Genomic DNA, 51,650 nt, shown 5'->3' with positions numbered 1-51,650 from the left:
CTCCCGGAACCTACGCCGGCCGGGGAGCAGTAGCCGTCGACGGGTCGGTGTGCGGAGCCGCCCGAGATCGGCCCCGCACACCGGCCGGGGGCACGCGGCGGGGGTATGTCGACGACCGGGGTCTTTCCGGAAGGAAGGCCTCCTGCTGCACCCCTAGCTAGGAGCGGTTGCCTTCCCGCTGGATTGCGTTGCTGACCGGCGAGTCCTGGCCGGACCTGGTCGAGTGTTGGTTTGCCGAGCTGACCGGCGCGAAGCTCCATCACCGCGTCCAGGCCTCGAACGCGACATCCGTGCCCTGGCCGCGGACTGGCACGACGACGCCGCCCATGCGTCTGGACCGGGACTGCCGGTCAGGTCCTTGAATTTTCGCCAGGATACCGCCGACGGATCAAGGACACCGGGTTGCCTCGGTGGGCCTGCCGGCCCCGGCTCCCCGCGGCCGTTACCCGCTCCGTGTCTGGCTGTCTGCTCAGCGGGCGGTGAGCAGCGCGCCCGCGTTCGGGACGACCGGCTCCAGGTCGAGGGCCCGCAGGATGCGCCACACGGTGGCGGCGGAGGCGCTGATGACGGGGATGTCGAAGGCGTCCTGGACGGCCTGCAGGGCGGGGAGGGACGGCATCTGGACACAGGCGCTCAGGACCAGGGCGTCCGCGCCCTTGGTGTTGACCTTGGCGGCGAGGTCCTTGAGCTGTGCCGGGTCGAGTCGGCCGACGGTGAGGTTGTCGGGGACCTCGAGGCTCAGGGAGTCGACGACCTCGGTGCCCTCGGCCTGGAGGTAGTCGCAGACCATGCCGGTCAGCGGCTTCATGTAGGGGGTTATCACGGAGATCTTCTTCGCTCCGAGGTGGTCGAGCGCCTCGGAGAGCGCCCCGGCGGAGGAGAGGACCGACGGAACCCTGCGGTCGCCGACGGCTTCGGCGGCCGCGGCGGCAAGGCGCTTCTCGCTCTCCCGGTGGTAGCCGCTGCCCTGCGCCATGATCGCGACGAGACAGGCGTACGCCATCACATCGACGTCCGCGTCGGACAGCTCGACAGCGCAGCGGTCGGAGGCGGCGTCCATCGCGGCGAGCTGGTCCGGCGTGACCTGCTGCATGCGCATGCGCGCGGAGTGGAAGGTGAAACGTTCCGGGCGGACGAGCTCGCGGGCCCGGAGCATGGCCGGGATCTCGGTCTCCATGGTGGTGTTGGAGCTGGGGACGATCATGCCGACGCGGTAAGGGGCGTGCTGGGATGTCATGGGAAGCCTTTCGGGGGGAGTGCCTCCGGACGGCCGCGCGGGCGCGCAGCCGGACGGTCCGCTTCGCGAAGCGGCGTCCAGGAGGCGGTGATGTGAAGGGGGCACCGGAGGGGCCGGTGCCGACCCGGGTCCGCACCGGCACCGTTTCGGGGCCGTCGCACCCCGGGCGAGCCCGGCTCCGGACCGACGGTGACGACGGCCGGGGCGAGCCCGGCCCTGAACCGACGGTGCCGACGGCCGGTGCCGGAAGTCGGCACCGACGGCCGCCGAAGGTCGGCGACGACGGCTGTTGCCGAATGACGCGGCCGGTGGACGGTGCCGCCGGACCGCGCCGGCCGTCGCACCGCCGATACGGCGGGCGCGGCAGCAGGCCGGGGCTCAGTCGCCCGGGATGTGTTCCAGGTTCTCGGTACGGGTGTACGGCACGGCGACGGCGCCGGGGCGGACCCACTCGAGCCGGATGGGCCGGTGGACCGAACCGTTCTCCTCGTGGGCCAGGCGCAGGCCGAGGCCCCGGGCCGCGGTGAGCAGGGAGTCGAAGCAGTAGTCGGGGTCTATGTCGAGGGCCATGCCCAGCGCCGCGTCGATCAGGTGGAGTTCGAGGAGCTGCCGGGCCCGCTCGCCCTCCCGGTTGCGTACCGCTTCGAGGAAGTGCCGGTCGACCTGGGTGAAGTCGGCCGGAACGGCCGGGCGGGACATGTGCAGGCGCTGGTGCCGGAAGATCCTGGAGTGCTGCTGGACGGTGAGTTCGGCGAGCAGCGGCGGATAGCGGTCCAGCAGTAAGGCGTGGAAGCGGAAGTGTGACTCCTGGAAGTCCCTGGTGCGGCCGGCCGACGCCTCCATCGCCGCCAGGGCCGTCGCCATCTGCTCGATGTCCTTGTCCCGGACGTCGTCCATCAGGGCGGCGACCAGCGGCGGTTCCACGAGGAGCCGGGCGGCGTAGGACTGCTCGGCGTTCTCCTGGCTCGCGGGTGAGACCTCCATGCCGCGGTTGGCATGGGAGATCACCAGTCCGTCCGCCTCGAGCCGGTGCAGGGCCTCGCGCAGCGGCGTGCGGCTGACGCTCAGTTCGTCGGCGAGGGCCTGCTGGGAGAGCCTTATCCCGGGGGCGAAGGTGCCGTCGAGGATGCGGTCGCGCAGCTCGGTGTAGATCTCCTCGACGGTGCGCCCGGATCGGGCCATCAGTCGTCGCCTTCCTCGTAGGCACCGAGGTGCTTGGCGAACAACTCGCTGAACTTCTCGGGTTCCTGGGCGGCGACGATCTCCAGCTGCATGGCATCGAGCAGGATACGGTGGCCACGCCGGGGGACGACGATCTCCAGGCGCTCTCCCTGCCGGGTGAACACCTTGCGCAGTTGCACCCCGGTGAACTCGTTGCCGATTCCGATCCATTCGCCGTGCCGGACGATGCCGTCCTTGTCGGGGCCGGGTGTCCCCGCAGGGTCAGGGTGCGTGCTCATGAGACGGGCTCCTGCTGGTGGGAGGCGGCGATCCGGACCGGTGCGCGCAGGTAGGCGTCGGAGCGGACCTGTTCCAGGACGGGCAGGGTGGTGCGGGCCTTCTCGACGAGGGCCAGGTCGAGTTCGACGACCCGGCAGGCGTACGGCGCCTCGCCCAGGTCGGCGAGCACCTCGCCCCAGGGGGCGACGGCGAGCGCGTGCCCGTACGTCTCGAAGGCGTCGGTGCCCGGCTCCGTTCCGTGCACCGTGGCGGAGGCGACCACATGGGCGCCGTTCTCGATGGCGCGGGCACGCAGCAGAACCTCCCAGTGGGCGCTGCCGGTGGTGCGGGTGAACGCGGCGGGTACCAGGAGGACCTCGGCGCCGGCCCGGGCGAGCGTGCGGTACAGCTCGGGGAAGCGCACGTCGTAGCAGATGGTGATGCCCATCGTGACGCCCTTCACCTCCAGCAGCAGCAGTTCGTCCCCGGCACGCTCCACGCCGGAAGCCTCGAAGGAGACCCCGTCGACCCGGGCGTCGAACAAGTGGACCTTGTCGTAGGTACCCATGATCGCACCGTTGCCGTCGATCACCAGGGCGGAATTGGTGACACGGTCGGGCCTGCGGTGCTTCATGCCTCCGAGGACGACCACGGCACCGGTCTCCCGGGCGGCCTCCCGCAGTGCGAGGACCTCCGGGGAATCCGGGGTGAAGGCCTTCTCGCGCATCTGCGCGTTGGAGCCGAGCATCAGTCCGTTCTCCGGCAGCAGCACCAGGTCGGCGCCGTCCGCGGCCGTCTCACGGATCGCGTCGACGGCGAGCCGGGTGTTGCGGGCGGTGTCACGGGTGGCGTGCCACTGGGTGAGGCCCACGCGCAGGGTGCGGGGGGTGCGGTGGTCACTCATCGCCGCTCACCTCGGCCGTCGCCGTCTTCTCGGGCAGCACCATGTTGACGACGGCCCAGCCGCCGCCGGACGCCTCCATCGGCTCGTACGCGTAGACCTCACCGCGCACTCCGGGACCGACCATGCCCAGCATGATCAGCCAGTTGGGGAACTCGTACTGGCCGTGGTCCAGGAGGGCGTACGGCTCAAGGTTCGCGACGTCGGTGCCACGGCCGGCCTGGAGCATCTGCAGGAGGTACGTGTCGAACTCGACGTCCGCCTTGCCGAACTTGCCCGGGTCCAGCCAGTGGGAGAGGCCACCGGTGGCGAGCACAGCGACCTTGAGGTCACGGCTCTCGATGACCTCGCGCAACACTTCGCCGAAGACGCGCGCTCCGAACGGGGAGAAGGAGCGGTTGGGCTGGGTGATGATCGGGATCACCGGCAGGTCGGAGCGCGGCAGCAGCAGTCTCAGCGGCACGATCTGACCGTGGTCCAGGGGGAAGTCATCGCTCTCCTCCACCTCGAGGCCCTCGGCGCGCACGGCACGGACCATGGCCTGCGCGAGAGCCGGGGCGCCGTCGATCTTCAGATCGAGGTCGGGGCGCTTGAAGAACTCCATCGAGCCGCCGTAGACGGCGCCGGTGCCGATGACATACGCACCGGTCCTGAAGGACTGGAAGTGGCAGTCCGCCGTGATGAGCAGGACATCCGGGTCGGCGGCGGCGAGCTCGGCCCGCAGCCGCTCGTAGCCGGCCATCAGGCGCGCCACGGCGTCCTCGGGGTCGATCTCGGGGCGGGCGATCAGGTCGGGGACGTGTGAGGCGCCGGCCGCGAAGACGAGATTGGCCGGGACGTTCGGCTCGGGCAGCGGGGAGGTGGTGTCGACGTGGAAGGCGCCCTTGCTGGTGGAGTCGCCGAGGTCGTCGGCGAACCAGCGGCTGACCAGGATCGTGAGGGCGTCGCCGAGACCGGCGGAACGCAGCCTGTCGCGGTCGCCGCCCGCGATGACACCGGCCCACTCGGCGTCCAGGCCGAGGCCCGCGCCGACCTCGGCGGGACCGGCTCGGAAGGAGGCGAGCAGGTCCTGGTCCTTGGCGAGGGTGAGGATCGCCTGCTCCAGAGTCTTGCTGTCCACGGGGGAGCTCCTGATCTGTACGAAGGGCGGTGAAGAAGGAGGGAGGGGTGGGGGCCGGGCGCCCGGAGCCGGGCCGTCGGCGATGGTGTGGGCCCGGCCCCGGGTCTGACAGGTCAGACGAGCTTGCCGTCGCGGACCACGGCCTCGCCGTCGATCTCGACGGTGCAGCCGCGCATCGGGATGTCGAGGTGTGCGGGCGTCTCCCGGTCGGCGAACCGGTTCGGGCCGGTGGACCACATGAAGTTGCCTGCGGTGGACCTCAGTTCCTGCCCGTAGAGGCTGCGCGGGTCGTAGACGTCGAAGGCGGACCAGCGGGCCTGGGGCAGCAGGCCCCAGCCCATGTGGGAGACGGCGTAGACCTCTTCGTCGCCCCAGGCCTCGAAGTAGTCGCGCAGCAGGTGGGCGTCGGCGCCCTTGCCGTCGACGCCGGTGATGAAGCCCTTCTCGACGGTGACGGCGACCTCGTCGCGGACGTAGCGCTGCCACGGGATCAGGGCGTCGCCGGGCTGCAGGACGATGGTGCCCTCGGCGGTGCGGTCGTGCGGGAAGCAGGCGACGAAGCCGCTCGGCCAGTGGTCCCAGCGGTGCTCCTGGTCGACGTAGCCCCACTGGTGAGTGATGGGCAGGTCGGTGCCGCTGATGTCGGCCCTGAGGTCGGTGCCGGCGGCGCTGGTGACGTGCATGGTCTGGCCGGCGCGGAGCTTGTCGCCGCCCGCCTCGACCTGGGTGCGCAGTTCGCCGTCGCCCATCAGACGGTCGAGGACGTCTGCGGGCTCGGCGACGAAGAGCATCCGCTTGCCGTTGCCGGTGATCCGGGTACGGACGTCGGAGTGGATCAGACCGCCGACGGTGACGTCGACGACCATGTCGCACTCGGCGGCCGCCGCGAGCAGCGCCGGGACCTCACGGCCGTCCTCCTTGTAGGGCGGCAGCATCGGGTTGGAGAGGCTGGAGGCGGTGAGCACGAGCGCGGAGGCGCCGAGGTCACGGGCGGCGGCGACGGCCGCCTCGACGTACTCCGTCTTCTGGCCCAGCTCAGAGATGACGGCGACCTGTTCGTCGGCCTTCACGGAGCACAGCCGCAGCTGCTCGACGAAGAGTTCACGAAGCGTGCGAGGCATGCTGGTTCCTTCCATGGCGATGGTCGGGATCGGGAGGCGAAAGCTGGTTACGGCAGGGAGCGGATCGCTCCGCCGTCGACGGCGAGCGAGGCGCCGGTGGTGAAGGAGGACCGCGGCGAGGCGAGGAAGACGACGGTGTCGGCGATCTCCTCGGCGGAGGCCCAGCGGCCCAGCGGGATGTCCCGCACGACCTTGGCGACCTCCTCGTCCTGAGTGCTGCCGTAGGCGGCGGACTTGGCGGCGGTGATGTCCCGCATCCGGTCGGTGCCGGTGGCGCCCGGCATGACCTGCACGACACGCACGCCCAACGGGGCGACCTCGCAGGCGAGTTGCTTGGCCATGGCCGCGATCGCGGCGCGGAAGGAGGAGGACAGCACGCCACCGGGGGCCGGCTGGCGTACCCAGGTGGAGGTCAGGAAGACGACGCAGCCGCCGCCCTGTGCGGCCATCTGCCGGGCACCGGCGCGGGCGAGCTGCACGGCGGGACGCAGCAGCAGGTCGTAACCGCGCGTCCAGTCCTCGTCGGTGGTCTCGAGGAACGGGCCGAGCCGGGGCCCGGGAGTGTTGACGACCAGGACGTCGAGGCGGCCGTGGTCGGCGACGGCGTCGGGGACCAGCCGTGCCGTGGCCTCGGCGTCGTCGAGGTCCAACTTGACGGGGAGGACCTGACCGGTCGCGGTCTCCTCCACGGCGGGTGCGGAGCGGGAGGCGGCGACGACGGTCGCTCCCTCAGCGGCGAAACGCCGGGCGACGGCCGCGCCGATACCGCGGCTTGCTGCGGTGACGGCTACGACGCTGCCGGTGAGACCGAGATCCATGGGGCTTCTCCTTGCGGGCGGTACGGGTGCGGGCGCCGGGTCAGGCGTCGGTCAGGGTGATGGCCTTCTCCGGGCAGCCGAGGGCGGCGGCCCGCGCCGACTCGATCGCGTCGGCGGGGACGGTGCCGTCCCCCTCGACGGCGGCGTAACCCCACTCGTCGAGGGTGAACACGGAGGGGCAGATCTCCGCGCAGGTTCCGTAGGCGTTGCACTTGGTCGCGTCGACGGCTGCCTTCATGAGGGACTCGCTTTCCGGTCGTGAGGGTGGTGGTGGGCGTCAGCTCGTCGGGAACGAGGCGGAGTAGACGGCCGTGGTGGTACGGGCGAGGGTGGCGGCCCCGTCCAGGAAGGAGCAGGCTCCGCGGCCCGACAGGGTCAGGCCCCAACGGGCCAGGCGGGTGTGGTCGGCGGCGGATCCGGTGCCGTCGGCGAGGCGGGCGAAGGTGTCGCGGATCGCCTTGGTGCCGTTGACGCAGACCCCGCACTGGGCGGCGGACTCGTCGGCGTACCAGGCGGCGATGCGCGCGGCCACCCGCAGCGGGTCGTCGTCGGGTCCGAGTGCGGTGACCGCGCCGCAGCCCAGGCCGCTGCCGGCCGCGCGCATGGCGTCGTAGCAGACGGTCGTCCCGGTGCCCTCGAGGCCGACGACGCCACCGAACCAGCCGCCCATCAGGAAACCGTGCACACCGTCGTTGAGACCGCCGCCGACCTCGGCGAAGAGACTGCCGACGGTGAGGCCGAGCGGTACCTCGTAGACGCCGGGCCGGGCGCAGGCTCCGGAGAGGGTGACCAGCATGGTGCCCGGGGAGGTCCTGGTGCCCTCGGTCCGGTAGGCGTCGGCGCCGTGCCGGGAGATCCAGGCGGCGTGCGCGACGGTCTCGACATTGCTCACCAGGGTGGGCCGGCCGTCCACGCCGCACTCGTGGGGGCGCGGGGGCTTGGCGGTGGGCAGCGCGGGACCGCCGTTGACGGACTGGCAGACCGCGCTCTCCTCGCCCGCCACATAGGTGGGCTCCACGGTGTGGATCTCGATCCGTGCCGCCGACTCGGCGTCGTGCTCGGCGAGTTCGGCAAGAGCCGTACGGACCGCCGCCACCGTGAGGGGATGGGAGAGGTAGACCACGGCGCGGCCGGCGCCGACGGTCCGGGCGGCGAGCAGCAGGCCGTCGAGGACCAGGTGCGGGCGGTGGGTGAGCAGCCAGCGGTCCTTGAAGGAGGCCGGTTCGCCCTCCTCGCCGTTGGCGACGACGACCCGGGGGCCGTCGCCGGCCGCCACGCCCCGCCACTTGATGTGTGCGGGGAAGGCGGCCCCGCCGCGTCCGCGCAGGCCGGACGCCTCCAGGGTGTCCATCAGCAGCGCCGGGTCGGTGCCGTAGCGGCCCTTGTCGTAGGTGCCCAGGGCGCGTTCGGCGGCCAGGCCGAGCGGGCCGTCCTCACTGCCGGGCACCACGAGTCGCGGGTGGATCGCCGGGTGGGCCGCCGCTCGCGGCAGGGTGTCCTGATCCGTGCCGTGGCCGGCCACGGAACGGTGGAGCGGGGGAGCGGTGATCATGCGGTGGACCCTCCTCTCGTCGGTTCGTCCGACGTTTCTTCGGGCCGTTCGGCCCAGTGGCCGCCGGATGGCCCCGTCAGCAGGTCGAGGGCCTCGGCGAGGTCGATCACGTCGCCGTACTTCGCGTCGATGTCGAAGAGACTGGCCTCGTGCGGGCCGACGGCGCGGTCACCCACACAGTCGGCCACCACGAAGGCCGGGTATCCGGCCGCGCACGCGTCGACGGCGGTGGCCCGCACGCAGCCCGAGGTGGTCGCGCCGGTGACGATCAGACTGTCGGCGCCGAGGGTGGCCAGCATCGTGGCGAGTCCAGTGCCGGCGAAGGCGGACGCGGCGCGCTTGACCACCACCGGCTCGCCGGCCGAGCGGCCGAGCCGCCGGTCGGTCTCGACCCAGTCGCTGCCCTCGGTCAGCACCTTCATGGCCGGCATCTTCCGCAGCCACAGCGAGCCCTCGACACGGTCGGGGGCGAACGCGATGGTGGTGAAGACGACGGGGACGCCGCGGTCCCTGGCCCTGACGAGCAGGGTGCGGGTGGCGGTGACCACGGCGTCCAGGTCGCTGCCGGGCGGACAGGCCGGGTCGGTGAAGCCGTTGATCAGGTCGACGACGAGGACCACGGGGCGGTTGCCCGGGGTGAGCCGTCCGCCCAGACCGCGGGCCGCGTACAGCTCGGCCACCGCCGCCCGCGCGGACGGCGCGCGGTCCGCGCGGGTGTGCTCCGCGCGCGCCCCGGCCGCCTCGCCCGGCTCAGGCGCCCGGGCCATCGCCGCTCTCCGCGGTTTCCTGCCCGGCGGCCGGCGCGTCCTGCTCGGGGAAGGAGAAGCTCGGCCACTCGCCGGGTGCGGCGCGCATCATGTCGGCGTAGAAGGCGTACAGGTTGCGCTGGACGCCCTCCTCGTAGCGGGTCCACTGGACGCGGCCGGGACCGGGCCATTCCTTGACCGGCTCGGAGATGCCGATGCCCGGCATGCCCATCTCGTAGTTGAGCTGGAAGTCGAGCAGCTCGGCGGCGGTGGAGCGGCCGGTGCGGCCGACGGTGATCCAGGGCTCGGTGTCGTCGACCTCGAAGGCGCCGCCCATGGAGAAGGTGCCCAGGCCCGCGCGGTAGGCGCGGTCCTTCTGCTCGGGGGTGAGGTTCTTGTAGCCGGCGAACCAGTTCCAGACCTCGACCTGGCCGGGGCCGTGCGGCTGCCAGACACGCAGGGTCAGGATGCCGACCGGGGCGTGGTGGGCGCCGTCCTCCGTCATCGGCAGGGCGAGCAGGGAGAAGTTCGGGAAGACGTTGCCGACCATGACACGGGAGCGGCGGGCGACGTCGAGCTGCTCGGGGCTGAGGTTGGTGGTGTTGAAGGACGCGGCGAGTTCGTCGGGGAAGCCGAAGAACTTGGGGCCCGGCTCGTTCTCGTCGGGTGCCATCGAGAAGGAGAGCGAGTGCCCGGGGGACGCCTGGATGTGGTAACCCATCATGTTCTCGCGGAACGGGACGGGGAAGGCGCCGATCTCCCACACCGAGCGGTGCAGGGTTCCCAGGTGGTAGTCGTCGCCGGAGAAGTTGTCCGCGCCGGACTTCCAGTTGGCGTCGATCACGAAGCGCTGCGGCGGGCCGAGGATCTCCATGCCGTGCTCGTTCAGGCCGAAGAGCAGGTCGAGGTACCAGGCCATGCCGCCGAGGTACTCCTTGAGCGGCGGCGCCGACTGGTCCAGGGTCGCGAAGACCAGCCCCTGGTAGCTCTCCACCTTCGCGGCGGAGACCAGGCCGTTGCCCTCCTTGGACATGCCGCCGAAGGCGTTGCGCCACAGCGGGGCGCCGACGAGGTTGCCCTTGGTGTTGTAGGTCCAGCCGTGGTAGGGGCACCGGAAGTGGCTGGTGTTGCCGGAGTCGGCGCGGCAGACCTGCACACCGCGGTGGCGGCAGGCGTCGAAGAGGACGTTGATGCCGTCCTCGTCGTCGCGGACCACGATGAAGCTGTCCTCGCCGATCTTCCGCAGGACGTAGTCGCCCTTGGCGGGTATCTCGGACTCGTGGGCCATGAAGGTCCAGCAGCGTCCGAAGACGTTGCGCAGTTCCTGCTTGTGCAGGTCGGCGTTGCCGAAGATGCTCACGGGAATCGATCCCCGCTCGACACCCTCGGCCACGGCGTCCAGCAGCCGTGCCGTTTCGTCGGTGTGAGTCGTCATGGTCGCTCCTTGGCGGTGGCTCAGAAGAAGATCGCCAGGTTGTGGGTGCGGATCACGGTCAGGTCGAGCAGTACGTCGCGGCGCAGCAGCATCAGCCGTCCGTCCTCGCGGCGCAGCCGGTCGACCCGCTCGCCGGAGAGCAGCTGCGGCACGCTCTGGTCCTGGCGGGCACGGTGCAGGAGCAGGTTGCTCTTGACCTGGAGGACATCGGCGTCCTCGGTGGCGCTGACACGTACATTGGTCACGAAGTGACGCATCCGGGACGGCGGATCCTCGGCCCAGGCGTACTGGGTCTCGTTACGGGCGACGCGGCTGCTCAGTGAGCCGTACGTCTCCAGAAGATGGAAGGTGTCCTCGGAGAACCCGCGTCCGCGAGCGCGTTCCACGGTCTGCCGCAGCGGTACGGCGTATGTGATATCGCGGCTGATCATGGTCTCGAGCCATTCGCGTTCCCGGAGTTCGTCCAGGAGTTCGGCCTCGGTGTGGATCCAGTCGAGGACCTCCGCGTAGAGCGCGGTGTCCGCGGTGATCCGAGGCAGCGTGGAGCCTGTGGAGTCCATCCGTCTCACCCCTAAGTTCAAGTGGACACACTTTTGCATGCACTTTTGGCGTCCACAAGAGGCTGGCTGAAATATCTGTGTCATCCGCACGGATCACGTCAACGGGAAGGCTCCGGACCGCAATCCGTGCAGGTGGGCAGGGCTGAGCCGGCCGTGGCGGACACGCCTGCGGGGGCGCACGAGGGCGCCTGCGCCTGCGTGAGGAGCGCCGCGGCCGGCTCAGGGGCTGCCCCGAGGGCTGACCGCCTCGTTCGAGGCGGTCAGCCCTGTGAGGCGCCTGGCCGGGTCAGACCAGGCGGGCGGCGAAGTACGCCGAGTGGAGGGCGTCGAGGACCCGGCCGTGCTTGGCGGCCGAGCCGATCGACACCACGGGCACGCCCGCGTGTTCCAGCTCGCTCTCCAGGGTGCTGCCCGAGGGCTCCCGGCCCAGCGCGAGGACCACGGCGTCCGCCGGCACCGATGCGCCGTCGGCCAGGCGCACCTCCTTGTCCTCCACGGCGACCGCCTCGGAGCCGAGGCGCACTCCGACGCCCGCCAGGGCCATCCGCCCGGGTACCGACATCCGGTCGTACTTCACCTCGTCGCCGCGGATCAGCTCCGTACCGCGTTCCAGGACGGTCACCTCGGTGCCGGGGATCTCGGCCAGCCGCAGGGACGACTCGCAGCCCTGGAACCCGCCGCCGACCACGACCACCCGCAGCCCCTCCAGCTCGGCGCGGTGTGCGGAGATCTCGCCGGGGCCGAGGACCAGGGGAACGTCGGAGACCGGCTTGTCGAAGGTCCGCTGCGGCGCGCCCGTGGCGAGCACGACATGATCGAAGCCGTCGCTCAGCGAGGCCAGGCCGGCCGCCACCGCCCGCACTTCGATGCCGCGCCGTTCCACCTCGTGCACCAGGTGTGCACGCAGCCCGGCGAGATCCTGCTTGACGGTGGAGCCCACGGCGTGGTTGAGGGCGCCGCCGAGCTCGCCCGGGTCGAACAGGACCACCGTGTGTCCCCGGTCGTGCAGGGCGGCGGCCGCCCGCAGACCCGCGGGACCGCCGCCCGCGACCGCGACCCGCTTCGGCGTGGCCGCGGTGCCCAGCGGGAACCGGCCCTCCTCGCCCATCTGCGGATTGACGGTGCAGCCGGTGGCGCGCTTGAGGTCCAGGCCCCGGTCCAGGCAGCCGTCGTTGCAACGGATGCACGGGACGATCTCCAACTGGCGTCCGGTGCGGGCCTTGTTCGCCCACTGAGGGTCGGCGATCATGGCCCGGCCCAGCGAGACGAAGTCGGCGCTGCCCGAGGTGACGATCTCCTCGGCGATCTCCGGAGTGACCAGCGAGCCGGAGCCGATCACCGGGATGGAGACGGCCTCCTTGATCTTCTCCCAGCCCCAGCGGTGCGGCTGCCGCGGCATGAACCAGCCGCTGACCTCGTACTCCATCAGTGCGTGATGGCCGCCGGAGGCGTGGATGACGTCTACGCCGTGCTCCTGCAGCATCCGGCACAGAGCGACGGTCTCCTCGATGTCGATGCCGTCCGCCTCGTAGTCGGTGACCGAGAGGCGCACGCTGACCGGGAAGCCGGCCGGGACATGGGCGCGCACACTGTCGACGATCTCGAGCAGGACGCGGGCCCGGTTCTGCGCAGAACCGCCGTACTGGTCGGTCCGGTCGTTGGTGTGCGGGGAGAGGAAGTTGGTGATCATGTAGCCGTGGCCGGCGTGGATCTCCACCAGGTCGAACCCGGCCCCGTGGACCCGCGCGGCGGCCTCACCGAAGCTGCGGACCACCTGCGCTATCTCGTCCGTCGTCAACGGGGTCGGGGTGACACCGAACGGCATCTCGGCGACGTTCCAGGAGGAGGCCGAGGCCGACTTCATCGGGGCGGTGCCGAGGAAGCGCTGGCGGCCGGAGTGCACCAGCTGGAGACCGGCGCGGGCGCCGGTGGCACGGATCTCGTCGGCGAGCCAGCCCAGGCCGCTGACGTGGGTCTGGTTGCTGGCGCCGGGCTGGCCGTGAATGGACTGGCTGGCGTCGTCGTCGACATAGGTGTACTCGACCATGACGAGGCCGCACCCGCCCTCGCCGAGCGCACGGTAGTGATTGACGGTCCGCTGGGAGACCGTGCCGTCGGGATTGCAGGTCGCGGTGGTGTTGGGGGACTTGATGACCCGGTTGGGGATCTTCAGTGATCCGATCGTGCCCGGCTGGAACAGCTGGTCGAAGGCCATGGGAAGGACAGACCTCTCTGGTAGGTGGGGCGAGGGGCGGATCAGGCTCGGCCGCGCAGGCGGCTCGTCGTGGCGCAGGCGTCGCAGACGGCCGCATGGCCCTGGGCGTGCGACCGGTCCATCTCCGTGACGGCATAGGACTTGGCGCACAGGTGGCACTCGGCCCGCACCGCGGCCGGGTCGTCGACCTCTGCACGCGGGTCCGGTGCGAGGGACGTCGTCACCGGGCGCAGCTTCACCGTGAGCGCGTAGAGCAGGACGCTCATGACCAGGGCGGCGACCGGGGCGCCCTGGGCGAGCAGGGCAGGCACACCGGGCGCCTCGGCCAGGGTGATGCCGCCGGCCGCCGACAGCACCCACACGCCCAGGCCCCACGTCAGCCGGGGCAGCCGCAGCGCCCTGAACTCCGGTCCGTGGGCGCGGTCTTCGGGCACCAGCCAGTAGTGGGTCAACGTGATGCCCACCCAGCTGACCAGGAACACGCCCTGCCAGGTCAGGGCGTCCTGCAGATAGCTGAAGACATCGGTGAGCATCAGCAGGAAGACGACCACCGTGGTGGCGACGACCAGCGGGCCGCGGCCCAGCTTCAGGCCGGTGACGTTGACGATCAGGCGTTCCCAGTTCGCGGATGCCTGGTAGTAGTTGAGACTGTTGATACGGGCCTGCGAGGCCACGATCAGGATCAGCCCGGCGACGCCCAGGGTGGAGAGGATGGCCATCACCACGCCGGTCTCGGCGGCCGGCTGGTCGGGGATGACGGCACGGACCAGGAAGATACCGGCCACGCCGTTGACCGCGTAGAGCCAGCCGTAGAACACCCAGCCGAAGGTCACACGGCGGTGGAACTTCTCGTCCTCGGCCCTGGCGAAGCGCCCGAAGTCCACCGTCATCGCCATCGACAGGTAGATGCCCATGTAGAGAACGGTGCCGAGCAGCCAGCCCGGCATGGGCCGGGCCTGGGGCGGCACGATGCCCTCGAACGACAGCCACGCACCGCCGTCCGGGAAGCGGACCGCCGCGACGACCACCGCGGCGACGATGCCGACCACATAGAGCGGCAGCAGGATCCCGTTGAGCTTGGCCATCCAGGTCTGCACCCCGCCGAACATCAGCGGCAGCATGGCGACCGCGACGATCGCGTACCAGATCCGGATGTCCCAGCCGGGCGTGTAGTGCTGGAACGCCACGGCGAGGGTGCTGCTCTCGAAGACCGCGTAGTACGTGGTGTTCGCGGCGATCAGCAGCGCCGTCAGCGACGCTCCGAGCACCCCGAACATCCGGCGGGAGAGCAGGGTGCTGTTGAGACCGCTGCGCCGGGACCAGCCGGTCAGCAGGCTGTTGATCAGCGAGTAGGTGACGACGGAGACGCCGATGGCGATCAGGGCCTGGGTGGTGCCGTAGAGGGTGGCGGCCAGGGCGCCGTAGAAGAGCCAGACCATCGCGCTGAGCAACGACCAGTAGGACATGGTCAGTTGCCAGCGTCCGACGCGGGCGGTGGTGGGGACGACGTGGTTGCTGTAGTCGTCGGCCTGCTGTTCGGCCACGACCGCGGGGTCGTCGGTGGTGCGCGTTCTGAGAGGGGGACTGTCCGTGGTGGTTTCCGGTGCCAGCGACATGGTCGCTCCAGATCTCTAGGAGGGGGTACCGAAAGGACCGTGTGAAGACCGTGTCCTAAGTGCATGCAGAAATGAATACTCTTTGGTGCCGGGGTGTCGTCAACCCGTCTGCATGCAGTTTTTCTTGCCGAAAAAATACCCCTGACCTGCGATGACGCTGCCCCTTCGGGGTGCGCTCGGGCATGGCGGGGCGCTGCCCGGGACCGACTCCCGGGCAGCCCGCACCGCGCAGCCGGCACAGTGGGCCGGCGTGTGCGCTACTTCCGGCCGACGCGCCCGCCGGGGCGGGCGATGCCGCGGACCGCCAGGCCGCTGTCGGCGGTGATCATGGTGCCGGTCATGATCGCGGCCTCGGTGCGGGAGGCGAGCAGCGTGTAGATGCCCCCGTACGACTCCACGGGCGGCACCTCCTGCAGCGGCAGGGCCTCGCGGGTACCGTCCAGGACGGAGTCCGACATGCTCTGGCCGAGGGCGGTGGTGCCGCGCAGCCGGGTCGGTGCGACGCCGGGGGCGACACCGTTCACCCTTACGTCCGGGGCGAGTTCATAGGCGAGCTGGCGGACCAGGCCCTCCACGGCGTGCTTCGACGCCGTGTAGAGGACGCCTCCGCCCGCGGCGTTGGACCCGGCGAACGAACCGGTGAGGATGACCGAGCCGCGCGAAGCGATCAGTGCGTCGAGCGCGGCGCGGACGCCGAGCAACGGAGCCAGTACGTTCACGGAGAAGAGCTCGTGGAAACCGGCCGGGAGGACCTCCCCGGGAATGTCCTCGAGCGGCTGTGCGCCGTCGGTGATGCCGGCGTTGCCGACGAAGACGTCCAGCTTCCCCCAGCTGTCCAGAGCGGCCGTCACGGCCTGGGCGTTGCCCTCCCACGTCGACACGTCCGCGACGACAGGGATGACCGCGCCGGCGAGATCACGGCGGCCACCGAGCTCATGGGGCCCACCGAGGTCACCGAGTTCGCCCGGGAGCTCCTTGACTCTCTCCGAGACGTCCACGGCGACCACCCGGGCCCCCTCGGCGACATACCGCTTGACCACGGCCCGGCCAATGCCGGAACCGGCGCCTGTGAAGACCACTACCTGTCCATCGAGCAAACCCATGGGACCTCCTGTGCGGATGGCGGGAGCACGCGTCCCCTGGGCGGCGCCCGGGGTGGCGTGAAGCGTGCGACTGTGCGGCGGGAGAGTGCACACACTTTTGCATCCACTTTTTCCCCTGGCAACACCTCGGGGTTTCGGAGTGATTACGGCTGGGCCCGACGTGCGGGTCTGGCACGGCACCGATGACCGGCCGGCGGGCAGACCGGGGAGCCGGCTGGACGCCGGGACGGCCGCGCCTGGGCGCGGCGGGCGAGGGACGACGGCCAGGACGAACGAGGCGGCGAGCACCAGCACCGACAGACCCCGGGCGAGGCGATCGCCACCGCCGACCTGCGGGTGCCGAATAATCATCCGCCGAGGTCACTGCCTTGATCGCTGATCTACGCGGCTCGGGGCGATCATCGCGAAGTGGTCGCTTGCTCGGCGCCGGGACGGCATCATGAACTGTCGTGCTGCTGCGTCTGGTCCTACCTCGCTGCGACCGACATCCCGGTGATCCTGCGCCTGCTGACGATGAGCGGACACGAGAAGGACATCGAGATCCTCGCGCTCCGCCATCAACTGCTGGTCCTGCAGCGCCAGGCCGGCAAGCCCACCTTCACCGCCACCGACCGCGCCGTACTCGCCGGCCTCCTTCACCGCCTGCCGACGGACAAACTCCGACGCCTGCTGTTGTCGGTGCAGCCGGACACGATCCTGCGGTGGCACCGCAACCTACTCAAGCGCCGCCACGCCGCCACGCCGCGGTGAGCCGACCACATCGCCAAGGACGACCACCCACCGTACGGTCGATCCGTGCCCTGGTGCTGCGCCTGGCCAGGGAAAACCCGCCGTGGGGGTATAGGAGGATCCACGGCGAACTCGCGGCCCTCGGGATCAAGGTCGCCGCATCCACCGTCTGGGAGATCCTCAAGGAGCATGGCATTCCGCCCGCGCTCGAGCGGCAGAGCACGACCTGGGCCGAGTTCCTGCGCGGCCAGGCCGAGGCGCTGCTGGCCTGCGACCTGTTCGAGGTCCGCACCCTGGCCGGGGCGCGCCTGTACGTCTTCGCCGTCATCGAGCACACCACGCGCCGCATCCGGATCCTGGGCGCCACCGCCCACGCCCCGGCGGACTGGCTCGTCCAGCTCGGACGGAACCTGCTCATGGACCTCGAGGACGCCGGCAGCCGCGCCAGATTCGTCATTCGGGACCGGGACGCGAAGTTCACCGCCGGCTTCGACGCCCTGTTCGCTGAGGCGGGTCTGGAAGTGGTCAAGACCGGAATCCGAATACCGCGAATGAACTCCATTATGGAGCGCTGGATCCAGACCTGCTGCCGCGAGCTCCTCGACCGCACCCTGATCTGGAACCAGCACCATCTCCTGCACGTGCTCGACGAGTTCGAGACCTTCTACAATGGACATCGGCCACACCGGGCCCTGGGCCAGGCCGCTCCACTCCGCCCGCTGCCCGAAGTGATCGACATCCCGGCGCGGAGAAGACGCCTGAGGATCCGCAGGCGAGATCGACTCGGCGGAACCCTCCACGAGTACGGACATGCCGCCTGACCTCGCCGGATGATTGTTCGGCACCCGCAGCGTCGGGTAGGTGGGGCGCGCCGTGGGGGAGGGCGGGCGGACAATGTTTAGGTGGAGGCGTTGGAGTCGACGGCACAGGTCCGGGCGCGGATGAGCCGGCAAAAGAGCCGGGACACCCAGGTGGAGCTGGCGTTGCGGCGTGCGTTGCATGCGGCGGGCCTGCGGTTTCGGGTGCACAGGCGGCCGGTGAAGGGGGTGCGTCGGGAGGCGGACATCGTGTTCGGGCCGGCGCGGGTGGCGGTGTTCGTGGACGGTTGTTTTTGGCACGGGTGTCCGGAGCATGCCACCTGGCCGCGGCGGAACGCGGATTTTTGGCGGGGCAAGATCGAGGGGAATCGGGTACGGGACGCGGACACCGATGTGCGGCTCGCGCAGGCCGGATGGCTGGCGGTGCGGGTGTGGGAGCACGAGTCGCCGCTGGAGGCGGCGCAGCGGGTGCGTGCGGTGGTGGAAGAGCGGCGCCGGCCACGCTGAGGCCGACCTACGAGGGGCGGGGCGTGCGGCGGGTTTCGCCGCGCCCCACCCCCCGGGGCTTACACCAGGTTGTGGAAGTATCCGGGCACCGTGCCGGTCAGCGTTCCGACGAGCATGGCCCGGTCGAGGAAGCTGTTGGTGGTTTCGCAGCTGGTCTCGGGCAGCAGGACGCAGGCGTGGCAGGCGGCGAGGTTGACGTTGTCGACGCCGGCGGCCTCGGATTCCATGCACAGTGGGTCGTTGGAGCACCAGGCGGTGCGGGCGAGGGCGGCCTTAAGGGTGTGGGCCAGGCGGTCGGGTTCGCCTTGGGCGACGATGCCGCCGAGGCTGCCGGCCGAGTCGCTGGTGGCGGTGTAGAGCAGCAGGCCCGCCATGTCGTCGTCGCAGTACAGGCGCTCGCGCAGGGCGGAGGTCGGGTAGCCGCCGTCCAGGCTCCACTCGTTGATCAGGATGTGCGCGAGGGTGTGGAGCAGGAGGTAGCGGGGGGTGACCGGTGAGTTGATCTCTTCCGCGTTCTGCTGCCCTTCTCCTGTGGTCTTGGACGCAGCGGCGCGGCGCTGGAGCAGTGTCAGGTGATTGTTGCGGATGCGCCGCGCGCGTGCGATCACCGTCTCATCGGTCTCCCAAGAACGCAGTTTGTCCTCGTCCAGGCGCAGGAACACGCCTTCGCCGATCACCTCCACGGCCGGAAGCCAGTCGATGTCGTCGGACAGGGTTAGCGGCGCCATGCGGTGGGCGGGGTCTGCTTCGGAGGGCAGGTCGCCGCGCATGAACGACGCCAGGGCCCGCACCTCGCGCAGCCGCTTGACCAGCATGGTGTCGCGCAGCCCCAGCGGTTGCAGCACGGTCGGGGAGCCCAGCGGCTTTTCGCACACGAAGGGCTGCCATTCGGCGGTGTACTGCTCAGGGTTGCCGCGGATCAGCCGGATGTACTCCTCCTGCCGCAGCGCGCTGCGGGCCTTCGGCGTGGGAGTGTCGTCCTGGTCGGCCTGTACGTCGTCGTCCTCGATGGCCTGGACGAGATGGATGATGTCTTCTGCCGTCGCGTCAACGCTCTTGAGTAGGGTGGCGTGGTTCTTGGCGAACCAGCGGATGGTGTCCTCGGAGGCGCCGAGCAGCTTGTGCTTCTCCACCAGCTTGTGCAGGCCCTCGCCCCACGGGGGGATGGACAGGGCGCTGGCGACCTGGGGATGCCACACGGCCGAGGAGCCTCGCTGCATGGCTCGCGGTGCCTGGTCACACCCCTCGGAGGGTGCGTCCTTCAACCACGGGCGGCCGCCCTCGCAGCGGATGCCGAGATCCTTCAGGACACGGCTGCGGAAGGCGCCCTCCATGGATACGTCCGGCACGCCGCAGCTGCAGGAGACGACGATCGACCGCAGGGATGCCGTGTTGCCGTTGGTGCCCAGGGAGAGGGTGCCGCCGCACAGGCCGCCCGTGTGGCCGCTGCCGCGGTGGACCCACCGCCAGTACGGGAAGTCCGAGATGTGTCCGTTGTTGCAGGCCAGGACGAAGCGGGAGGGTACGAGGTCCTCCTCGCACGTCCCGCAACGGGCCGTGCGGGGCGGGGAGTTGAACTTGTAAAACGGCTGGAGTGTGGCGCACTTGGGGCAGGAGTACATGTTTGGGAATCGGCGGACGTGCACGCCGTCCGTTGCCCGGTCCGGGTCCGGGGCGGGCGGCTGGCGAAAGGAGCGCACCTTCAGCAGGCGGGCCAGACGACGCTCCAGGACCTCGGGGGCCTGGGAGACGTCCCAGGAGTCGAGACCGGCGACGATGAACGACTCGTTGTCCACGGCGATCATCGCGCCGACGCCGTAGGTCGTCACCATCTGGGACCGGCGTACGCCGCCGAGCTTGCGGGGACGGACGACAGCGGCGCCGGTGCCGTGTCGGCGGCGCGGGGGAGGGGGCGGGGTCATGGTGGTCAGTGCTCCAGGAAGAGGGTGGATTCGGCATCGACGTCGCGCAGGCTCCACAGGGTGGACCAGCCGGGCGTTTCGGGGTCCTCGTCGTCGAAGCCGGCGAGGAGGGCGGATTGGTGGGAGCGGCGCTTGGCTTCGTAGACCAGCTCGGGGTGGTCGGCTGCCTCGTCGAGCCACCACTGCACGAACTGGTCGAAGCTTTGGGCCGTCGCCTTGTGCTCGAGGTCGTTGACCGCGTCGACGCGGGCGAGGATGCACGGGCGGACGAGGGCGTTGAGATCGTCGACGAATCCCGCGATGTGGGCGGCCGCCTCGTTGGGGCGGGCGGCGGGCAGCATCAGTCGGGCCAGGGCGACGACGACGGCGTGCAGTCCTCGGTCGCGGGCGCGTGAGGAGAAGGGGGTGACGCTGGTCGACTCCACCTCGCGGTACAGGGCCGAGTGGAAGGCGGGGAAGCCCTCGTAGTGCGAACGGTCCCGGGAGCGGGCCGAGTTGTACATGACCGCGACCAGGCCGGGGTGGCGGCGGCCGACGCGGCTGGTGGCCTGGATGTACTCGGCGGTGGTCTGCGGCTGGCCCATGACCGCCATCAGACCGAGCCGGTCGATGTCGACCCCGACGGAGATCATGTTCGTGGCGAGCAGCACGTCCAGGGTGTCCGCATCGGGCAACTGTCGTTCCAGCTGGCGCAGATGACGGGGGATGGCGCTGGAGTCGGCCCGGCTGCTGAGCTCGATCAGTTGGGACGCGAGGCGGGGTGTGGCCGAGGCGCGCGTGCCGAGCAGTTCCAGGCGGTCCTGGACGTCGTCGAGGACCTGCAGCTCGGCCGCCGACAGCAGACGCAGGCTGTTGAAGTAGCCCACCAGGGTCCAGTACGCGTCCTTGACCGCGTCATCGGCCTCCGCGCGGGCGGCGGCGTCCAGCAGGGCGGCGTAGGTGCGCACCAGGAGGGTTGCCTGGCTGGTGCTCGGGGTGAGCAGCCCGATGTAACGGCGGGATGCCTTGTCCTTGCGCGGGGTCTCGACGGCGAACCAGGAGTCGCGTGCGTCCAGGCCGGCGGGCGGGAACTGGGCCGTGTGACGGTCGAACAGGGCTCCGACCTGCTCGGTTGCGCGGCGGATGGTCGCCGTCGACGCGACCACCTTGGGCTTGTCCGCCAGTACGTCCACGGCCGTCTCGTACAAGCCGGTCAACGTCCCCAGCGGTCCGGAGATCAGGTGCAGTTCGTCCTGGACGATCAACTCCGGCGGGCGCGGGCCGCCCGGCTCGTCCCGGTTGAACAGCGCGGCCGTGGCCGGACGCCACGGCATCGAGGCGAACTTGTCGACGGTCGCGATCACGAGGGTGGGATGCGCGTCGTAGACCGCCTCGTCGACCAGGTGGACGGGCAGTCCCTCCCCGGTGTGGAAGGCGCAGCTCGTGCTCGGGCATCGCACGATCATGCGGTGGGCGCTTTCGCGGACCTCGTAGTCGAAGGCGGTCAGCGGCTGGCCACACCACGGGCAGGCCTGCAACTGGACCGGGTTCTCCTTCTGCAGGGACTTGCCCGGCTCGCGGCGCAACTTGTCCAGGCGGTCCTGGGCACTCTCCAAATCGTTGGGGGTGGCCGACTTGCCCACCCACATGCCCAGCGAGATGGGCTCGATGCCCAACTGTGCCTCGTGCTCGGCGCGTACCTGCTCCATCGCGCAGATCAGTGCCGCGGCCCGCTCGAACTGCTGGAGCGTGAGCAGACGCAGGGTGTAGCGCATCACCACGGTCACCCCACCACCGCGCGCCCCGTCGCGCAGTCGGCGCCAGAACGTGGTGAACGCGATCAGCCCGAGGTAGGCCTCGGTCTTGCCGCCGCCGGTGGGAAACCACAGCAGGTCCGCGACCTCGCGGTCCTCGTGGTTGGGATCGACGATGCCCTCAAGGCACAGCAGCATGAACGCGATCTGGAAGGGCCGCCACCTGCCTTTCTCGACCTGCGGTTGGCCGCTTCTGCCCTGCTTGATCCAGGCTGTGCGCGCCCGCTGCTGCGCCATCGCCTGGTTCGCCCACCGGAAGGCGGCAAAGACGTTCGGCTTGCGGTCGTCGCCCAGCAAGGCCACGCCGCGCCGCATCCGCCCCAACGCGAGGCGGCACAGCTCCAGTTGCCGCCGCGCCGCCGCCTCGTGGGGTGTGCCGGCCAGGGCGCGGGCTTCTTCTTCGCGCGCCTCGATCCACTCCTGATAGCCCTGAAGCAGGCGGGTGAGGGCGGCCACCACGTCCTGTTGCGTTCCCTGGCCCAGGCCGTGCATGGTCAGCGCCCGGTCGTCGATGTGCGGGTTGGAGTCGGTCAGCAGCACGTCGTGCGTGGGAACGAACTCGGTGCGCACCGATGCGACCGCGGCTGGCTTGGGCATGGGGGTGCCCAGGGGCGGCGCCTGCCAGTCCCAGGCGACCGATGTGCCGTGGCCGGTGGCGAACACGGGGGCGTGGCGGTGCAGAAGTCGGCTGAGGGCCTGCTCGTCGTCGACCGGGCCGCGGCGGGTGGGGCGCTCCACGAAGGGACGGGTGCCCTCCTCGCCGTGGACGCTGACCTCCGGCTGGAAGAAGCAGTAGGCGTCCTGCAGGTCGAACTCGCCGGCCGTCAGCGTGTTCACCACCGTCACCGTGACCGGCACCGTGCCCTCGACGGCAGGGCGCACCAGAGCCCGCCATTCCAGGCCGTCGCACAGCTCGCCCTTGACGGAACCCGGCCATCGCACGTCGAACTCGCCCGGCTCGCACACCAGCACCTCGCGACGCCAGCGCTCCTTTTGCCGCTCGGTGCTGCGGGCCTCGCTGCGGCGCGGCCCGATCCGGTGGCCCGCCTCGTCCTCGGGAACGTAGCGGGCCGCCGTGACCGTGACCGTCACCTGCGGGGACACCGTCGCATCGACGGCGAAGGTCAAGCCCATGGAGGAGGGCTTGCGCAGATTGGCCAGCGCGATGCCCAGGTCGGTGGCGCCCTGCTCGACGTCGTCGCCGGCAACGACGTCGGGCGGGGTGTCCACGCCGTCCTCCTCGTCGAGCGTCAGGGGCTGCTGCGTGTCGATGTCGTCGGCGGAGGGCTGGGGGAAGAGGACGCCGATCGGATAGGCGGTGATCGGCGCGTCGTCGGTGAGGACCTCCTGCTCGGCCCCGTGCGGGCCGAGCAGGTCCTTGCGCAGCGCGGTGCGCAGGTCAGAACGCAGGTGGTAGTGCGCCGTGTGCGGCGACGGTGCGGTCACGGGTGGTGGTGTCCTTCCGGGACGGATTCGGCGTGGGTCCAGTCGAAGCGGCCCAAGCCACACAGGCGCGGGGCAAGCCAGACGCCCCTGTCGCCCAGGTCCAGGCGCTCGGTGAGAGCGGGGAAACCGGCGACACTCTCCACGGTGTCGATGCGCAGTCCGGTGACGCGGCACGGCCACCGCTCGACCTTCCACCCCGCATTGATCTTCAAAAGGCGCCACAGGTCGTGGCGGAAACGCTCGGAGACGACTCCGATCGGCCGGCCGTCGTGGAAGATCCCGTACGGCGGGGTCTCGACGTCGGATGCGGGCAGGTCGTGGAGCCGGCGCAGCTCCACCGAGTCCCCGCCGCGCACCCGCTCGCGCAGGTACTGCTGCAGGAGCGCGGGGTCGCCGACCGGATCGTCGGCACCTGCGGGCGTCTCGTGGCACACGTCCAGGTCGCCCGCCTCGATTCCGGTGCGGGCGTAGGACTGTCGGCCGCCGACGTACCACCGATCGGTGGGCTTGTGCTTGCGCATCATCCAGGTGTGGGGGCGGGCGAGCCGGTAGACGTCGTCGCGCGGCCGAGTCATCGCCACGTACAGCAGACGCGCCTCGGCCGGCGGGTCCGCGTGTTCGCCGCGCCATTCGGACGGCGCGGGCGGCTCGACGATCAGGACACGGTCGAACTCCAGGCCTTTGGCTCGGTGCACGGTGGAAATGACGAGTGGGTGGGAAAGGGGTGCGGTCAGTTCGTCGGGCAGCCGGCCCTCGGCAACGGCCCGGCGCAGCGCCTCGAGGTCGAGGGCGCCTCGGGCACCGGCGGCGCAGCGCCGCAGCGCATGCCACATGCGCGACGCATCCCAGGTGGGCGCAAGCACGACCAGGTCGCGGAAACGGTCCTCGGTCAGCTGGGCGGCGCTGGTGGCCAGCAGCAGCTGGGCCACCCACGCCGGTGTGGGACGCGAGCGGGGCGAGCGCTGGATACGGTGATCCACCCCCAGCGTGTGCAGCCGTTCCGACAGGTGCAGGACCTGGCCGTTGTCGCGGCACAGGATCGCGGTGGTGCCCTCGAATTGCCGCAGCGAGGCCAGGGTGAACGCATCGTCGAGGGGGCCGAAGTCCGGGGCGAGGGCGAGCGTGGAGCGCAGCTTCAGATACACCGCCTCTGCTGCCTTGGCCGCCTCGCCCCGGCCGGCCGGCAGCGTCTGCAGTCGCGGCCCGTACGGCAACGCGATACGGGCCTCTTTGGTGCGGGCGCGGAAGTTGTCGGCGAGGGTCACTTCGACCAGGTCTTCGCCGAACGAAACGCGCACCCAGCGGAAGAAGAGATTCGTCTCGTTCGCGCGCTCGTCGGGGTCGGCGACCTGGAAGCCGTAGATCGCCTGCGCGGTGTCGCCGACCACGGTGAAGCCGCAGTTGTCCGCGTATCGGTCGAGAAGCGACTCGACCATGTCGCGGCGTACGCCCACCAGGTCCTGCACCTCGTCGATGACGACGTGCGCGGGCACACCCTGCTCCGAGGCATCCAGCACGCCCCGCTCTATGGCCTGCGTGGCCATCGTGATGCGTTGGTCGAAGCTGGTGCCGCCCAGGTCGTCGCGCTGGGGGTTTTCCAGCAGCAGCACGGCAAGCGCCCAGCCGTCGAAGGTCTGGGCCCGCACCCGGCGGGCGGTGGTGGCGAGCTTGTCGACGCGCTCCCGCAGCTCGCGCACGGCGGCGCGGGAGAAACTCAACACGAGGATCTCGCCCGCCAAAAGCTCCTCGGCGCCGGTCAGGTGCTCGAGCCGGTAGGTGAGGGTGGTCGTCTTGCCCGCGCCCGCGCCCGCCGTGACGAGCGTCCTGGCGTCCCAGGGCTTGGTCACGACGGATAGCTGGGCGGGGGTGAGCGAGAGGCCCACCCCGTGTGCGACAGTCACTGCTGTCCCTTCTTCCACAGGTACTCGAACTCGGTGAAGGCAAGGCCCGCGTCGTAGTTCACGATGTTGTCGCGCACGTCGAGGATCAGGCAGGTGCCCTTGCCACCGTTGCGGGGCCCGCGCAGACCACGGCCGATCATCTGCTGGTAGCTGTTGGCGCTGTAGACGGGACGGGCGATGACCACGGCCCGCGTCGCCGGCGCGTCGAATCCCTGCGTGAGCACGCCGTAGTTGGTGATGACTCGGATCTGGCCCTTGCGGAAGGCCTCCACGCGCTTGCGTCGCTCGGCGGTCGGAGTCGCCGAGTCGATCGCCGCCGCCCGGATGCCGCGGTCGCCGAGCTTGGCTGCGAGGAACTTGGCGTGCGAGACGGACGTGGCGAACACCAGCACCGGCCAGTCGTCGGGCATCGCCGCGATCTCGTCGAGGAGCATCTGGTTGCGGGTCTCGTCCTCGGCCAGACGCTGTTCGGCGCCCTTGGGCAAAAAGCCGTTGAACTGTTCGACGCTGCGCAGCTCGTCGGGGCTGAGCTGCATCTGCGCGCCGGCCAGCTCGCGGTGCTCGACCTGCGACAACACGCCCAGCTGCTGCAGGCTCGGAATCGGCTCGCCCAGGAAGACCCCTTCGTCCAGGCGGCGGTTGCCGAAGCGCTGGGCGAGCTGCCGGGTGCGTTCGGCGTCGTTGCGGAACGGGGTGGCGGTCAGACCGACCAGGTGACGGGAGGTTTCCCAACGGGTCAGGCCGAGCTGCTCGAAAATCTTGGTGTACTCGGGCGACGTCGCCACATGCGCCTCGTCGACCAGCGCCAGGGACGCCCGGCGCAGCCACGTGTACTCGTCCGTGTGCAGGCACACCCGCAACTTTGCATCGGTCGCCACGACCAGATGCGGGCGGCCGGTGACCGGGGTGGCGGAGTTGCTGCTCCACAGTCGGTCGACGACCAGCGGCTGGTCCGCACCGACCTTCTCCCACACGAACTTCCAGGACTGCACGGCCTGTTCGCACAGTTCCTCGGTCTGCGCGATCCACAGGACCGGTCCCCTGGGGGTGCCCGCCTCACGGATCCAGCGGATGACGCCCTCGGCCGTGACACGGGTCTTGCCCGCTCCAGTCGGCAGGCTGAGCATGGCCCGCTGCGGCGTGGGCAGCGTCAACAGCTCGGTCAGCTTCGACGCCAGACGCTCCTGGTAGGCGTGCAGAGCGGGGAACTCCGTGGGTCCCTGCGCCTCCTCCCTGGCCGGCGGGGAGGGCACCCGGGCGCCGGCGAAGGAGTCGGGAAAGCCCAGATCGGTCACGAATCGCAGCGCCGAGGCGCTGCCGTCGAAGTAGCGCGGCGCGTTGGTGTACTGGGCGGCGATGTCCTTGGCATGCACCCGCAGCACCGACTCGTCGTGCGCGTTGTAGGCCATCTCGGCAAGCCTGCGGGCATCGGGCTTACGGCCGGTCTCGGAGATCTCACTGGCCAGCAGCCCGGTGGGCAGCTCCCTCTTGATGTCCTCCTCGTCGATCATCATGGCGATCTTGTCGATGACGCTGTCGCTGCGGCGGATGGCGGCCAGGCGGGCCTGAAAGACGCGGTCGGCCTTGTCCGCCTCGTACTTCTGGATCAAGGCCCGGCACCCGGCGACCCCCATGTGCCAGCCGAACTCGCGGTCGGCGATGACGAGTGCCTCCTCGACCGACAAATGGTCGGGCACGAGCACCGTGTGCTCCTGCCGGGTCCCGTCCAGCGGCTTGGTCCGGCTGCCGTTGGGGGTGCGGACGACTTCTTCCAGCTCCGAACAGCGCTGCAACATCAGACCGTTGGAGCGGCTGCCCAGGCGCTGACGCAGCGGCGGGTACTCGTCGACCAGCGGCACCGGCGGGCCGACTGGCACGGCGCGCACCCGCTTTTCGAGGACGTCCGAAACCCGCCGCATCCCCCACTCGGTGATCATGTATTCGGCCTGCTCGCGGTCGCCTTCGGCGTCGACCAGGAGCGCGGGGTGCTTCTCCCGGATCAGCTCCTCGTACTCGGCGCGCGTCAGGGCCACGGCGATCTCGTTGTCCGGGCGCATCTGCCACTCCTCGCCCACCCGGCAACGCACCGTCTCCTCGACCACCACCAGTTCCAGGGCGACGCGGATCAACGTGGCGTACGTGCGGCCGAGCAGGGCGTCGTCCTCACTGCTCTTGGCCAGTTCCAGAAGGTGGGACCAGCGTCGCGGCGCGACCTCCTCCACCGAGCTGGGCAGTCCCAGACGGCGCGCCTTGTCCTGCTCCAGCTTGGTTGCGACGGGCAGGACGTGCGCGTAGGCGGCAAGCTGCGGGCCGACGGCCTCACGCACCGACACCAGTCCCTTGGAGGTGTGCACTGTCCCGCTCCGGCGCAGCAGCCACAGGATGGGGGAGAGGACCCGGGTGCGGGTGCTCACATTGCGGCCGATCTGCCGAGTCCAGGACTCCACCAGCCCCTCGGTCGGCATGGCGTCGAGGAACGCGGCCCGGCCCTCCGGCGAAAGCCGCTCGAAGAGGTGGAGCGGACCGGCCGTCGGCGAGCCCTCCAGGAGCACGGTGTGCATCTGGACACGGCTGGCCTTCTTGTCGAGGCTCTCCAGGTACTCCTCGTGCAGCGCGTGGTGGTAGGCCTCGAACCAGGGGTCCTGCTCGGGGTGGTGGCCCCGTGTGGGGCGGTCCTTCATGCCTAGTTCCCGCAGGACGGAGGCGTCGTGGAAGGACAGGTCGACGGCGATCTCGGCATCTCGCGAACCGTCTGGCGGGACGACCTTGCCGGGCAACAGGCAGTCCTTCATGGAGCTGAACGCACCGGCGACCGTCTTGACGTGCAGCGTCTGGTCGAGGTTCGGCACCTTCGCGCGGACGGTCAGCACCTGCGCGGTGCCGCCGGCGCTGCGCAGCAACTCCCAAAAACGGGCCCACGAGTTGGCGGTGTAGCCGGCGAAGCCCTGGTCGAGCACGCTCTGGAACCGGCCGCGGCTGTCAGCGTCGCGGATCCCCAGACGGTCCAGGTGCAGGAGCAGGGACGGGTCGGAGGCGATCCGCTCGTCGACGTACACCAGGTCGTCGGGCAGGCCGTCGATGCCGGAGTTACGGAAGACGCTGCCCGCAACGGGCGCGACGAAACCGTGACCGGCGGTCAGGACGATCCGCGCGCGGCGGGCGTCCTGCGCATGATCGGACGGCAGCTTGTCGAGGAGCTGGGACAGCAGACGGATCGCGGCGGCCGAGGCCTCGACGGTGCTGTCCTCGACCAGCGCCTCCAGCCAGTCGCGCACCGACTCCACCGGCTTGTCCGCGGCGGTCAGGAAGTGGGTCAGCTTGCCGCGGCGCCCACCGGCCTCCACGGAGTGGTGCACCCAGTTGCGGGGACGACCGGGATACGCGCGCCAGAGGTCCAGCGCCTCCTTCGGCAGCCCCTCCGGGTGGATACGCAGCTCGGCCGGGATGCGCAACGTGCCGTCCTGGTCGGGCAGCGACGGGTTCTGAGCCGTCAACCTCCATACCAGTTCGGTCAGTCGGGCACACGCCCAGTTCGGCGACTCCTTGGTGCGGCCGGGCAGCAGCGGCAGGTAGGCCGCCGGGTCCTCGGGCTCGGCCAGTTCCGGCAGGGAGCCGACCACCAGGTTGGCCGCGACCCGCAGCAGCTCCTCGTTGAGCGCGCTGCCAGTGAGCAGGTTCTGCCGGTCCTCGTTGGTCTTCCAGGCGGCGTTGAGCGCTCCGCTGAGCGTGGTGGCGTACTTGGTCGGGAAGAACGACCAAAACCATCCGCGCTCGTTGGGGACCTGCCGGATTCCCTGGTCGTTGACCTTGTACTCGGGTACCGCCCAGGAGACGTCGATGGTGACGCGGGCGTGCAGCTCACCGGCGGTCCCACGGGACTCGTCCGTCACCTGGTGGGGGACCGTGAAGACACGGAATCTCTCCACCTGGGCGTGGGAGCCGCCGCGCGCCTCACGGACGGTGTGCAAGACGCCGTCGTGCTCCACGGTGATCTCGCGGCGCACCTTCGGCATCACGCGGACGTCCTCCAGTACCACCGTGCCCACATGATGGGAGAAGAGCTGGAACAGGCGCGGGAACTCCTCGCGTGCACCGTCGTTGCGTCCCCGGCCCACCTGATGGATGTCCAGGCCCAAACGCTCCGCCGCTCCCGGCAGCAGGGGCAGCCGCACGACGGTCGTGGCCCAGGACAGCAGTTCGCGCAGGCGCTCGTCTCGGGCGCACTCCCATTCCACGTCCAGGGGCCGGGCCAGGCGGAGCACCGGCGTTTCGCCGACCGTGTCCACCGACGCGAGTCCCCGCTCGGCGCGTCCCTTGTTGACGGCAGCGAGGATCTCGGCCGCCGACCAGTCCGCGTCGAATCCGAACGATCCGGAGGTGCTGAAGAACTGCGGGGTGCGCGTCACCGACAGGACGGACTTCACGCCCACCCCGAAACGGCCGATCTGTCCGCCACGCTTGCGGGAGACGCCCATGCGCAAGATGGTGTCCGCGCCGTCCGGCGTGAGCGCAGTGCCCTCGTTCGCGCAGTACAGGTGGTCCTCGGTGAGGATCACGTGGATCTTGCCGCCCTGCTGCTCACGCAGTTCGTCGGCGGCGTTCTGCACCAGCTCGAAGAGCTGCCGGTCCCCGTATCCGCCCTGGTGGATACGGCGTTCGCCGTTGGCGTCCTCCTCGACACGGTCGGGATTGAAGGCGTAGGTGCCCAGGGCGAGCTCGGTGAGCTCGGCGATCTTCGTCAGGACGGCTCTGTCCGCATGACTGTTCACGAAGGTGTGTACTCCTCGAAGACGTGTGGCGACACCGGCACGAGCCGTCGACCACGTAGCGGGCCGAGGGCCAGGTGCCGGGAAGGTGTTTCGAGACGGGCGGCTCAAACTCCCGTGAGGGAGAGCGTGCGGCTCGGGCGCGCCTGCCGTGCGCATGTGGTTGCGTGAAGCGTCGGATCTGTGGTAGTTACGCGAGCGCGAGGCAGCCCGACGGTCGCCGAAGTGGTCGTGCGAGGAATCGATGGTCGTGCACGAGTAAGGCCCCCCTTAGCCGTGTGTTGGCATACCGACGGGAGCAGTGCACCACCAGGGCTTCCCCAAGCCCGATCGGAGTGCTTTCCTCGTCGTCGCCGGGAAGCTATACCAGTGTGGCCTGCGATGTCCAGCCGCTTTTGACACCTTCTGAAATTCCGTCAACTCGGAGTGGCGTTGTCAGTGGTGCCTGCTATGGGGCCATCGGCAGGGCCGTCGTCTATTGATTTTTGACACGCGAGTGACTGTCAAAGATGCCTGGTAGCATCGCCGGCATGCCCGCATTGGGACGAACCGACAAGACCGACGGAGGTCGACCCACCGCCATGACAGGGCAGCAGGCAGAAGCGTTCGGGCCGTGGCTCGGACGGCAACTGCGGCGCGCGGGCATGTCGCAGGCCCAGCTCGCCGTCGAGCTGGGCAAGACACGCGCCGCGGTCTCCGCGTGGATCACCGGACGCGCCGAGCCGCGCGAGGACGTCAAGACGCACATCGCGCAGATCCTCGGCACCGATCTGGCCTCCCTGGTGACCAGGACGGCCGACGTCCCCCTCGACCTGCCCCTGGTGTGGCGGCACAGGCCGGCCCACGCCGACGGTGGCCGCGAGTACGGCAACGTCGCCGCTTTCGCCTTCGACGCCGACCTGTCCGTCCTCGCGCGCGAGGCCACGCAGAACTCCCTCGACGAGCGCTTCGAGGCGCAACAGCCGGTGCGCGTGCACTACATGCTCCACGAACTCAGCGGCGACCACCTGGATGCCTTCCTCAAGGCCGTGCACTGGGACGAGCTGAGCGTGCACTACGAGCAGGCCGCCGCCGGCGGACAAAAGGTCTCCCGCGGTCTTCGCGCCGCGCTCGACGAACTGGCGGACAGCCGCTCCCTTTTGCTGTTGCGCATCGACGACTACAACGCCTTTGGCCTGACGGGCCCCGAATACGGCGATGGCCGCTATGCCGCGGTCGTGCGCCGTACCCTCGACTCGCACAAGAGTGCCGGAGGTCGCGCCGGCGGCTCGTACGGACTGGGCAAAGCCACGCTCTGGGCCAGCAGTCGCTTCGGACTCGTCCTGGTCAACTCCACGCTCGGCGAGGCACACGAGGGCCGCACCCACCGCCGCGTCGTGGGGCGCCTGGACCTGCCGTGGCACACCCTTGGCGGCGAGGCCTTCGCGGGACCCGCCTGGTTCGGTGAACCCGACACCGATCCCGAACGCAAAGACGTCGCCCGATCCTGGTGGGCCGACGAATCCACCGTGCGCGACCTGCACTTGGAGCGCATGAGCGACGAGCCCGGCACGTCGTTCCTCGTCGTGGGCGCCCACGACGCCTCGGGTGACGCGGAGACGCTGCAGGAGATGCACGACAAGTGCGTACGCTCCCTCGCCGACGGCTTCTGGGCCGCGATGATCGGCGGGCGCGACGCTGGCCCCCTGCTGGAGGCCCGCGTCACCACGCTGCGCAACGGACAGGTGGTCATACCCGAAGAGCGCGTCGACCCTCACGCCCACCACCCGGCCCTCGCCCGTGCCCTGCAGGCCTACCTCGACGGTGAGACCGTTCCCGAGCTCACCGCCGGTGACCACGTCGCCCACGCCGAGGTTCCCCTCCTCGTCACCCCCCTCAAAGGCACCGGCCGCGTCCGCGACAAAGGCCGCGAACACCCGGCCGTCCTGCTGCTCACCCCGGCCGACGACACCGACGAGCGCTTCAACCGCATCGTGTGCATGCGCGGCAACCGCATGACGATCACCGAACAGCGGCCCCGTGACCTGCCGCTGGGTACCATGCCGTTCCAGGCCGTCCTGTTGGCCGGATACGCGACCGGTCGCACGAGCGAGGATGTCGACTTGGCGGAGGCGTTCCTGCGGGCCTCCGAACCGCCCGAGCACGACCGCTGGGACCGCACCGAGGAACTCACCACCAGCTACGAGCGCGGCGCGCTCAGCCGCATCAAGGAGTTCCGCCACGGCATCGACAAGGCGGCACGCTCCCTCGCCGTCCGCCGCGAGGCCACCCGCAGCGGCGGGCCGAGCGTCCTGCGTGAACTGCTCACCCTCGAGACCGACACCACCCCGGGCGCCGGCCCACGCCGCACGCAGTCCTTCCCCACGGTGCGCACCGTCAGCGCCCACCTGGAAGACACCGGGGCCTGGAACGTCACGGTCACCCTCAAACTCCCCGACGCCGACGACCCCTGGTTGCTCACCCCTGTCGCCAAATTCGACGTACGCTCCGGCGGCAGGCCGACCATCGACTGGTCGCTGCTGGTCGGCTCGGAAAGCTGCCGCTCCGAGGACGGTCACATCATCGTCGAACCCGGCGTGCGCACCGCCGTGTTCACCGGCGTGACCGACCCCGCCACCCACCCCGTCAAGGGCGCCTTCGCACGCCTGGCCATCGACATCCTTCAGCCCCGCAAAGGCGCCGCGTGAAATCCGTCTTCCCCTACCCGACCCTGTTCGGCGACATCGCCTTCGACATCACTGCCGTCACCGTGGACGGCACCCCGCTCCCGTACGCGCAAGTGTCGACGACCGAACGCACCGTCGCCCTGCACCGATCAGGCCGTGAGCACTGGACGCGGGCCACGCTCTACCTCAAGGCCCACCTCCCCGAGCCCGAGCTCGCCGAAGGGCCCTTCACGGACGTCACCTGTCTGGCCGTCCTCATCGAAAAGGCCACCAACACGCGCACCACCGCCCGCCTGGCACGCACGCCCGGCGGCGACTGGCACGGCACCATCGACCTCGGCAAAGACCACCACCTGCGCCGCGCCACGCTCACCGTGCACGCCATCGCCACCGTCGAGGGCATAGCGGGGCGACTGGTCGGATCCGCCGAACAGGACTGGTACGTGGACCTGCGCGAGTCCACCCCCATCCGACGCCGCGAGATCGACATCGTCGAGGTCGACTTCCGCGACGGCCCACACGAGTGGCTGCGCCCCTTCCACGAGGCACCCTGGATCGTCGAGACCAGCGCCGACACCCCCACCGTCTACCTCAACACCACCGCCGTCGAAGGCCTGATGGAGGTCCTCACCGCCAAGGGCGGCACCACGGCCGAACGCGTGCTGCGCGACATGACCGCCAGCCACATCGCCCAGGACGCCTGGACGGCCATGTTCCACACCGCCATCAGCGACCTCGACGTCGACGAGGACGGCACCCCCGTCATATCCACCGGCTGGCGTGAGGCCGTCGTCCGCACGATGCTCCCCGACGTCCTGCCCGGCCGCCAACCCACCGACGCCCTCTACGACATCAACGAGCGCCGCACCCAGGGATTCGGCTGGTCCCAACTACAGAGCGCGATCCAGTACGCGGCCGGAAAACGCAGCCGCGTCACCAAGAAACTGACCAACGCGGTGCGCACCGTCGACCGCACGGACAAGGGCGTGAACTGATGCCCCCGGCCACCCCCCACGACATCCCCCCGGTGCTCGGCCTGCTCCCCGACACGATCGTGGCCAAATACCTCGGCCACGCCATTCAATCCGGGCAGGAGACACCGCCCCAAGTCGCCCTGCGCAAGGCCGCAACCCTGCTGCCCACCACCGAGGCACGCCGGCACACCGCCCCCCTCCGACAGCTGCTGGAGGAGGCGATGCGACGCTTCGACGACCAGCGCACCGCCGCCGACGCATGGCTCGCCCCCCGCCTGCACGCCACCCTCCGCCTGACCCGGGCCGAGGCCGCCGACGGCCGGCTGTGGAACTACCTCGCCCTGCTCGTCGCACCGGACTACGTCCTTTGGCGGCACCGGGGCACCGAAACCACCGCCACCTCCCGCTTCAGCGGCGCGCACTACACCCAGGCCTTCTCCCGCCTGTGGTGGGCGGCGGAACTCTTCCGCGACGGCGCCGACTACCGCCCGGTGGAAACCGCCTGCCGCGTGCAGGACGTCCTGAACACCACCCTGCGGCTGGACGTCATCGACCACCGCCCCACCGCCCTGGCGATCGTGCGGATCCTCGACCGCCTGATCGCCGACGGCACCCCACGCCCGGGCGATCACGTCAACGCGCTGTCCTCCGCCGTCAACACCGCGGGCAGCACCCTCGTCTACGACGTCCTGGCACCCGACCCCGGGGGAGAGGGGGAAGCCGTTCTGGACTGGATCGACCAGGCCCAGGACGCCCCGGCCGTGCCCTTCGAGCGGCTGCCGGACGGGCCCGACGACGGACGCGTGAGCGCACAGTCCGTGGACACCCTCGTCGCACTGTTCGACAAACTCCTGGCCGAGGCGCCCAGGAGACAGCGGCCAACCCTGCGACCGACGGGCCCCGGCGTCATCCCGCAGCGGGCGACCGAGGCCCAGCGGCACAGCCTGTGATCAACCTGCCGCGCGCGGTGCTTGCTCAGGGCTGGAAGACGCGGGAGGGGTCCACTCCTCCAAGCGCTTCCACACCTCCTTGCCAGGTGGATCGAGCCTGAGAGCGGCGCTGAGGATGTGCACGCCCAGCCGCGGCGGGATGGCGTTCCCGATCTGCTGGGCGATGGCACCGCCGCGCCATGGGTACGCCCGTGGAAACGACTGGAGTTGGCCCGCCTCCTGATGGGTGAAGCGGCCGATGTCCCTGCCGTCCGATGTCTGCAACCGGTTCCGGGAGATCTTCCCCGTCACCGTCGCCGACGGCATCGTCGCATCACGCCGGCCACGCGCCTTGGGATCCCCGCCGGTCCCGTAGTTCGACACGACCACGAAGTGGTCCTTGCGCCCCAGCGCCGTCCTCATCGACACCCACGGCTCGAGCTTTGGAGCACCTACGGAGGCCCCAACGCCCTTGCGGTAGCGGCGGTGGGTGGGCTCGGGAAAACGCGGACGCTTACCCAGGCGCGCCAGTAGCACGGCACGGCGGCGGGTCTGCGGCACCCCGTACTCCTCGGTGTGGAGCACGAAGGCGCGCGGAGACGGCTTGGCCGGTCGGCGCGCACCGGTGACCTCGCCCAAAAGCAGCTGGCCATCCTCCTCCGGCGCCGCCGCCTCGACCAGGGGGAACTGGTAGCCGATCCGTTCGAGAACTTCGCCCATCGCCTCCCAGACCGGAAGCACGGCGGGCACCTGCTCCAAGACGATGGCCTTGTACGGCTGCTCCCGGAAATGGGCCTCCAGCGCCCACTTCAGCGGCTGCAGAACCAGCGCGGTCCGCTCGTCGCCTCCGGATACCTCAGCGCAAGCCTCGGCCTCTTTGATGACGAGGTCGAGACCGTAGACGTCCTTTGCCCTGCCCAGCTTGTCTACTAGGGACAAGACCTGCTCGAGCGCCCGGCGCCCGGCGCCCGAGCCGGCCACGGTGAATGTCTGGCACGGTGGCCCGCCCGCCAGCACGGTCGCACCGCGTACCTCATCGCTGTTGGGACCGTAGTTACGGACATCGTCGGGCACGGTGAGCAGGTCGGCGGCCTTGCGCGTCTGGCAGGCGTCGTGGTCCCACTCGATGCCGATGGTCTCGAGGTCGAGGATCTTGGCGGCGATGTCCAGACCTCCGGGGCCCGCGAACAAGTCCACGATGTGCAAAGGTGCAGATGAGGACTGGTGAGGCTGTGCGGCGGTCATGATCTGAGAGTGTATAGCGACCTGACTGGCGGCGGGGCCGCACCTGCTCATTGAGCCAGGAGGGCAGCCCGGATCGACAGTCCCAAGGCCTCGGCGAGCGGAGGCGGGGTTGCGTTGCCCACCTGCCGGTAGCGGGCGGTCTTGCGCCCCATGATCGTCCAGTCGTCGGGAATGCCCTGCAGCAGGGCGACCTGCTCGACGGTGAGCGCCATCATGCCCTCGCGCCCCAATGCGGGATCCCAGTGGAAGTCCGGCCCCGGCACGGCATCCGCGATCGTGCCGCCGTCCACACCCATGCGCGCCCACGCCCGCTTGGAACCCGTCATCCCGAGATCGGGACCACCGCGCTCCCACGACCCCCCGACGATGGTCGGGGCCAGACGGTCGGCCTGCGCGGCCCACCCGGCCGCGCCGTCCCACCCGCCGGCGGCCATCGACTCACCCAACGCCATTCCCACCGTGAGCGGCGGGTCCAGCAGGCGCTCGGGGGTGGGAAAGCGGCCCAGACCCTCGCCCTTGAAGGCGACGAGCACCCCTTCCTCCCGGTCCTGCGGGACACCGTAGTCGGCCGCGTTCAGGACGAACCACGCGTGCTCGTAGCCGAGATGCCCCAGCTCCGCCGCCACGAAATCCCGCAACGGCGCATACGCCTCCTTGGTCACCACATCCGGCACGTTCTCCAACAACACAGCCCGCGGCTGCACCCCGTACACCAACTCGATGGCCGCCTTGAACAAGCCCAGTTCCACCTCGCTGCCCCGCCTGCGGTTGACCGCCGCGGTCCCCTTGACCCGGGGAAGGCCGCCGGCGAGGAGGTCGACGTCGTACACCTGCTGCTCTTCCGCGGGATCGAAGGCCATCAGATCGATGAGTCGTATATCCCATTCGGGGCGATTTGCGCGGAGTGTTTCGCGGGCCACCGGTCGGTTGTCCAAGAGCAGCACCGGGTCGAAACCCGCACGTTCCAGGCCGAGCGCGAGCCCTCCCGCACCGGCGCAGATCTCCAACGAGCGCAGCCGCGGGATGAGGCGGTCGGCATGCTGTGGCGGTGCCGGCTTCTCGACGTCGTCGAACTCTGCCATCGTCATGCCGTGTGCACCTCTCCAGACCAACATAGGGATCTTGGCGGACGATGCCGAGACTAGCCCGACATCCGTCGATGGGTGGCGCGGCCATGGGACCGGTCTGACGCACCTATGCAAGCCCCGCTCCTGGCCGCCCGGCAGTCGAACAGGACACAGCCCTGGTGGAAGACTGGCTCCATGCTGCGCGAACCCTCCGAAGTGGAGATCGACGAAAACGGCCGAGCCGAGATCCCCATGGGCATCCTGGTCGAGGCCGGCCTGGCCCCCGGCACCCGTGTCCTTGCCTACAGTGCCGGTGACGGCCGCATCGTGCTGCGCCGCGCCGAGGATGCGCTGGCGGAGTTGGCCGAAACCGGGAACCTGAGCTGAGCCAAGACCCCTCCCGGGCCTTCCCCTCTCGTAGAGGCTCTTTGTCGTGGTGACTCGCCCCCCGGTACGGGGTCCGGGCGGTTGCACGCACGTACTCAGACGGAGGGCGCAAAATCACGAGGGTCGGCATCGCAGCGCACGACATCGCCAGACCTGCGACCACTCGCACGCCTCAGTCACCCTCCGCGGAAGTCCGGCCGGATCTCCGCCGTGAAGGCGACGTCCTCCTTGCTTCCCTCCACGCCTTCCCACACGAGCACCTGGACGTGCTTTCCGGACTTGCAGTTTTCCCGGTCCCACTCGGTCATCAGGTCGGTGACGACGAGGGCGGCGGCGTGCTGGGCGCCCTCGGCCGGGTTGACGCTCGTGATCGTCCCCCGCCACCGTTCCGGGTCGTCGCCGTGGGAGTGCCAGGTCCACGCGGTACACCCAGTTGGTCTCGGTGCTCATGGCGCCGATCCTGTCACCTGGGAGTTCCCTGCGCCGCGTCGGGTCCGCCCCCGCAGAGCGCGGGTCGACCGGCTACGACAACTGCCACGACGTGTTCGAGATGTAGGACGGCACCTTCTTCGTCATCGGGCAGGTCGTGCTCGCCGACCACGATTTGGCTGCGGCGGTCACCGTTTTGCTCCCATCCCGTCGTCGGTAACGGGAGCGAGGAACGGGCTCGGGGTTCCGTGGCAGGAGACGAGCAGGTCCTCTCGAGCGCGTGTGCAGGCCACGAACAGCAGGCTCAGTTCGGTGGCGATGTCCTCCTGGTGTTGTTGCGGGTCGATGTCGGTGGGGGTGATAGCGGCACGCATCGGCACGATGCCCTCGCTGACGCCCAGCACGGCGACGCAGCGGAACTCCAGCCCCTTCATCCGGTGCATCGTCGCGATGCGCACCCCTGCTCCGGGTGCCGAGCTGCCCAGGACGTGCGTGGGCAGGCCGGCCTGATCCAACGCGGTCGCCACGTCCCGGCCCAGCTGGATGAAGCGCACGGCCACGGCGATGTCCTCGGGGGCCACCCCCGAAGCCGTCCACTCGGCGATCCGGGCGACGGCCGCGGCGATCTCCTCGGCCTTGGAAGGGTGCGGCGCGAGGGTGGGGTGGCGGCCGTGCAGAGTGGACCGGTAGCCGGCCAGCGAGGCGTCGCCGTCCACCGAGTCGACGGGGATACCGGTGAGCAGGGACGAGGCCCAGTCCAGGATCTCGTGCGTGGTTCGGTAGTTGATCCGCAACCGGTGGGAGCGCCCGGTGATCGAGATGCCCAGGGACCGCAGCGACACCTTGTTGCCGTAGATGCGCTGATGGGCATCGCCCGCGATGAACAGGTCGTCGCGCCCCTCCGGGACGAGCGCACGCAGAAAGCGCCACTGGGCCGGGTGGAGGTCCTGTGCCTCGTCCACGATCACGTGACGGAAGGGCGGTTCGGCCTGCTCGGCCAGGCGGCTCGTGGCCTCGGCGCAGATCTGCAGGAAGGTCCGCTCGCCCAACTGGTGCAGTTGCTGTTCGAACGCTTCGATGGCGCGCCACGCCTGCAGCCGTTGGATGGGCGGCAGGGCCGTGCCGCGTCCGTGGCGGGGGGCCTTGAGGTAGGCCTCGGGGCTGCGCAGGTCCTGGGCCAGGACGACATGGCGCCATTCCTGGTCCAAGAACACGTCGGCGAAGTCGAGGTTCAGCCGCCGGATGATGCGTGCCCAGCGGGCCTTGATCTCCCTTTGGTCGGTGACCAGCTTGACGGGGCTGCCGCCGTGCGTGCCGCGCACGACGTCGTAGGCCAGCGCGTCCACGTTGATCACGGTGATCTTCGCCCGCAGCCGGTCGTCGGAAATCAACAGGCCCAGGCAGCGCTCCAGTTCCACCGCCAAGGCCCGGGTGTAGGTGGTGAGCAGGATGCTGCCGTCCGGCGCGTCGGCCGGCAGCCGGCGGGTCAGGTGCAAGGCGCGGTGCAGGGCGACCACCGTCTTCCCGGTGCCCGGACCCCCGAGAACCTGGGCGGGACCGCGGTAGGACTCCTGGTAGGCGATCCGGTACTGGCTGGGGTGCAGGAACACGCGCCAGGTGTCGAACGGCCTCTCCAAGATCTCGTGCAGCTCGTCCGTGCCCGACACCAGGGCGATGCGGCCGCGCGCGTGGGCCATGGCCGCATCCAGGGGATCGGCCGCCTGGTCGGTCGCATCCCGAGTGGCCGCCGTGTACACCTGCACCACCTCGCGGTCCACGGCCTCGGGGGACATCCCGCTGGCCAGCCCGAGCAGGACGTCGTACTGCTGCTCGGGAAGGACCCGATGCAGGGCCTCCAGGTGGGCCTCGTCGGGGATGAGTCGAACAATGGGGATGATCTCGGCGTCGATGCCGAGGCTGCGCAACACCTTGTCCGGGTACGCCGACTCCGCGAACAGCAGCGTGCCATCCTGCCGTGTCGCCGCCCACAGTTGGGTGGTCGCCCGCTCCAGGGCCACGTCGTCACGGATCTCGATGCCCTGACTGGCGGCGTTCACGGAGGCACGATGGTTTGCCGCCCAATGGTTGGCCTTGTCGTGCGGCAACACCTTCAGCAGCAGGTAGCCATCCCCCTGATCGGATTTGAGGACGACACCGCGCCAAAAGTCTGTGATCCGGATGGTACGCAGGCGCGCATCGCGCTGGTGCGTCAGTTTCTCCAGGTGGAGCCCGGCGTGTGTGGCGGCGGCGAACTTCTCGAACACCTCGAAGACGCGTTTTTGCACGTGCTTTTCGAGTCCCGCGAATTCCATCAGGAAGTCGCGGTGTATGCCGAGCCGCGCCATGACGCCCCCCCCCGTACCTCCACCGTCGATCGTGGCGATCACTGTACTGACCACTCGGGTGGCAAGGGGAGGAGGGCCCCGGCTCGGGTAGGGGCGAGGCCCTGGCCCAGCCGCTGGGAGCTCAAGCTGCCTCGGGTGCGGGCCACTCCGGCGACCGCAGTCGCTCCCGCAACCGACCGAGGCGGCGTGCGCGAGGGTAGGGACGATGTGGTCCCCGCCGGCGAGACCTTCCAAGATCAGGTGTTCGATCCGCCTGACCAGCGTGAAGGCCTGGCCGGTTTGACACCTACGGTGACGACGTCGTGCGTTGCGCCGCCTCTTCGACGCCGCGGCACTGGGCATCCGTCAGTCCGCTGTGACGGCCGTGGATGCGGTCAGCGGGTTGCCCCGTGCCACAGGTGCTCCATGCGCGTGTAGGCGAGTCCACGACCGAAGTTCTCGATGTTGTCGGCCACGTTGAGGATCAAGCAGGATTCCTTGCCCCCGTTGAGCTCGCCGCGCAGGCCCCGGCCGATCATCTGGATGTATGTGTTGGGGCTGAACGTGGGGCGGGCGACCACGACGGCACGGACGGCCGGGGCGTCGAATCCCTGGGTCAGCACCTTGTAGTTGGTCAAAACCCTAATCCTGTTGTCCTTGAACGCAGCGATGCGGCGCCGCCTGATGCTCGGCGGCGTCCGCCCCTCGATCGAGGCCGCCGTGATGCCGCGGTCCTGCAGAAGGGCGGCAAGGACTTGGGCGTGCTCCACCGAGGTGGCGAAGACCAGGACCGGCCAATCGGAGGGCAGTTCCTCGATCCGGTCCACGATGCGCCGGGTGCGTTCGACGTCCTTGGCGAGGCGACTGACGACATCCGCCGGCAGGGCCATCGCGTGCGTCCTTTGTATCTCGGTCACCTGCTTCGACGACAGCACGTAGGAGCCGCCGAGGAGTTCCTCGTGCTCGACCTCGGCCAGAACCTTCAGCGACTGCAGGTGCCGGTAGGCGTCGTCGTTGTCGAAGACGCCGAAGTCGAGGCGCTTGTGCCCGAAGCGGGAGGCCAGGGTCCGCGTCTCGTCGTCGCTGTCCCCGCGGAAGGCGGTGGCCGTCAGGCCGATCAGGTGGCGCGAGGTCCGGTACTGGTCGATGCCGAGGGCGTCGAGGATCCGTGTGTAGGTCTTCGGCACGGCGAAGTGGGCCTCGTCGACGATGACCAGGGCGCACTCGCGCAACCAGGCGTAGTCCTCCTTCGGGAGCCGGTTGACGGCGGTGTCGTCGATGGCGACGACCACCTGCGGCCCGTCGGCGACGGGAACGGCGTCCGGGATGCCGCCCCACAAGCGGGTGATGCGCAGCGACTGGTCCGTTCCCTCGGTCTGCCAGACGTAGGCCCAGGTTTCGACGGCCTGCTCCGCCAGCTCCTGGCTCTGGGAGATCCACAGGATCGGCCCCTCGAGGAGGCCGTCGCGCAGCGCCCGGACGCCGGCCTCGGCGGCGATCCGCGTCTTGCCTGAGCCGGTGGGGATCTGCAGCATGGCTCGTTTTTCCTCGCCCTGGGCGAGGTGCTCGTACATGCGCTGCACCAAGGCTTCCTGGTAGCCGTGCAACTTCAGCGGCTTGCGCGGGCCCGGGACCGTCTCGTACGGGTTCGGGCTGCCGGGGGTCTGCGGGTCACCGGCCCAGGACTCCGGAAAGCCGTACGTGCGCACGAAACTGCGTGCAGTCGAACCGCCCGTCCACATCTGCGGCACGTTGAAACCCGCGTCGGCGAGCGCCGGTGCAAGGACGCGCAGGACGTCCTCCCCGTGAGCGGCCAGGAGCAGCTCGGCCGCCCGCAGGCCGTCGACCGGGACCTTGCGCAGCTCCGCATCGGCGAGCGCCAGCCCCGGGGGCAGCTCGTCTATCAACCGGCTTTCGCCGACGGCGAGCAGGAGCTTCCTGGACAGGTCCGCCTCCTGGCGGACCATCAGCAACCTCTTGTCGTCACGGTCACGTGCCTGCTGACGCAGGAGCCCCCGACATCCCTCGGCCCCCAGCCGCAGCCCGAGGAGCCGGTCCACGGCCTGCAGGGTCGACTCCTCGTCACGCTCCCCGCACAGCAACACCGTGAGCCCGTCGAGCGTCTCGGTCAGTGCCTGCTCGCGTCGCCCCTCCTCCGGGCCACGGACAATCCTGACCAGCTCGGAGCAGTGCGCCAGTTTCCAGGCCGCTCCCCGAGGAAGCACCTGGCGCAGCCGAGGAAAGACGTCCGTCACCGGGACCGGCTCCGTCAGCGGGACGGAGTGGATTTCCTCGACCAGGAGGTCGGAGGGGACCCGGAAACGGAACCGGTCGACGAGCAGATGCGCGTCGGTGTCTGTGGGGACCAGGAGCGCCGGCACGCGCTCACGGAGCAAGACCTCGTACTGATCCTCCTCGAACGTGACGGCGATGCTCTTGCTGTGCTGCATCTCCCAGTTCTCGCCCACCCGGCAGCGGAACAGGCGCCCCCCGTCCTCGAGAGTGCCTGCAGGGGCCGATTTGGCCAGAAAAGCGTAGGCACCTCCGACGAAGGCGGCATCCGTCCCCGAGTCCGCGCGCTCGGCCAGTTCGCTCCACAAGCCGGCGGGCACATCGTGGATCTTGGAGGGCAGCCCGAGCGCACGCGCGTATGCGACGGCAACCTCGGCGACGGGAAGGAGACGGCCGTCCACATCCAGCTCGGGGCTCACCGCGGCATGCGGCCGCCGCACGCCGATCGAGGTGGCAAGCATGCCCTGCTCACGGAGCATCCAGACCAGGGGCGACTCCACGCGCAGGACGCCACCCTGACCGGTGGTCCGCATGCACCGCCAGTCGGGCACGATCCCAAGGTCGGGCAGCTCCCGTGTGAAGGCGGCCCTACCGTCCGCCGACAGCTCCGGCAGCAGGTGCAGGGGGCCGGGGGGATCCTGGCCAATCAGGCTCACGGAGGACGGCCGAGGACGGGACACCTGCGGCGGGAGGGAAGCGCAGAACCGGTTGTACACGACGCCGCTGTAGTCGTTGAACCAGGCGTCCGAGCGAGGGTTCATCCGGGGCAGCGGGCGATCCACCGCGCCCAGGGCCTTGAGTACTTCCGTGTCGGCCGCATGGAAGACCGGGTCGACCAGAACCGAGGCATCGCGCCGCCCGTTCTCGGGCACCACAGGTCCCGCCAGGATGCAGTCGCGCACGAAGCGGAACTGACCGGTGGCGGTGCGCACCTTGAGCACGCTCTCCGGTTCGGGGTGGCGCTCCTTGACGACCTTGACCATCTCGTCGCCCTCGACCGTACGTGCCAGAGCCCAGAAGTCTTCCCAGTCGTTGTTGCGGTACCGGGCGAAGCCCGAGGTGACGGCGGCCCGCAGCCGTCCGGCCGCGTTGGCCTCCTCCACGCCCAAGACCTGCAGCGCGTGCAGCATCTCGGGGTCCTGCGCGATCGAGTCGTGCAGGTACACCGTGGTCTCGTTGGGAAGGCGGACGCCACCGTGCCGGCGGAATACCCTGCCGGCGGAAGGCGCGCGGAAGTCGCCCCGCTCGGTGAGCAGGATCTTGGCGTCTCGCGCCTCGGCCGCCTGAAGCTGATTGCCCGTTTCCACGACGGAGGCCGCCAGCTTCAGCGCACACGTCGCCCCTTCCACGCTGCGGTCCGAGACGAGTGCCTCCAGCCACTCGCGCAGCGAGGACGGGGCGATGTGGGCCTGTTCGAGGATGTCCCGTGCCCTCGATCGCCTTTCACGACTCTCCACACTGTGGTGGCACCAGTTCTTGGGACGCCCCAGGTGACTCGCCCACTGTTCGAGCCAGACCGGCGCGAGATTCTCCGGGGGCAGCCGCAGCTGCTTGGGGAGTCGCAGAAATCCGTCCTGATCCGGCAGAGAGGGCCGGCGGGCGGCCACCTGCAGCACCTTCTCGCTCAGCATCTCGTCGCCCCACTGGGAGGCCTCCCGGCCACGCGCCGTGAGCAGCGTGAGGTGGGACCCCGGGTCCTTCTCCTCGAACAGATTCGGAATCGAGTCGACCACGAGCTCCGCCGCTCTGGTCACCAACTCCTCGTTGAAGTCGCTCTTGGTCAGATTCTGGCGATCCTCGGGCGTCTTCCACGGAGCGTTGAGGATGCCGGTCAGGGTCGTGTCGTAGTGGGTCGGGAAGTAGGCCCAGAAGGTTCCACGCTTCCCGCGCTGCGGGACACCCTTGTCGGGGACCGCCCAGGAAATGGTGACGACAGGCCGATCGTGCAACTCTCCCGCCGTCCGCGCGGCGGTGGGGCTGGGCTCGTGGTCGACGCTGAAGACGAACCAGCGCTCGCTGCTGTGAAGCGCCTCGTTGCGCTGCTCCACGACTCGGTGCTCGACGCCCCGCGTCTCCTGCGTGATCTCCCGGCACAGCTTGTGGCCGGCACGGGTGTCCTCAAGGACGAGGCGGTCCACGTGGGGGGAGAAAAGCATGAAGTGCGCCGGGAAGTTGACGATGTCCCGACCCAGCCGCCCGTCCGCACCGTCATGCAGGGGAAGCACCACCGTCGTCGACGCCCATGCCATCAGTTCGTCGAGCCGCTCGTCACGCCGGCGCTCCGCGTCCAGGTCCAGCGGCTGCGCCATCCGCAGCACCGGGGTGGGGTCCTGCACCGAAAGGTCCGGGACCGTTTCCCGGATGACGCGGGCCGACCACTTCTTGTCAAAGCCGAACGAGCCGGAGGCGCTGTAGAAGCAAGGTGTGTCCGACACACTCAGCACCGACTTGACACCGACCCCGAAGCGTCCGATCTTCCCGGTCCGTTTCCGCGATACCGCCATACGCAGGATCGTGTCGGCACCGGCCGGGGTCATCGGCGTGCCGGTGTTGGCGCAGTAGAGGTGGGTGTCGGTGAGAAGCACGTGGATCGTGCCCACGACTCCGGGCGCGCGTTCCATGTTCTCGTCGGCGCCGTTTTGGACGAGCTCGTAGATCTGTCGCTCGCCGTAGCCACCCTGCGTGATGCGCCGCTCGTTGTTCGCGTGCTCCAGGACGTGACCAGGATCCGCCCGGTAGACGTTCAGGACCCGCTTCGACAGGTCCTCGACCACCCTTACGACGTCGTCCGCCTCCGGCGAGGAAATGGAAATGGACATGGAAAAGCATCCCCCAGGCTGCTCAGGAAATATAGCTTTCGATGTGGGTGATCACCCGGCGAAAGGCTCTGTTCGAAAAAAGATTTCCGATCGCCGATACGGCGACGCGAAAGCGCAATGGGCTCTTACTGCGCGACGACCCCCCCAGGCCTACAGGTACCGGCGACGAAGTACCTGGTTCCCCATCAGATCACACCCTAACGACGCCATTTGATCCGAGCAAGGACTCTCGACAATGGTCCAGATGTCCGATGCGTGCCGCCAGCGGGTCCAGCCGACCTCATTCGCATAGGTTGCCACATTAATTCCGAATTGTCGCGATTGAAGCTGGTTGCGCTCTTGATAGTGTAATGCTTTGATTAAGCCGTACATTGTAGATTGTGGATTTATGTAATGCTTCATGCCGCCCTGTCCAGTGGTGACGTTCCTCGGCGTAGCACAGATTTCCTCTCCTGCGGTGGTTGTGCGGCTGCACCGTGGTGGGTGTTGGTATCTGCGACGGGAGGTTATTCGGTGGGGGAGCCGGGCGCGTGGGGTGAGGTGACGGCGGGGCTGAGAGTGTCCAGGCCGGTGCTGGTTGCGCGGCTGCTGGAGCTGGATGCGGCCGGGGCGTTGACGACGGCCCATGTGCGTGCGGGCGCGCAGGTCGGCGGGGTGAGCGTGCGGACGGTGTGGCGTTGGCTGGATGCGGCGCGGACGGAGGGCCGTGTGAAGCCCAGGCCTCGGGCCCGACTGGAGCTGTCCGACCAGGCGTGGGAGGTGCTGGCGCAGGCGGGCGGGAACGTGGCGGTGCTGCATCGGCATCTGAAGGATGCCGGGGGCGAGGTTGTAGGTGCCGAAAACCTCATCCGTGCAGCTCAAGCCGCATGTTGATACTCGTGCAAGATGCCACCGAGTCGATCGTGTCTGCGGATGTCGAGGTGGTCGAGGCGGTCCGGTTCGGTGATCGGTTGGGGGAGCGGGCGCAGAGGTGCTGCGGCGTGGAGGGCCCGGTGGGGTCGGTGCTCGTTGTAGAAGCTCTCGTATTCGCGGAGCGCGTGCAGGAGGTGGGCCTGGTTCAAGATCAGGGTTCGATCGAGGAGTTCGGCTCTGCATGAGCGCACCCAGCGCTCCATGATCGCGTTCATGCGCGGTACGCGGACGCCGGTTGTGACGATGGCGATGCCTTCATTGTGGAAGACGTTGTCGAACGCCTGGGTGTACCTGCTGTCGCGGTCCCGGATCAGGTACTTCATCGTGACCGCGGCGTCCATCAGGTCCATGACCAGGTTCCTCGCCAATTGCGTGGTCCAGTCCGCGGTGGGGTGGGCGGTCGCGCCCAGGATGTGGACACGGCGGGTGGCGTGCTCGATGACGGCGAAGACGTACAGCCGCGCCCCGGTCAGTGTGCGGGTCTCGAAGAAGTCGGCGGCGAGGATCGCGTGCGCTTGGCCGCGCAGGAAGCCGGCCCAGGTCTGCTGGTCGCGCTGGGGCGCGGGCTCGATCCCGTGGGCTTTGAGGATCTCCCACACCGTGGAGGGGGCGATCGTGATCCCCAGGGCGGCCAGCTCGCCGTGGATGCGCCGGTAGCCCCAGTTGAGGTTCTCTCCGGCCAGGCGCAGGATGAGGGCTTGGATGCTGCGGACGGTGGATGGCCGGCCTGGCCGTTTCGGGCGGGACGCCTTGGCATGGTGGCGGCGGAGCAGGTCGCGGTGCCAACGCAGGACGGTGTCGGGGGAGACGATCAGGTGCAGCTGCCGTAGTTGCCGCCTGGGGAGTCGGTGGAGGAGGGCGGCAAGGAAGGCCCGATCGGACCAAGGCAGGAGGTCCGAGACCTGCGGGAAGAAAAGGAGCGGATGCGTCAGGCCCTCCGGCATCAGCTCGGACAGCAACTCGAGGCCCTCGGCACCAAGGACCTGACTGAACACGTCGACCAGCTCACCCGAGAAAATCAGCGACTCGAAGACACGCTTCGCCAGGCCACCGAAGACAACCACGCGCTCCACAGGCGGGTGACGAGCCTCGAGGCTGACCTGCGCGCGGCACGCACCAGCCTCCGACGCATGATCCGAGAAGAGAACAGGAGCCATTGAAAGACTGGATACCTCGGGCCCTGTACGGCCCGCGCCGTTGGGACTGGTCTGGCGATACTCCATGAGGCTGCTCCAGGCGCCCCAGCCGCCGACGCGGTGCGCCACGAACTGTTCACCGCCCTCGACCTGCCGGGCCAGCCCCCGCGCTACGCCACAGAGTTCGACCACCTTCTCAAGAACACGCTCGCCACCCACCCACGCACTCTCGTCCTGGACGAGGCCCAATGGCTGAGCGGAGACCTGCTGGAGTACATCCGTTATCTCTGGGATGACCCCTGTACTCAGCTTGCCGTCGTCTTCGTCGGTGGCGAAGGCTGTCACGCCACACTGCGCAAAGAACCCATGCTGTCCTCCCGTATCTCCATCTGGCAGCGCTTCATCCGCCTCACTCCCGACGAGGCCCTGGACGTCATCCCGCTCTACCACCCTCTCTGGGCAGATGCCGACCCCGGCGACATCGCCTTCGCCGACCAGCACGCTGCCCACGGCAACTTCCGCAACTGGGCCAGGCTCACCGCCCACACCCAGACCGCCCTTGACCGCACAGGACGCGCCCGCCTCGACCAGGAGGTCTTACGCTGGGCCTTCAGCCGACTCGGTACAGGCTCCTGACCCATTTCACCCATCCCCACCAGGTAGGCGCGGCCCCGCTGCCTGTCGGTACGCCATCACGCCCACCGCATCCCGATCTTGGAGAGCTGCTCGACCCGCTCCGGGGTCAGCGTCGCGGCCCGGGACCGCTGGTTCCCGACCCACGCACCCAGCTTCAGCGTGACGTCCCGCTGCTCTTGGTTCTTGCCTCCGTCTCCTCTCACGGTGATGGTTTCGATGTGTTTGCGCGGCACCCGAAGGTGTCCTTCGCGTTCGTAGAACTGGCGGGCGGCGGCGAGGTGCATTGCCCACTTCTGCGCCTGGCTCGTGCGGGGCTTGGGCTTCTCGTCCTTGCCCGCGGGTTCGATTCCGAGGATGTGTTCGCACATCCATTGCTGGACGGTGGTGAGTTGGTCCCATTTGAGCCGCACCGACTTCACCCAGCGTCCGAGGTCCTCGCCTTGGTGTACGACGTCGCCTGCTGTGGTGGGCAGCGCTCCGCCTCTGTCGAGGTGGAGCCGTGTGAGGTGGAAGCAGCGCTGCCACTCCACCGGCCAGACCGGGCACCAGGACGGGTCGAGCTCCTCCAACTGCTCGCGCCGCTCCTCCGACAGGGCGCCAGCCCACGACTGAACCGGCAGCCCTTCGGCCTGGCGCTGCTCGAGCTCCAGAGCACGGCGGGCGGCGGCCCTGGCGTTCTTCAGCCAGATGCCGACCTTGTAGCCCTGGTGCGTGGCGTCGAGCGGGGCCAGGAGGTGGCCCGCCTTGGCGGCCCATCCGCGGGTGGCGGTGAGGCCTTCTTCCCAGGCGACGTCGTAGTGGGACCAGATCATGCCGAGCTTCTCCAGCTGCATGATGCGGTCCTGGTCCATGTCGCCTCGGGCGTAGAAGCGGCGGTTGTCGGCGGTCCACTGCCCGAGCGGGAAGCCTGCGAGGGAGGGCGGCCACCCTTCGGCTTCGGCCTTGTTCCCGGTCGGGACGCGGTAGGTGAACGGGACGCGTAGGTCGCCGTGTTCGCGGGCGTAGATGACGGCGGCCTCCACGCCGCGGCGCCAGTGCTCGTGTTCGGGGTTGAGGACCCGTAGGTTGATGAACGCTGCGAGGGCGGCTGGGTCGCGGGGCGTGGAGAACTTCAGCAGGGCCTTGGCGGGGGCAGTGACGCCTGCCCAGGCTGCGCCCGGCTCTTCGCCTTCGGCTCGGTGTCCGCGGGCCTTGGGGGAGCGGCTGGGGGCTTGCTGCTCGGCGAGGGTCTCTACGACGCGGGTGTCGTGTGCGCGGAGGGCTTCAAGAAGGCGGGCCAGCCCGCCGAACGCCCGGCTGGTGAGCATGTTGTCGGGTGTTTCGCCGGGTCCGAGCAGGATCGGCACCACGAGTGACGCAGTCTTGCCTTCCCCTGGCTGCATTCGCAGTGCCCGCCCCACGGCCTGGACCAGGTCGGGCATGGAGCCGCGTACATCCGCCCAGTACACGGAGTCGCAGTTCTTGGTGTCGACGCCCTCGCCCAGCACCTTCACCGAGCCCAGAAACCCCTTCTCCACCACGGTGCCGTCCGTGGTGATCCCGTTGGCGAACTCGGCCAGCACGCGGCGGCGGTGGAGCGGTTTGTGCTCGCCGCACAGCCAGTTGGCCCAGATTGTGGCCGGGTACAGCTCGGGGTCGGAGGTGTGCAGCTGAGCTGCGACGTCCGGGAGGCCGGCCGCGAAGGCTTCGGCTTCCTTCACGACGTGGTGGAAGACGAGCGTGCGCCGGAAGTTCTCCTCTGCGGAGGCTTTCACCAGCGCGGTCTGCAGGGCAGCGAGCCGGGCCCCGCGCATCTCGTCCGACCGGCTTTCGGTGCCCAGGAGCTGCGCGGCCTGGAGCTGTGTGTCGGTGACGTCCACGCATACGACCTGGTAGGGGGCACAGATACCCCGGTCGATCGCTACCGAGAGCGTCAACGTGTAGCAGCGGCTGCCGAACGGGCCGTCCGGGTCGTCGTCCATCGAGGCCACCAGCTCACCCGGCGCGCCCTCGCCCTGGTCCTCGTTCCCGAGTTGCCACAGCCGGGGGGTGGCTGTCATGTACAGCCGGCGCAGGGCCGGGATCTTCTGGTTGTCGTGCACGACCGCCCACGGCTTCCCGATCCGCCCGGAGGTGCGGTGCGCCTCGTCCACGACGATCAGGTCCCAGCCCGCAAGGCCCGCGCTGTGCGCGCGCTCCAGCGTGCCGAGTCCCAGGGAGGCGTACGTGGCGAACACGGTGACGCGCTCCAGGTGGCGGGTCCACTCCACCAGCTCGTCCACGTCCGTGGTGTTGGGGAACCCCGCCTCCTCCCCGCGCAGGGACGAGACCCCGATCATCGGGCCCGTGCGGCCGCCTTCACGCCACGCGGCCTCGGTCTGCGCCAGCAGGTCCAGCGAGGGCACGAGCACCAGCACACGACCCGCACGCAGCTCCTGCGCACTGCGCACCGCCACGAGAGTCTTCCCGGACCCGGTGGCCATGATCACCTGAGTCCGGAGCCCTCGCTCGGGCACGAGTGATCTTGCAGACAATTCGAGAGCGCGGATAACCGCATCGACGGCCTCTCTCTGATGCGGGCGTAGTGTCTTCTTTTCCATCGAGGCGTCCCCTTTTTCTCGAAGGTGAGTGTCCGCCCCTAACGGCCGCATGCCGCCCTCAGTGCGGCGTGCTGAGCTTCGAGGGCCGCGGCGAGATGAGCGTGCAGTTGCTCAAGGAAGTCCCAGAGGTCTTTGGCGGCGATGCGGTAGCCGGTCTCATCGAGGTCGTAGGTGCTGCCGATCAGGGCTCCGGCGATGAGGTGGTAGACGCATCCGGTGGTGTGGCTGAGGGCGTACATGGCTCCTCCGCCGTCTGTGGCGAAGACGGACACCATGTCATCAACGGCACCGGTAAGCCGGTTGGGGTAGTTGCCCGCCTTGACCTGGGCAGTGAGAGATGAGGCGTCATCGATCCAGATCCCGGTGTCGAGGTCAGGCAGCTCCACGGAGCCGAGGTGGGAGTAGTACTCCAGGAGCGGGCCGGCCACGCCCTGGCGGGCCAAGGCCGCGGCAGACACTGCGCCTCCTGCGGCCGGGCCGGTACACACCGTGTGCGCCCCGGCCGGATACCCGTGGACCGCTTCGAAGCCGGCCGTGAACCCTTCAGCAAGACGAGCCATTTCCATGCCCCAGTCACGCAGATCCATGAAACTGCTCACGCCTCTCACAGCTCTCCCACTAGTGACCCTCTATAATTCCAGACTCTATCAGTAGATTATTTTGAAGCACAGATTCGCCACAGGCGCTACTCACCGATATACCGTCAACTCAACAGCCCGAACACCCGACGTCCTTTCCTGGGGCTGGAAGGGCACGGGGGCCTGGGGCGAAGCGGAGGGCCTCAGTCCCGTTGGCGTGGGTCACCCCTTAGGGTGCTGCCAGACCAGGGCTTCTGATGACGCCTGGCGGTTCATCACAGGGGGATGCGTGAGCAGGCAGGCAGAACAACGGCGCTCATGGATAGAGCGTACGCTTTTCGGTACCCCGTTCCGGGTGGCGGTCTACCTGACCGTTCTGACACTTGGCAGTCTGGTGAAACTCGTGTGGGCCGTACAGGACGACCACAGCTTCAAGGCTGTGGTGACCAGCTGCGTAATCTTGCTCAGCACTGCGGGAGCTGTGCTGTTCTGGGGCATCCACCGCAGAAACCACCGCGCCCCCTAGTCAGCCAGGCCCGCGCAGCGGGTCTAGGTCCTGGAGGCGGAAGGACCGAGGGTGGGGGAGCGCAGCGGACACACCCTCAGGGGAGCGGGAGGGTGGAGTTCTCACACTTCGCCACATAAGCCCCATTAATCGGTAACTGACAAGCTGTCCGCGGGGCCACCCCGCGAAGCGGCCCCACCGGCCCGCATCGCGGGCCGGCCCCTGCCCTGGAGCGCAGCGGAGGGGCACGCCCGGCTTTAGCCGGGCCGGGGTGAGCGAAGCGAACCCCGGACTCCGTGAAACGGAGTCAACTCTGGTGCGAAGCACCAGAGTTCGCACCCCTGCGAAGCAGGGGTGCGCAACCACCGTGCGAAGCACGGTGGTTCGCTTGCACATCGCGGAGCGATGTGGTACCCGCTCCGCGGG

33 protein-coding genes and 2 pseudogenes are annotated in these 51,650 nt (G+C 69.5%); 9 read left to right on the top strand and 26 right to left on the bottom strand.

The window, feature by feature from the left end; genetic code table 11:
• Window positions 1-469: 469 nt before the first annotated feature.
• The 15 genes from ACFYP5_RS37845 to ACFYP5_RS37775 all read right to left on the bottom strand — a co-directional run bounded on the left by ACFYP5_RS37845 (window position 470) and on the right by ACFYP5_RS37775 (window position 15,864).
• A complete protein-coding gene (locus tag ACFYP5_RS37845) occupies window positions 470-1,237 on the bottom strand; it encodes an Asp/Glu racemase (RefSeq protein WP_389044438.1) in 768 nt (255 codons plus the stop codon).
• Window positions 1,238-1,615: 378 nt separating this feature from the next.
• Window positions 1,616-2,419, bottom strand: a complete 804-nt coding sequence (locus ACFYP5_RS37840) for a GntR family transcriptional regulator (RefSeq protein ID WP_389044436.1) — start codon at window positions 2,417-2,419, stop codon at window positions 1,616-1,618.
• The gene (locus ACFYP5_RS37835) at window positions 2,419-2,697 is read right to left on the bottom strand and encodes a hypothetical protein (protein ID WP_389044433.1); all 279 of its coding nucleotides are present in this window, start codon (window positions 2,695-2,697) and stop codon (window positions 2,419-2,421) included. The genes ACFYP5_RS37840 and ACFYP5_RS37835 overlap by 1 nt, the downstream gene beginning before the upstream one ends.
• On the bottom strand, window positions 2,694-3,581 hold the full coding sequence (locus ACFYP5_RS37830; RefSeq protein WP_389044430.1) for a nitrilase-related carbon-nitrogen hydrolase: 888 nt from the start codon (window positions 3,579-3,581) through the stop codon (window positions 2,694-2,696). The genes ACFYP5_RS37835 and ACFYP5_RS37830 overlap by 4 nt, the downstream gene beginning before the upstream one ends.
• Window positions 3,574-4,698: a hypothetical protein gene (locus ACFYP5_RS37825; protein WP_389044428.1), complete on the bottom strand. Its 1,125-nt coding sequence runs from the start codon at window positions 4,696-4,698 to the stop codon at window positions 3,574-3,576. Before ACFYP5_RS37825 ends, ACFYP5_RS37830 begins: the two co-directional genes overlap by 8 nt.
• Window positions 4,699-4,811: 113 nt before the next feature.
• Window positions 4,812-5,819 (bottom strand): hypothetical protein, encoded by a 1,008-nt coding sequence (locus ACFYP5_RS37820; protein WP_389044426.1) that lies wholly within the window; start codon window positions 5,817-5,819, stop codon window positions 4,812-4,814.
• A gap of 47 nt (window positions 5,820-5,866) precedes the next feature.
• The gene (locus ACFYP5_RS37815) at window positions 5,867-6,637 is read right to left on the bottom strand and encodes an SDR family oxidoreductase (RefSeq protein ID WP_389044423.1); all 771 of its coding nucleotides are present in this window, start codon (window positions 6,635-6,637) and stop codon (window positions 5,867-5,869) included.
• Window positions 6,638-6,677: 40 nt separating this feature from the next.
• Window positions 6,678-6,875 (bottom strand): ferredoxin, encoded by a 198-nt coding sequence (locus ACFYP5_RS37810; protein ID WP_389044421.1) that lies wholly within the window; start codon window positions 6,873-6,875, stop codon window positions 6,678-6,680.
• 39 nt (window positions 6,876-6,914) lie between these two features.
• Window positions 6,915-8,189 carry an NADH-ubiquinone oxidoreductase-F iron-sulfur binding region domain-containing protein gene (locus ACFYP5_RS37805; protein ID WP_389044418.1) on the bottom strand — a complete coding sequence of 425 codons (1,275 nt, stop codon included), beginning with the start codon at window positions 8,187-8,189 and terminating at the stop codon, window positions 6,915-6,917.
• The gene (locus ACFYP5_RS37800; protein WP_389044415.1) at window positions 8,186-8,956 is read right to left on the bottom strand and encodes an isochorismatase family protein; all 771 of its coding nucleotides are present in this window, start codon (window positions 8,954-8,956) and stop codon (window positions 8,186-8,188) included. The genes ACFYP5_RS37805 and ACFYP5_RS37800 overlap by 4 nt, the downstream gene beginning before the upstream one ends.
• Complete coding sequence (locus ACFYP5_RS37795; protein WP_389044412.1) at window positions 8,940-10,370, bottom strand: Rieske 2Fe-2S domain-containing protein; 1,431 nt, start codon at window positions 10,368-10,370, stop codon at window positions 8,940-8,942. The genes ACFYP5_RS37800 and ACFYP5_RS37795 overlap by 17 nt, the downstream gene beginning before the upstream one ends.
• Before the next feature lie 20 nt (window positions 10,371-10,390).
• Window positions 10,391-10,930, bottom strand: a complete 540-nt coding sequence (locus ACFYP5_RS37790) for a 3-phenylpropionate/cinnamic acid dioxygenase subunit beta (RefSeq protein WP_389044409.1) — start codon at window positions 10,928-10,930, stop codon at window positions 10,391-10,393.
• Window positions 10,931-11,216: 286 nt separating this feature from the next.
• Window positions 11,217-13,145, bottom strand: coding sequence for an FAD-dependent oxidoreductase (locus tag ACFYP5_RS37785; protein ID WP_389044407.1), 1,929 nt, complete (start codon window positions 13,143-13,145; stop codon window positions 11,217-11,219).
• A gap of 41 nt (window positions 13,146-13,186) precedes the next feature.
• Entirely contained in the window at window positions 13,187-14,761 is a 1,575-nt protein-coding gene (locus ACFYP5_RS37780; protein ID WP_389044405.1) for a purine-cytosine permease family protein, read from the bottom strand.
• 257 nt (window positions 14,762-15,018) lie between these two features.
• Window positions 15,019-15,864, bottom strand: coding sequence for an SDR family NAD(P)-dependent oxidoreductase (locus tag ACFYP5_RS37775; protein WP_389044403.1), 846 nt, complete (start codon window positions 15,862-15,864; stop codon window positions 15,019-15,021).
• Between the two features lie 513 nt (window positions 15,865-16,377).
• Between ACFYP5_RS37775 and ACFYP5_RS37770 the strand changes: the two are divergent.
• A pseudogene (locus ACFYP5_RS37770) lies at window positions 16,378-17,414 on the top strand (integrase core domain-containing protein).
• Between the two features lie 81 nt (window positions 17,415-17,495).
• A complete protein-coding gene (locus ACFYP5_RS37765) occupies window positions 17,496-17,918 on the top strand; it encodes a very short patch repair endonuclease (RefSeq protein ID WP_389044401.1) in 423 nt (140 codons plus the stop codon).
• Window positions 17,919-17,977: 59 nt separating this feature from the next.
• On the opposite strand, the gene drmB is transcribed toward ACFYP5_RS37765, so the two are convergent.
• The 4 genes from drmB to ACFYP5_RS37745 are packed head-to-tail and all read right to left on the bottom strand — an operon-like array spanning window position 17,978 to window position 29,749.
• The gene (gene drmB / locus ACFYP5_RS37760) at window positions 17,978-19,840 is read right to left on the bottom strand and encodes a DrmB family protein (protein ID WP_389044399.1); all 1,863 of its coding nucleotides are present in this window, start codon (window positions 19,838-19,840) and stop codon (window positions 17,978-17,980) included.
• Window positions 19,841-19,845: 5 nt separating this feature from the next.
• Complete coding sequence (locus ACFYP5_RS37755; protein ID WP_389044396.1) at window positions 19,846-23,079, bottom strand: helicase-related protein; 3,234 nt, start codon at window positions 23,077-23,079, stop codon at window positions 19,846-19,848.
• Window positions 23,076-24,980 carry a UvrD-helicase domain-containing protein gene (locus ACFYP5_RS37750; RefSeq protein WP_389044393.1) on the bottom strand — a complete coding sequence of 635 codons (1,905 nt, stop codon included), beginning with the start codon at window positions 24,978-24,980 and terminating at the stop codon, window positions 23,076-23,078. The genes ACFYP5_RS37755 and ACFYP5_RS37750 overlap by 4 nt, the downstream gene beginning before the upstream one ends.
• Window positions 24,977-29,749, bottom strand: a complete 4,773-nt coding sequence (locus tag ACFYP5_RS37745) for a DEAD/DEAH box helicase (RefSeq protein ID WP_389044390.1) — start codon at window positions 29,747-29,749, stop codon at window positions 24,977-24,979. The genes ACFYP5_RS37750 and ACFYP5_RS37745 overlap by 4 nt, the downstream gene beginning before the upstream one ends.
• Before the next feature lie 578 nt (window positions 29,750-30,327).
• Here ACFYP5_RS37745 and ACFYP5_RS37740 point away from each other — a divergent pair.
• The 3 genes from ACFYP5_RS37740 to ACFYP5_RS37730 are packed head-to-tail and all read left to right on the top strand — an operon-like array spanning window position 30,328 to window position 34,336.
• Window positions 30,328-32,433 carry a helix-turn-helix domain-containing protein gene (locus ACFYP5_RS37740; RefSeq protein ID WP_389044388.1) on the top strand — a complete coding sequence of 702 codons (2,106 nt, stop codon included), beginning with the start codon at window positions 30,328-30,330 and terminating at the stop codon, window positions 32,431-32,433.
• Window positions 32,430-33,407 carry a hypothetical protein gene (locus tag ACFYP5_RS37735; RefSeq protein ID WP_389044385.1) on the top strand — a complete coding sequence of 326 codons (978 nt, stop codon included), beginning with the start codon at window positions 32,430-32,432 and terminating at the stop codon, window positions 33,405-33,407. The genes ACFYP5_RS37740 and ACFYP5_RS37735 overlap by 4 nt, the downstream gene beginning before the upstream one ends.
• Window positions 33,407-34,336 (top strand): DUF6339 family protein, encoded by a 930-nt coding sequence (locus ACFYP5_RS37730; protein ID WP_389044383.1) that lies wholly within the window; start codon window positions 33,407-33,409, stop codon window positions 34,334-34,336. Before ACFYP5_RS37735 ends, ACFYP5_RS37730 begins: the two co-directional genes overlap by 1 nt.
• On the opposite strand, the gene ACFYP5_RS37725 is transcribed toward ACFYP5_RS37730, so the two are convergent.
• Window positions 34,337-35,560 carry a DNA cytosine methyltransferase gene (locus ACFYP5_RS37725; RefSeq protein WP_389044380.1) on the bottom strand — a complete coding sequence of 408 codons (1,224 nt, stop codon included), beginning with the start codon at window positions 35,558-35,560 and terminating at the stop codon, window positions 34,337-34,339.
• A gap of 47 nt (window positions 35,561-35,607) precedes the next feature.
• The gene (locus ACFYP5_RS37720; RefSeq protein WP_389044379.1) at window positions 35,608-36,648 is read right to left on the bottom strand and encodes a DNA cytosine methyltransferase; all 1,041 of its coding nucleotides are present in this window, start codon (window positions 36,646-36,648) and stop codon (window positions 35,608-35,610) included.
• A gap of 174 nt (window positions 36,649-36,822) precedes the next feature.
• Here ACFYP5_RS37720 and ACFYP5_RS37715 point away from each other — a divergent pair, with 174 nt between their 5' ends.
• Window positions 36,823-37,014, top strand: coding sequence for a hypothetical protein (locus ACFYP5_RS37715; protein WP_389044378.1), 192 nt, complete (start codon window positions 36,823-36,825; stop codon window positions 37,012-37,014).
• A 617-nt stretch (window positions 37,015-37,631) separates the two neighbouring features.
• On the opposite strand, the gene ACFYP5_RS37710 is transcribed toward ACFYP5_RS37715, so the two are convergent.
• Both ACFYP5_RS37710 and ACFYP5_RS37705 read right to left on the bottom strand, forming a co-directional pair.
• Window positions 37,632-39,788: a UvrD-helicase domain-containing protein gene (locus ACFYP5_RS37710; RefSeq protein ID WP_389044446.1), complete on the bottom strand. Its 2,157-nt coding sequence runs from the start codon at window positions 39,786-39,788 to the stop codon at window positions 37,632-37,634.
• Between the two features lie 374 nt (window positions 39,789-40,162).
• Window positions 40,163-44,878 (bottom strand): sacsin N-terminal ATP-binding-like domain-containing protein, encoded by a 4,716-nt coding sequence (locus tag ACFYP5_RS37705; RefSeq protein ID WP_389044376.1) that lies wholly within the window; start codon window positions 44,876-44,878, stop codon window positions 40,163-40,165.
• A gap of 513 nt (window positions 44,879-45,391) precedes the next feature.
• On the opposite strand from ACFYP5_RS37705, the gene ACFYP5_RS37700 reads away from it, so the two are divergent.
• Window positions 45,392-45,751 (top strand): hypothetical protein, encoded by a 360-nt coding sequence (locus ACFYP5_RS37700; protein WP_389044374.1) that lies wholly within the window; start codon window positions 45,392-45,394, stop codon window positions 45,749-45,751.
• Here the strand turns inward: ACFYP5_RS37700 and ACFYP5_RS37695 are convergent.
• Window positions 45,736-46,734: an integrase core domain-containing protein gene (locus ACFYP5_RS37695; protein ID WP_389044443.1), complete on the bottom strand. Its 999-nt coding sequence runs from the start codon at window positions 46,732-46,734 to the stop codon at window positions 45,736-45,738. The two genes, ACFYP5_RS37700 and ACFYP5_RS37695, sit on opposite strands and share 16 nt — an antisense overlap.
• A 312-nt stretch (window positions 46,735-47,046) precedes the next feature.
• Here ACFYP5_RS37695 and ACFYP5_RS37690 point away from each other — a divergent pair.
• Both ACFYP5_RS37690 and ACFYP5_RS37685 read left to right on the top strand, forming a co-directional pair.
• Window positions 47,047-47,214 (top strand): annotated as a pseudogene (locus tag ACFYP5_RS37690) (ATP-binding protein); the annotation flags it as partial.
• Between the two features lie 78 nt (window positions 47,215-47,292).
• The gene (locus tag ACFYP5_RS37685; RefSeq protein ID WP_389044441.1) at window positions 47,293-47,562 is read left to right on the top strand and encodes a hypothetical protein; all 270 of its coding nucleotides are present in this window, start codon (window positions 47,293-47,295) and stop codon (window positions 47,560-47,562) included.
• A gap of 56 nt (window positions 47,563-47,618) precedes the next feature.
• Here the strand turns inward: ACFYP5_RS37685 and ACFYP5_RS37680 are convergent, their stop codons facing one another.
• Window positions 47,619-50,141: a Helicase associated domain protein gene (locus ACFYP5_RS37680; protein ID WP_389044373.1), complete on the bottom strand. Its 2,523-nt coding sequence runs from the start codon at window positions 50,139-50,141 to the stop codon at window positions 47,619-47,621.
• A 38-nt stretch (window positions 50,142-50,179) separates the two neighbouring features.
• Window positions 50,180-50,599, bottom strand: a complete 420-nt coding sequence (locus ACFYP5_RS37675) for a hypothetical protein (protein ID WP_389044371.1) — start codon at window positions 50,597-50,599, stop codon at window positions 50,180-50,182.
• Window positions 50,600-51,650 lie beyond the last annotated feature (1,051 nt).

The sequence above is a fragment of the Streptomyces sp. NPDC005262 genome (assembly GCF_042872425.1).
Classification (GTDB): Bacteria; Actinomycetota; Actinomycetes; order Streptomycetales; family Streptomycetaceae; genus Streptomyces.
The sequence above is the reverse complement of the archived record's forward strand: the minus strand, read 5'-3'. Positions and strand labels throughout refer to the sequence as shown.

Coding starts and splice junctions, on each gene's coding strand:
- ACFYP5_RS37845 (WP_389044438.1), bottom strand. CDS start 1,237: ATGACATCCCAGCACGCCCCTTACCGCGTCGGCATGATCGTCCCCAGC.
- ACFYP5_RS37840 (WP_389044436.1), bottom strand. CDS start 2,419: ATGGCCCGATCCGGGCGCACCGTCGAGGAGATCTACACCGAGCTGCGC.
- ACFYP5_RS37835 (WP_389044433.1), bottom strand. CDS start 2,697: ATGAGCACGCACCCTGACCCTGCGGGGACACCCGGCCCCGACAAGGAC.
- ACFYP5_RS37830 (WP_389044430.1), bottom strand. CDS start 3,581: ATGAGTGACCACCGCACCCCCCGCACCCTGCGCGTGGGCCTCACCCAG.
- ACFYP5_RS37820 (WP_389044426.1), bottom strand. CDS start 5,819: ATGCCTCGCACGCTTCGTGAACTCTTCGTCGAGCAGCTGCGGCTGTGC.
- ACFYP5_RS37815 (WP_389044423.1), bottom strand. CDS start 6,637: ATGGATCTCGGTCTCACCGGCAGCGTCGTAGCCGTCACCGCAGCAAGC.
- ACFYP5_RS37810 (WP_389044421.1), bottom strand. CDS start 6,875: ATGAAGGCAGCCGTCGACGCGACCAAGTGCAACGCCTACGGAACCTGC.
- ACFYP5_RS37805 (WP_389044418.1), bottom strand. CDS start 8,189: ATGATCACCGCTCCCCCGCTCCACCGTTCCGTGGCCGGCCACGGCACG.
- ACFYP5_RS37800 (WP_389044415.1), bottom strand. CDS start 8,956: ATGGCCCGGGCGCCTGAGCCGGGCGAGGCGGCCGGGGCGCGCGCGGAG.
- ACFYP5_RS37795 (WP_389044412.1), bottom strand. CDS start 10,370: ATGACGACTCACACCGACGAAACGGCACGGCTGCTGGACGCCGTGGCC.
- ACFYP5_RS37790 (WP_389044409.1), bottom strand. CDS start 10,930: ATGGACTCCACAGGCTCCACGCTGCCTCGGATCACCGCGGACACCGCG.
- ACFYP5_RS37785 (WP_389044407.1), bottom strand. CDS start 13,145: ATGGCCTTCGACCAGCTGTTCCAGCCGGGCACGATCGGATCACTGAAG.
- ACFYP5_RS37780 (WP_389044405.1), bottom strand. CDS start 14,761: ATGTCGCTGGCACCGGAAACCACCACGGACAGTCCCCCTCTCAGAACG.
- ACFYP5_RS37775 (WP_389044403.1), bottom strand. CDS start 15,864: ATGGGTTTGCTCGATGGACAGGTAGTGGTCTTCACAGGCGCCGGTTCC.
- drmB (WP_389044399.1), bottom strand. CDS start 19,840: ATGACCCCGCCCCCTCCCCCGCGCCGCCGACACGGCACCGGCGCCGCT.
- ACFYP5_RS37740 (WP_389044388.1), top strand. CDS start 30,328: ATGACAGGGCAGCAGGCAGAAGCGTTCGGGCCGTGGCTCGGACGGCAA.
- ACFYP5_RS37730 (WP_389044383.1), top strand. CDS start 33,407: ATGCCCCCGGCCACCCCCCACGACATCCCCCCGGTGCTCGGCCTGCTC.
- ACFYP5_RS37725 (WP_389044380.1), bottom strand. CDS start 35,560: ATGACCGCCGCACAGCCTCACCAGTCCTCATCTGCACCTTTGCACATC.
- ACFYP5_RS37720 (WP_389044379.1), bottom strand. CDS start 36,648: ATGACGATGGCAGAGTTCGACGACGTCGAGAAGCCGGCACCGCCACAG.
- ACFYP5_RS37715 (WP_389044378.1), top strand. CDS start 36,823: ATGCTGCGCGAACCCTCCGAAGTGGAGATCGACGAAAACGGCCGAGCC.
- ACFYP5_RS37710 (WP_389044446.1), bottom strand. CDS start 39,788: ATGGCGCGGCTCGGCATACACCGCGACTTCCTGATGGAATTCGCGGGA.
- ACFYP5_RS37705 (WP_389044376.1), bottom strand. CDS start 44,878: ATGTCCATTTCCATTTCCTCGCCGGAGGCGGACGACGTCGTAAGGGTG.
- ACFYP5_RS37695 (WP_389044443.1), bottom strand. CDS start 46,734: ATGCCGGAGGGCCTGACGCATCCGCTCCTTTTCTTCCCGCAGGTCTCG.
- ACFYP5_RS37685 (WP_389044441.1), top strand. CDS start 47,293: ATGCTGTCCTCCCGTATCTCCATCTGGCAGCGCTTCATCCGCCTCACT.
- ACFYP5_RS37680 (WP_389044373.1), bottom strand. CDS start 50,141: ATGGAAAAGAAGACACTACGCCCGCATCAGAGAGAGGCCGTCGATGCG.